44 protein-coding genes and 3 riboswitches are annotated in these 57,671 nt (G+C 68.2%); of the genes, 14 read left to right on the top strand and 30 right to left on the bottom strand.

The window, feature by feature from the left end; genetic code table 11:
* Positions 1 to 236: 236 nt before the first annotated feature.
* Together cbiE (BM150_RS04850) and cobM are read left to right on the top strand one after the other, a co-directional pair.
* Positions 237 to 1,481: a precorrin-6y C5,15-methyltransferase (decarboxylating) subunit CbiE gene (cbiE, locus tag BM150_RS04850; protein WP_175496693.1), complete on the top strand. Its 1,245-nt coding sequence runs from the start codon at positions 237 to 239 to the stop codon at positions 1,479 to 1,481.
* Positions 1,478 to 2,221, top strand: coding sequence for a precorrin-4 C(11)-methyltransferase (gene cobM / locus BM150_RS04845; RefSeq protein WP_092924983.1), 744 nt, complete (start codon positions 1,478 to 1,480; stop codon positions 2,219 to 2,221). The genes cbiE (BM150_RS04850) and cobM overlap by 4 nt, the downstream gene beginning before the upstream one ends.
* 133 nt (positions 2,222 to 2,354) lie before the next feature.
* On the opposite strand, the gene BM150_RS04840 is transcribed toward cobM, so the two are convergent.
* Positions 2,355 to 3,458: a cobalt-precorrin-5B (C(1))-methyltransferase gene (locus tag BM150_RS04840; protein WP_092924536.1), complete on the bottom strand. Its 1,104-nt coding sequence runs from the start codon at positions 3,456 to 3,458 to the stop codon at positions 2,355 to 2,357.
* Positions 3,459 to 3,692: 234 nt separating this feature from the next.
* Here BM150_RS04840 and BM150_RS04835 point away from each other — a divergent pair, with 234 nt between their 5' ends.
* Positions 3,693 to 4,442, top strand: a complete 750-nt coding sequence (locus BM150_RS04835; protein WP_092924534.1) for a cobalt-precorrin-6A reductase — start codon at positions 3,693 to 3,695, stop codon at positions 4,440 to 4,442.
* Here BM150_RS04835 and BM150_RS04830 read toward each other — a convergent pair.
* From BM150_RS04830 to cobG, 3 genes are read right to left on the bottom strand one after another with little or no spacing between them, the layout of a single operon-like run.
* Entirely contained in the window at positions 4,430 to 5,947 is a 1,518-nt protein-coding gene (locus BM150_RS04830) for a precorrin-2 C(20)-methyltransferase (protein WP_092924981.1), read from the bottom strand. The two genes, BM150_RS04835 and BM150_RS04830, sit on opposite strands and share 13 nt — an antisense overlap.
* A gap of 23 nt (positions 5,948 to 5,970) precedes the next feature.
* The gene (locus BM150_RS04825; RefSeq protein ID WP_092924532.1) at positions 5,971 to 6,597 is read right to left on the bottom strand and encodes a precorrin-8X methylmutase; all 627 of its coding nucleotides are present in this window, start codon (positions 6,595 to 6,597) and stop codon (positions 5,971 to 5,973) included.
* Positions 6,594 to 7,985, bottom strand: a complete 1,392-nt coding sequence (gene cobG / locus BM150_RS04820) for a precorrin-3B synthase (protein WP_092924530.1) — start codon at positions 7,983 to 7,985, stop codon at positions 6,594 to 6,596. The genes BM150_RS04825 and cobG overlap by 4 nt, the downstream gene beginning before the upstream one ends.
* A 124-nt stretch (positions 7,986 to 8,109) precedes the next feature.
* Positions 8,110 to 8,234, top strand: a riboswitch (cobalamin riboswitch).
* A 130-nt stretch (positions 8,235 to 8,364) separates the two neighbouring features.
* Here cobG and cobN point away from each other — a divergent pair.
* Positions 8,365 to 11,979 (top strand): cobaltochelatase subunit CobN, encoded by a 3,615-nt coding sequence (gene cobN, locus BM150_RS04815; protein ID WP_092924528.1) that lies wholly within the window; start codon positions 8,365 to 8,367, stop codon positions 11,977 to 11,979.
* Between the two features lie 61 nt (positions 11,980 to 12,040).
* Here the strand turns inward: cobN and cobA are convergent, their stop codons facing one another.
* From cobA to BM150_RS04765, 10 genes are all read right to left on the bottom strand, one after another.
* On the bottom strand, positions 12,041 to 13,276 hold the full coding sequence (gene cobA, locus BM150_RS04810; RefSeq protein WP_092924526.1) for a uroporphyrinogen-III C-methyltransferase: 1,236 nt from the start codon (positions 13,274 to 13,276) through the stop codon (positions 12,041 to 12,043).
* Between the two features lie 81 nt (positions 13,277 to 13,357).
* On the bottom strand, positions 13,358 to 14,425 hold the full coding sequence (locus BM150_RS04805; protein ID WP_217641368.1) for a HoxN/HupN/NixA family nickel/cobalt transporter: 1,068 nt from the start codon (positions 14,423 to 14,425) through the stop codon (positions 13,358 to 13,360).
* 75 nt (positions 14,426 to 14,500) lie between these two features.
* A riboswitch (cobalamin riboswitch) is annotated at positions 14,501 to 14,630 on the bottom strand.
* Positions 14,631 to 14,798: 168 nt separating this feature from the next.
* Entirely contained in the window at positions 14,799 to 15,899 is a 1,101-nt protein-coding gene (locus tag BM150_RS04800; protein WP_092924522.1) for a pyridoxal-phosphate-dependent aminotransferase family protein, read from the bottom strand.
* 494 nt (positions 15,900 to 16,393) lie between these two features.
* Positions 16,394 to 16,879 (bottom strand): cobalamin biosynthesis protein, encoded by a 486-nt coding sequence (locus BM150_RS04795; RefSeq protein ID WP_092924519.1) that lies wholly within the window; start codon positions 16,877 to 16,879, stop codon positions 16,394 to 16,396.
* Entirely contained in the window at positions 16,876 to 18,084 is a 1,209-nt protein-coding gene (gene cbiE / locus BM150_RS04790; RefSeq protein WP_092924979.1) for a precorrin-6y C5,15-methyltransferase (decarboxylating) subunit CbiE, read from the bottom strand. The genes BM150_RS04795 and cbiE (BM150_RS04790) overlap by 4 nt, the downstream gene beginning before the upstream one ends.
* 51 nt (positions 18,085 to 18,135) lie before the next feature.
* Entirely contained in the window at positions 18,136 to 19,776 is a 1,641-nt protein-coding gene (locus BM150_RS04785; RefSeq protein WP_092924517.1) for an SAM-dependent methyltransferase, read from the bottom strand.
* A 493-nt stretch (positions 19,777 to 20,269) separates the two neighbouring features.
* Positions 20,270 to 21,688: a cobyrinic acid a,c-diamide synthase CobB gene (locus BM150_RS04780; RefSeq protein ID WP_092924515.1), complete on the bottom strand. Its 1,419-nt coding sequence runs from the start codon at positions 21,686 to 21,688 to the stop codon at positions 20,270 to 20,272.
* On the bottom strand, positions 21,682 to 22,296 hold the full coding sequence (gene cobO, locus BM150_RS24655) for a cob(I)yrinic acid a,c-diamide adenosyltransferase (protein ID WP_092924513.1): 615 nt from the start codon (positions 22,294 to 22,296) through the stop codon (positions 21,682 to 21,684). The genes BM150_RS04780 and cobO overlap by 7 nt, the downstream gene beginning before the upstream one ends.
* 345 nt (positions 22,297 to 22,641) lie before the next feature.
* The gene (locus tag BM150_RS04770; protein ID WP_092924511.1) at positions 22,642 to 24,846 is read right to left on the bottom strand and encodes a VWA domain-containing protein; all 2,205 of its coding nucleotides are present in this window, start codon (positions 24,844 to 24,846) and stop codon (positions 22,642 to 22,644) included.
* 36 nt (positions 24,847 to 24,882) lie between these two features.
* Positions 24,883 to 25,051, bottom strand: a riboswitch (cobalamin riboswitch).
* A gap of 43 nt (positions 25,052 to 25,094) precedes the next feature.
* Positions 25,095 to 25,571, bottom strand: coding sequence for a GNAT family N-acetyltransferase (locus BM150_RS04765; RefSeq protein ID WP_175496692.1), 477 nt, complete (start codon positions 25,569 to 25,571; stop codon positions 25,095 to 25,097).
* Between the two features lie 152 nt (positions 25,572 to 25,723).
* Between BM150_RS04765 and BM150_RS04760 the strand changes: the two genes are divergently transcribed.
* The gene (locus BM150_RS04760) at positions 25,724 to 26,725 is read left to right on the top strand and encodes an adenosine deaminase (protein WP_175496691.1); all 1,002 of its coding nucleotides are present in this window, start codon (positions 25,724 to 25,726) and stop codon (positions 26,723 to 26,725) included.
* 185 nt (positions 26,726 to 26,910) lie between these two features.
* Here the strand turns inward: BM150_RS04760 and BM150_RS04755 are convergent, their stop codons facing one another.
* Positions 26,911 to 27,765 (bottom strand): serine protease, encoded by an 855-nt coding sequence (locus BM150_RS04755; RefSeq protein ID WP_245755261.1) that lies wholly within the window; start codon positions 27,763 to 27,765, stop codon positions 26,911 to 26,913.
* A 323-nt stretch (positions 27,766 to 28,088) separates the two neighbouring features.
* Between BM150_RS04755 and BM150_RS04750 the strand changes: the two genes are divergently transcribed.
* Positions 28,089 to 28,724: a LysE family translocator gene (locus BM150_RS04750; protein WP_092924509.1), complete on the top strand. Its 636-nt coding sequence runs from the start codon at positions 28,089 to 28,091 to the stop codon at positions 28,722 to 28,724.
* A 94-nt stretch (positions 28,725 to 28,818) separates the two neighbouring features.
* Here BM150_RS04750 and BM150_RS04745 read toward each other — a convergent pair whose 3' ends face one another.
* Positions 28,819 to 29,622, bottom strand: coding sequence for a S1 family peptidase (locus BM150_RS04745; protein WP_092924507.1), 804 nt, complete (start codon positions 29,620 to 29,622; stop codon positions 28,819 to 28,821).
* Between the two features lie 375 nt (positions 29,623 to 29,997).
* Between BM150_RS04745 and BM150_RS04740 the strand changes: the two genes are divergently transcribed.
* On the top strand, positions 29,998 to 30,543 hold the full coding sequence (locus BM150_RS04740) for a YbhB/YbcL family Raf kinase inhibitor-like protein (RefSeq protein ID WP_092924505.1): 546 nt from the start codon (positions 29,998 to 30,000) through the stop codon (positions 30,541 to 30,543).
* An 85-nt stretch (positions 30,544 to 30,628) separates the two neighbouring features.
* Here BM150_RS04740 and BM150_RS04735 read toward each other — a convergent pair whose 3' ends face one another.
* Both BM150_RS04735 and BM150_RS04730 read right to left on the bottom strand, forming a co-directional pair.
* On the bottom strand, positions 30,629 to 31,894 hold the full coding sequence (locus tag BM150_RS04735) for a hypothetical protein (protein WP_175496690.1): 1,266 nt from the start codon (positions 31,892 to 31,894) through the stop codon (positions 30,629 to 30,631).
* Entirely contained in the window at positions 31,891 to 33,429 is a 1,539-nt protein-coding gene (locus tag BM150_RS04730) for a cellulose synthase operon protein YhjQ/BcsQ (RefSeq protein ID WP_092924503.1), read from the bottom strand. Before BM150_RS04730 ends, BM150_RS04735 begins: the two co-directional genes overlap by 4 nt.
* A 466-nt stretch (positions 33,430 to 33,895) precedes the next feature.
* On the opposite strand from BM150_RS04730, the gene BM150_RS04725 reads away from it, so the two are divergent.
* The 3 genes from BM150_RS04725 to BM150_RS04715 all read left to right on the top strand — a co-directional run bounded on the left by BM150_RS04725 (position 33,896) and on the right by BM150_RS04715 (position 36,999).
* Positions 33,896 to 34,687: a CDP-alcohol phosphatidyltransferase family protein gene (locus BM150_RS04725; RefSeq protein WP_245755260.1), complete on the top strand. Its 792-nt coding sequence runs from the start codon at positions 33,896 to 33,898 to the stop codon at positions 34,685 to 34,687.
* 2 nt (positions 34,688 to 34,689) lie between these two features.
* On the top strand, positions 34,690 to 35,118 hold the full coding sequence (locus tag BM150_RS04720) for an FAD synthase family protein (RefSeq protein ID WP_092924501.1): 429 nt from the start codon (positions 34,690 to 34,692) through the stop codon (positions 35,116 to 35,118).
* 66 nt (positions 35,119 to 35,184) lie between these two features.
* Complete coding sequence (locus BM150_RS04715; protein ID WP_092924499.1) at positions 35,185 to 36,999, top strand: right-handed parallel beta-helix repeat-containing protein; 1,815 nt, start codon at positions 35,185 to 35,187, stop codon at positions 36,997 to 36,999.
* A gap of 49 nt (positions 37,000 to 37,048) precedes the next feature.
* Here BM150_RS04715 and BM150_RS04710 read toward each other — a convergent pair whose 3' ends face one another.
* A complete protein-coding gene (locus tag BM150_RS04710; RefSeq protein ID WP_092924497.1) occupies positions 37,049 to 38,710 on the bottom strand; it encodes a hypothetical protein in 1,662 nt (553 codons plus the stop codon).
* Position 38,711: 1 nt separating this feature from the next.
* Positions 38,712 to 39,911 carry a glycosyltransferase gene (locus BM150_RS04705; protein ID WP_092924495.1) on the bottom strand — a complete coding sequence of 400 codons (1,200 nt, stop codon included), beginning with the start codon at positions 39,909 to 39,911 and terminating at the stop codon, positions 38,712 to 38,714.
* A 229-nt stretch (positions 39,912 to 40,140) separates the two neighbouring features.
* Between BM150_RS04705 and BM150_RS04700 the strand changes: the two genes are divergently transcribed.
* On the top strand, positions 40,141 to 41,430 hold the full coding sequence (locus tag BM150_RS04700) for an O-antigen ligase family protein (RefSeq protein ID WP_092924493.1): 1,290 nt from the start codon (positions 40,141 to 40,143) through the stop codon (positions 41,428 to 41,430).
* A 64-nt stretch (positions 41,431 to 41,494) separates the two neighbouring features.
* The gene (locus tag BM150_RS04695) at positions 41,495 to 42,787 is read left to right on the top strand and encodes a glycosyltransferase (protein WP_092924491.1); all 1,293 of its coding nucleotides are present in this window, start codon (positions 41,495 to 41,497) and stop codon (positions 42,785 to 42,787) included.
* Here BM150_RS04695 and BM150_RS04690 read toward each other — a convergent pair.
* The 3 genes from BM150_RS04690 to BM150_RS04680 form a co-directional block, all read right to left on the bottom strand.
* Positions 42,717 to 43,919: a GDSL-type esterase/lipase family protein gene (locus BM150_RS04690; protein WP_092924969.1), complete on the bottom strand. Its 1,203-nt coding sequence runs from the start codon at positions 43,917 to 43,919 to the stop codon at positions 42,717 to 42,719. The two genes, BM150_RS04695 and BM150_RS04690, sit on opposite strands and share 71 nt — an antisense overlap.
* A 71-nt stretch (positions 43,920 to 43,990) precedes the next feature.
* Complete coding sequence (locus BM150_RS04685; protein WP_092924489.1) at positions 43,991 to 44,590, bottom strand: TetR/AcrR family transcriptional regulator; 600 nt, start codon at positions 44,588 to 44,590, stop codon at positions 43,991 to 43,993.
* Positions 44,591 to 44,699: 109 nt separating this feature from the next.
* Entirely contained in the window at positions 44,700 to 46,247 is a 1,548-nt protein-coding gene (locus tag BM150_RS04680) for a sugar transferase (RefSeq protein WP_092924487.1), read from the bottom strand.
* A 388-nt stretch (positions 46,248 to 46,635) separates the two neighbouring features.
* Here BM150_RS04680 and BM150_RS04675 point away from each other — a divergent pair, with 388 nt between their 5' ends.
* Positions 46,636 to 48,033 carry a mycothione reductase gene (locus BM150_RS04675; RefSeq protein ID WP_092924967.1) on the top strand — a complete coding sequence of 466 codons (1,398 nt, stop codon included), beginning with the start codon at positions 46,636 to 46,638 and terminating at the stop codon, positions 48,031 to 48,033.
* Positions 48,034 to 48,186: 153 nt separating this feature from the next.
* Here BM150_RS04675 and BM150_RS04670 read toward each other — a convergent pair whose 3' ends face one another.
* Positions 48,187 to 49,503: a CynX/NimT family MFS transporter gene (locus BM150_RS04670; RefSeq protein WP_092924485.1), complete on the bottom strand. Its 1,317-nt coding sequence runs from the start codon at positions 49,501 to 49,503 to the stop codon at positions 48,187 to 48,189.
* Positions 49,504 to 49,552: 49 nt separating this feature from the next.
* On the opposite strand from BM150_RS04670, the gene BM150_RS04665 reads away from it, so the two are divergent.
* Positions 49,553 to 50,248 (top strand): FadR/GntR family transcriptional regulator, encoded by a 696-nt coding sequence (locus BM150_RS04665; RefSeq protein WP_175496689.1) that lies wholly within the window; start codon positions 49,553 to 49,555, stop codon positions 50,246 to 50,248.
* A 36-nt stretch (positions 50,249 to 50,284) separates the two neighbouring features.
* Here the strand turns inward: BM150_RS04665 and BM150_RS04660 are convergent, their stop codons facing one another.
* From BM150_RS04660 to ispG, 6 genes are all read right to left on the bottom strand, one after another.
* Positions 50,285 to 51,808, bottom strand: coding sequence for a cobyric acid synthase (locus tag BM150_RS04660; RefSeq protein WP_092924965.1), 1,524 nt, complete (start codon positions 51,806 to 51,808; stop codon positions 50,285 to 50,287).
* A gap of 148 nt (positions 51,809 to 51,956) precedes the next feature.
* Complete coding sequence (gene map / locus BM150_RS04655) at positions 51,957 to 52,814, bottom strand: type I methionyl aminopeptidase (protein ID WP_092924481.1); 858 nt, start codon at positions 52,812 to 52,814, stop codon at positions 51,957 to 51,959.
* 110 nt (positions 52,815 to 52,924) lie between these two features.
* Complete coding sequence (locus tag BM150_RS04650) at positions 52,925 to 53,338, bottom strand: type II toxin-antitoxin system VapC family toxin (RefSeq protein ID WP_092924963.1); 414 nt, start codon at positions 53,336 to 53,338, stop codon at positions 52,925 to 52,927.
* A gap of 73 nt (positions 53,339 to 53,411) precedes the next feature.
* Positions 53,412 to 55,220 (bottom strand): penicillin-binding transpeptidase domain-containing protein, encoded by a 1,809-nt coding sequence (locus BM150_RS04645; protein WP_092924479.1) that lies wholly within the window; start codon positions 55,218 to 55,220, stop codon positions 53,412 to 53,414.
* A 245-nt stretch (positions 55,221 to 55,465) separates the two neighbouring features.
* Positions 55,466 to 56,302, bottom strand: a complete 837-nt coding sequence (locus BM150_RS04640) for a GNAT family N-acetyltransferase (protein WP_092924477.1) — start codon at positions 56,300 to 56,302, stop codon at positions 55,466 to 55,468.
* 278 nt (positions 56,303 to 56,580) lie between these two features.
* Positions 56,581 to 57,671 (bottom strand): flavodoxin-dependent (E)-4-hydroxy-3-methylbut-2-enyl-diphosphate synthase (gene ispG / locus BM150_RS04635; RefSeq protein WP_092924475.1); only part of this gene is annotated, 1,091 nt, incomplete at its 5' end.

Raw genomic sequence — 57,671 nt, 5'->3', positions numbered from 1 at the left:
TGCCGGTACGCGCCCGGCCGATCCCGCTGGCACCGGAAACCGTCCGCGCCGGTGAACCGTGTTCCGCGACACAACGAGCCCCGGAGAAGGAGAACCGCGAACGTGTCCTGTTACCTCTTCCGCGGTGAGCGGAGCGCGCTGCCCGGCGCGGTTCTGAATTCCGGGGTCGTCACGGAGGACGTGCCGGCAGGAGCCGTTGTGGGCCGAGTGACGACGTCCGAGGCACCGGGATCGTCATGAGCGAGGTGAGTAAGGAGCTGCCCGAACGCGTGCTGGTGGTGGGCATCGGCGCCGACGGTTGGCCGGGTCTGTCCCCGACCGCCAGGCAAGCGATCACCGAGGCCGACGTGCTGCTGGGCAGCCGCAGACAGCTCGATCTGGTACCGGAGCCGAGTGGCCGCCGGGTCGCCTGGCCCTCACCGCTGCTGCCGGCGTTGCCCGGCTTGTTCGCCGAGTACGCGGACAGCGCGGTCTGCGTGCTGGCGAGCGGGGACCCGATGTTCCACGGGATCGGCGCGACCCTGGCCAGGTTGCTGGGACCGGAACGGCTGGATGTGATACCGCGGCCCTCCTCCGTGTCACTGGCGTGTTCCCGGTTGGGATGGCCGTCGCAGGAGACCGAGGTGGTCAACCTGGTCGGCAGAGCGGTGGAGAACGTCCTGGCCGCACTCGATCCGGGCGGACGCCTCCTGGTGCTGAGCTCCGACGGGACGACTCCGGGCAAGGTCGCCGAGCTGCTCACCGAGCACGGCTTCGGCCCCAGCGAGCTGACGGTGCTGCAGAACCTGGGAAGCGCGCACGAGCGGCACCGGACCACGACCGCGGCCGAACTGCGGCAGAACACCGAACCACTCAACGTGCTCGCGGTGCGCTGCCGCACCGACGAGGAGACGCAGCTCTCCTTCGAGCGCTTCCGAACCGCTGGTGCGCCGGGACTGCCGGACGAGGCGTTCGAGCACGACGGGCAGCTGACCAAGCGGGACGTGCGGGTGACCACGCTGGCTCGGCTGGGTCCCTTCCCCGGTGGGCTGCTGTGGGACGTCGGCGCGGGGGCCGGAAGCGTGGCCGTCGAGTGGATGCGTGCCGCTCCGTCCTGCCGGGCGATCGCGATCGAGCGAGGCTCCGAGCGTGCCGAACGGATCGCGCGCAACGCCGCCCGGCTCGGGGTTCCCGAGCTGAGCGTCGTCGCGGGAACCGCTCCGGAAGCGCTGCGGGGGCTGGAACGACCGGACGCGGTGTTCGTCGGCGGCGGGGTGACCGCGCCCGACGTGTTACGGACCTGCATGGAGGCGTTGGCACCGGGCGGACGCCTGGTGGTCAACGCCGTCACGATGGAATCGGAGTCGATAGTGTCCGACTGGTACAGCAGGTTGGGCGGCGAATTGGTGCGCATCGGCATCGAACAGGCCGCTCCGATCGGTGGATTCACCGCTTGGCGTCCCGCCATGCGGGTGACGCAATGGGCGGTGACGAAGCGATGACGGTTCACTTCATCGGTGCGGGCCCCGGTGCGGCCGACCTGATCACCGTTCGTGGGCGGGACACCCTCGCGAACAGCCCGGTGTGTCTGTACGCGGGCAGTCTGGTCCCCCGGGAACTTCTGGAACAGTGCCCGCCGGAAGCCCGACTCGTCGACACCGCCAGGATGACGCTCGACGGGATAGTCGACGAGATGCTGGCGGCCCACCGTCGGGGACAGGACGTGGCACGGCTGCACTCCGGGGATCCGGCGGTGTTCAGCGCCGTGGCCGAACAGATGCGCAGGCTCGACGCCCACGGTGTCGACTACGAGATCGTTCCGGGGGTACCCGCGTTCAGCGCGGCGGCGGCAGCGCTGAACCGGGAGCTCACCGTTCCCGGTGTCGGTCAGACCGTGTTGCTCACCAGGATCGCCGCCCGAGCTACCCCGATGCCGGAGGGCGAGGACCTGGAAACACTGGGCAGCAGCGGCGCGACGATGGTGTTGCACCTGGCGGTCAACCGCGTCGAGGAGCTCGTGGAGCGATTGGTGCCGAACTACGGCCCCGAGTGCCCCGTCGCCGTGGTCGCCGGTGCGAGCAGGGACGACGAGATCGTGCTGCGCGGCACGCTGTCAGACATATCCGACCAGGTCAGGCAGGCGGGGATCGAGCGTACCGCCGTGATCGTCGTGGGCGAGGTGCTCACGGCGGGTGAGTTCCCGGACAGCCACCTCTACTCGGCGAACCGTTGTCGCGAGTGATCGCCCGCTTCTGACGCCCGGACGGTCCCGCCCTGGGTACCGGGCGTCAATTTCTCGCGAAATCGCCGCGCCGCCACGACGCGGTGCCGAGAACCCCTACCACCCACGCGAGGGATCGGGGCGGCGGAGTCCGTCAGAAGGTCGGAGAAGTACGTCCGACGATCTCCCCACCACGGTCGATCACGACCACCTCGACCTCCACGGCCGAGCCACGCAGCGTTTCCAGGGCCACCTCGCGTGCGTGCCGAGCGACGACATCCCCCAGCCGGAAATCCTCGGCGAGGGCCGCTTGGAGCGCGTCGAGGGCGGTGTTGGCACCGGCCACGCGTTCGGCCAGTTCCGCACTACCGCCCTCCTGCCGCACCAGCCGGGACAGCTGCGCGAAGTTGACCCGGGAACGCTTGGAGTGCAGATCCAGGTGGCCGTCGGCGAGCTTCGCCATCTTGCCGATGCCGCCCGCGATCGTCAGCCGGGCCACCGGGTGTCTGCGCAGGTACTTCAGCACCGCTCCCGCGAAGTCGCCCATGTCGAGCAGCGCCTCGTCGGCGAGTCCGTAGAGCTCGACTACCGTGCGCTCGGACGTGCTGCCGGTGCATCCCGCCACGTGCTCGAGTCCCTCGGCGCGGGCCACGTCCACTCCCCGCCGGATGCTGTCTATCCACGCCGAGCACGAGTACGGGATCACCACTCCCGTAGTGCCCAGGATCGACAGTCCACCCGTGATTCCCAGTCTCGGGTTCCAGGTGTGTCTGGCCAGCTCCTCGCCGTCCTCGACGGAGATCTCGACCACCACGTCACCGGAATCGCCGTGTCTCCCGGCGAGCTCGGTTACCGCTTCGGTGATCAGCCTGCGCGGAACGGGGTTGATCGCGGGCTCACCGACCGCCAGCGGCAGGCCGGGCTTGGTGACGGTGCCGACACCGGCTCCGGCGCGGAAGGTCACCCCGCCGCCCTGCTCACCACGGCTGACACGGGAGCGCACGACGGCACCGTGCGTGACATCCGGATCGTCCCCGGCGTCCTTGACCACTCCGGCGAACGCCCAGCCCGGTCCGGAACGCTCGCGGGTGAGCGCGAAGGACGGGCGGTGTCCCTTGGGCAACCGCACCGGCACGGGGTCCGGGAAGTCACCCGTGAGCAACGCCGTGTAAGCGGCTGTGGTGGCGGCCAGGGCACAGGCTCCGGTGGTCCAGCCGTACCGGAGCCCACCCGACTGCTCGACGCTTTCGTTCGCCACGGCAGAATGCACTCCAACGGGTTCGATTGGTCGTCCTGGCGGAAGAGTTCGCGGTCACCGATCCGGGTTCCGAAGGAGCCCGGGACTCTCAACGGCCCGACCGCACCGGCGAGCTCGACCCTACGACCGGCCCGGCCCACCCGCGGTGGGAACCCGGAAACCGTGATCCCACCGACGTTCCGGGGCCGGGCACGGGCCGTCGCCGGAAGTCCGCATTCGAATTGAGGTGTAACGATGAGTCCGCGTGTCCTCGTTCTGGGCGGTACCGGCGAGGGTAGGCGACTGGCCGAACAACTGGCCCACCTGGGAATTTCGGTGGTGTCCTCGCTCGCCGGTCGGGTTCGCGAGCCGAGACTGCCCGCCGGTGAGGTCCGGATCGGCGGGTTCGGCGGCCGGGAGGGACTGGCCGAATACCTCCGCACGGAACGGATCGGGACCGTGGTGGACGCCACCCATCCGTTCGCCGCGCGGATGACCGAGAACGCGGTCTCGGCCGCGGAAACCACGGGAACCGAGCTGCTGGTGCTCCGGAGAAGGGCGTGGTCGCCGGGACCGGACGACGAGTGGCACCAGGTGGACTCGCTGGCCGAGGCCGCCGAGAGGGTCGGCGAGCTCGGGCGGCGCGTGCTGTTGACCACCGGGCGTCAGGAGCTGGGGTGCTTCGCAGCCGCGCGGGACAACTGGTTCCTGGTACGCACCGTCGACGAGCCCGAACAACCACTGCCTCCGAACATGACCACGCTCTCCGCGAGAGGACCGTTCGACACCGCCTCCGAGCTGGAGCTGCTCCGAGCACACCGGATAGAGGTGATCGTGAGCAAGAACAGCGGAGGTGACATGACCGAGGGGAAGCTGACCGCCGCACGCGCGCTGGGACTGCCGGTGGTGCTGGTGCGACAGCCGGACCTCCCGCCGGCACCCGTGGTACACACCGTGGAGGAGGCGCTCACCTGGTTCCGGGAACGCGGTTCTCATGCCGGGTAACGGCGTGGCGTGAACACGGTCGTACCGTCCGAGCGCTCGACGACCCTGCTGGTGGAGGAGCCGACCAGCAACAGACATCGCATGTCGACCTGTTCCGGATCCAGCTCGTCGAGCCGGACGATCCGAACGTCCTCCTCCGCACCTCCGATGTCCCTGCCGATCACCACCGGTGTGTCGGGAGCACGGTGCCGGAGCAGTGTGTCGCGGGCCGCACCGACCTGCCAACGCCTGCTCGCGGAAGCGGGGTTGTAGACGGCCATCGCGAGATCGGCACTCGCGGCGGCCTCCAGCCGCTGTTCGATGACGCTCCACGGTTTGAGCCGGTCGGACAGCGAGAGCACGCAGTAGTCGTGGCCCAGCGGCGCCCCCGCTCTGCTGGCCACCGCCTGCGCCGCGGTGAGCCCGGGGAGCACGCGGACGTTCACGTGCTCGTAGGCCGGATCGGCGGCCGCCTCCAGCACGGCGCTCGCCATCGCGAAGACCCCCGGGTCGCCGGATGAGACCACGACGACCTCGCGCCCGGTGGCGGCGAGTTCCAGCGCTGCCGCGGCCCGCTCGGCTTCGACCCGGTTGTCCGAGGGGTGCTTGCGTTGGCGCGGATTGGTCGGAATCCGGTCGAGGTAGGGACCGTAGCCGACGAGATCGTCAGCGGCGCCGAGCGCCGCCTGCGCCTCGGGAGTCGTCCACTCCCGACCCGCGGGACCCAATCCGACCACGCTGAGGCCGCCCGAGCTCGAACCGGTTTCGCCGCCGGTGTCCTCGTGGGCCGCGGTGGTGCCGGTGGTGTCACCCACCGGACTGGGCAGCAGCGCCAGTGAGAAGTAGGGCACGCTTTCGGGATCGACGTCGCCGAGCTTCTCGACTCGTTGGCGGCGTGTGCTGGCGCGTTCCACGTAGTAGGCACTGTCGAGACAGCCTGCCTTGTCGAAGGCCTCCCGCACTCCCTCGAAGGTCCGCCCCAGTTTGAGCACGGCGGCGGCGTCGGTGTCCCGCAGCCGCTCGGCCAGGGCGTCCGGCTCCAGAGTGCCGGGCAGTACCGTGAGGACCTCGTCGCGTTCGGCGAGTGGTCGTCCCAGCTCGGCCGAAGCGGCGCTGACCGAATTGACCCCTGGCACGACCTCCGTGTCGAACCGCCCCGAGAGCCGTTTGTGCATGTGCATGTAGGAGCCGTAGAAGAACGGGTCGCCCTCCCCCAGCAGCGCGACGTCGCGCCCCGCGGCGAGGTGAGTGGCCAGCCTGCCCGCGATCTCGGTGTAGAACTCGTCGATCGCGCCCTGGTAACCCCCTGGATGATCGGTGGTCTCGGTGGTGACGGGATACACCAGGGGTTCCTCGATCTGGTCACCGCGCAGATAGGGCTCGGCGACCGAGCGGGCGATGCTGTTGCCGTGCCTGGCGCTGTGATAGGCGACCACGTCGGCCTCACCGATCAGACGTGCCGCCTTGACCGTGACCAGTTCCGGATCACCGGGACCGAGCCCCACTCCGAACAGTCGGCCGGGCAGGGGGGCGTTGCTGTGTTGGCTGCTCACTCTTCCTCGCTCGCGATCGCGTTGATGGCGGCGACCGTCATCGCACTACCGCCGCGCCTGCCGTGCACCACCAGGTACTCGGGGCAGCCGGGGTGCTCCTCCAGCGCCTGTTTGGACTCGACCGCACCGATGAACCCGACCGGAATCCCCAGTACCGCCGCTGGTGTTCCCGCCCCCTCCTCGATCAGCTCCAGCAACCGGAACAAGCAGGTGGGTGCGTTGCCGATCGCGACCACGGCTCCGTCGAGCCTGCCCCGCCACAGTTCCATGGCCGCCGCGCTGCGGGTGGTCTCCAGTTGCCGGGCCAGCTCCGGGACCCGTGGGTCGGACAGGGTGCACAGGATCTCGTTGGCGGCGGGCAGCCTACGGCGCGTCACCCCCGCGGCCACCATTTCCGCGTCGCACAACACCGGAGCACCGGCGGCCAGCGCGTCGCGCGCGACACCTACCACTCCGGAGGAGAAGGCGAGATCGTCGACAAGGTCGACCATGCCGCAGGCGTGGATCATGCGCACGGCCACACCGGCGACGTCCGACGGCAGTTCGTCGAGACCGGCTTCGGCGCGGATCGTCGCGAAGGAGCGCCGGTAGATCTCCTTGCCGTCCCGGATGTATTCGATCACCGGTTGTCCTCGTCACCCGTTTCCTGCTGGTTGTCCTCGTGTCCGTTCCCGGGCTCGACGGTGCTCGCACCGACGTGCCGGGCACGCCGGACGGCCTCGGCCACCTCGTCCGTCCCCGCCTCCGTGGCCCAGGTGTCGGTCCCGGACTCCGTGGTGGAGCTGACCCGGTATCCGGAGGGGCTCGCCAGTACTTCCACCACCGGACCACGCGGCAGCCCGCAGCGGCGCGAGCAACCGGCCCAGTGCACCGGCAGGACACCGCCCTCGGTGTCTCCGGCGTCCGCCGCCTCGACATAGGCCAGACCGCGCGCTGCGTCCCGGTGGACGTCTGCCAGGGACTTGGCACAGCCGGGTTCCCCCGCACAGGCGGTCGCGCCGTTGAACGGCGAGGCTGTTTCGACGATCAGACCGCACGAGTGCAGCGCGGAGAGCCACGTCGAGCACTCGTCTTCGGCGACGCCGGGGACGACCACCGTCCGCCAGGGCGTCAGTCGAACGGTACCCGACGCGGCTTCGGCCGTTCGTATGATGCAACGCAGCTGCGCCGGGGACAAGCGCCCCAGTGGTGCTCCCACACCCAGGGCTACCCGCCCCTCGGAGCGAGCCAGTTCACCGACAGTGGGTCTTTCCTGGGAATTCGCCCGCTCTGTGAACGAGGCAGGGGGCCGCGATGTGACATCGGCAACGGATCCCGACCATCGCTCCACACGAGCACGGAGCGCGTCGGTCAACTCATCCGGTGTGTCCAACTCGGCCACTCGCCACGCGGCGGCACCGTGTCGTTCCCGCACGGCGAGGAACTCGCACGCGGCCGTCACCGCGGCGGCGGGCGCCGAGTCGGGCGGAACCCGCACTCCCGAATCGGTTCCCGCCAGCAGCAGGGCGAGGCTGTCGGAGGACACCGGCAGCAATCCCACGTCGGCACGCAACCGCGCCAGATCACCGCTGCCGTCGTCGACGGTGAACAGGAACCTGCCGGACAGTTCGGCCAACGCGGGCTCGGCGCACAGCAGCGCGTCGAGTTCCGCGGCGAGCCAACGCACCGAGCGCAGTCGGCCACGCCCGCCGAGCCCCGCGTAGGGGGCGGCGATGATGTTGCGCACCCGCTCGTGGGTCAACGAGGGCAGCAGACCGACCTCGGCCAGCAGCCGTCCCAGCTCGTCGGGAGCTTCGACACCGCGCAGCTGCAGGTTCGCACGCGAGGTCAGCTCGACCGTGGAGTTCCCCAGCTCCACGGCGGCCTTCGTCAGGGCGTGCAGCTGGCGGGCCTCCAGCCGCCCCCCGGGAACCCGGATCCGCGCCAGCCCACCGTCCGCGGCCTGATGAACCCGGAGCGCACCGGGGCAGGCATCGGCTCTGTCGCGGTCGACGCTGTAGTTCTCGGACACTCCGGGGATGCTACGGGCCGCACCACTGTGCGCCGCGACACGATGGCGGCTCGGGGTGTGCCCGCGGCTTGACGAGGGATCCGCACGTTACCGAAACTGGAGCGCGTATCTGCGGTGGATCATGGAGGAAGCCGGTGCGAGTCCGGCGCGGTCCCGCCACTGTCACCGAGGAGCGAACTCCGTGGACGGTCACTGTCTCGTGGAGATGGGAAGACCGGAGCGAGCGATGATCCGGGAGCCAGGAGACTCCGACCACCGCCACCACTGAAAAGGGGCGAGGACCCCTGGGAAGGTTACTGATGCGCCGTTCGAACGCGCGTGCATCGCGCGTCCTGTCCTGGTCGGTCCTCCCGGTTCTCGACGCCGAGGAGCCAATCGCATGATCCTGCTGCTGTCAACTTCCGACACCGACCTGCTCAGTGCCCGGGCCAGCGGCGCCGACTACCGGCTCGCCAACCCGGCCCGGGTCGGCGCGGACGATCTCCCCGGGCTGCTCGACGGGGTCGACCTCGTCGTGGTGCGGCTGCTCGGCGGCCGCAGGGCGTGGGAGGAAGGACTCGACGTCCTGCTGAACGGGCCACGCCCGGTGGTCGTGCTCGGCGGGGAACAACAGCCGGACGCAGAGCTCATGGAGTGCTCGACGGTTCCGGGCGGGGTGTGCGCCGAGGCGCACGCCTACCTGGCGCACGGCGGCCCGGAGAACCTGACCCAGCTGTTCCACTTCCTGTCCGACACCGTGCTGTTGACCGGGAACGGCTTCGCTCCGCCCGCGGAAACCCCCACCTGGGGCAGGCTGGAACGCACGCCGGGTCGGCAGGAGGGCCCCACCGTCGCGGTGCTGTACTACCGGGCGCACCACATGGCGGGCAACACCGCGTTCGCCCACACCCTCTGCGACGCGATCGAGAACGCGGGCGGACAGGCCATGCCGCTGTTCTGCGCCTCGCTGCGCACCCCCGACCCGGAACTGCTCGAAACGCTGCGCGGCGCGGACGCCCTGGTGGTCACGGTGCTCGCCGCGGGGGGCAGCAAACCCGCGGTGGCCACCGCCGGTGGTGACGACGAGGCGTGGGACGTCGGCGCACTCGCGCAACTGGACATCCCGATCCTGCAAGGGCTGTGCCTGACCAGCAGCCGCGCCGCTTGGGAGGAGAACGACGAGGGACTGTCCCCGTTGGACATGGCAACCCAGGTCGCGGTTCCGGAGTTCGACGGCAGGCTGATAACGGTACCGTTCTCGTTCAAGGAGAACGACTCGGAAGGGCTGCCGGTCTACGTCGCCGACAGCGAGCGCGCGGCGCGTGTCGCCGGGATCGCGGTTCGGCACGGGAGGCTGGGACACATCCCCGCCGAGCGCAAGCGCCTCGCGTTGATGCTCTCGGCGTACCCCACCAAACACGCCAGGGTCGGTAACGCCGTCGGCCTGGACACCCCGGTTTCCGCGGTGCGGATGCTGCGCTCGCTGCGTGAGCACGGCTACGACATCGGGCCGGCGGAGGGTCCGGACGCCCTGCCCGGTGTCGAGGCGCAGGACGGTGACGCGCTGATCCACGCATTGATCGCGGCCGGCGGACAGGACCGGGACTGGCTGAGCGAGGAACAGCTGGCTGGCAACCCGGTACGTATCCCCGTCGGTCGCTACCGGGAGTGGTTCGACTCGCTTCCCGAACAGTTGCGCGCCGACATCGAACAACACTGGGGACCGCCGCCCGGTGAGCTGTTCGTGGACTACTCGCGGGACCCCGAGGGTGAGATCGTGCTCGCCGCCATCAGGGCGGGCAACGTCGTGCTGATGATCCAGCCGCCGCGTGGCTTCGGGGAGAACCCGATCGCGATCTACCACGACCCGGACCTGCCACCGAGCCACCACTACCTGGCCGCCTACCGCTGGCTGGTCGACGACTTCGACGCGCACGCGATGGTGCACCTGGGCAAACACGGCAATCTGGAGTGGCTCCCGGGCAAGACCGCGGGCATGTCGGCGGCCTGCGCCACGGACGCGGCGATCGCCGATCTGCCGCTGATCTACCCGTTCCTGGTCAACGATCCCGGTGAGGGAACACAGGCCAAGCGGAGGGTGCACGCGACCCTGGTGGACCACCTGGTTCCTCCGATGGCCCGCGCCGAGAGCTACGGCGACATCGCACGACTGGAACAGCTGCTCGACGAGCACGCCAACATCACGGCGATGGACCCGGCCAAGCTGCCCGCCATCCGCAGCCAGATCTGGACGCTGATGCAGGCTGCCAAGCTGGATCACGACCTGGGGTTGGCGGAGCGCCCGCACGACGCCGAGTTCGACGACATGCTGATGCAGGTCGACGGTTGGCTGTGCGAGGTCAAGGACGCCCAGATCCGGGAAGGGCTGCACGTGTTCGGGGACCCTCCCGCCGGGGAGGCCCGGATCGGCCTGGTGCTGGCGATGCTGCGGGCGCGGCAGATGTGGGGTGGCCAGCAGGCAGCGGTTCCGGGGCTGCGAGAGGCGTTGGGACTCGCGGAGGACGGTTCGGAGGCCCGGGAGCGGGTGGACGACGTCGAGGAGCGGGCTCACTCGCTGGTGGCGGCCATGGAGGAACACGGCTGGCAGAGCGAGAGAGTCGAGGAAATCTGCCGTGCGGTGCTGGGCGAGGTGCCGGAACGGGTTCCCGAGGTGCTGCGGTTCGCCGCCGCGGAGATCGTGCCGCGACTCGCGGCCACCACCGACGAGATGGACTCGACGCTGCACGCGCTGAACGGCGGCTACATCCCCTCCGGGCCGAGCGGCTCCCCGCTGCGCGGCCTGGTGAACGTGCTGCCCACCGGCAGGAATTTCTACTCGGTGGATCCGAAGGGCATTCCGAGCAGGCTCGCCTGGGACACCGGCTACGCCATCGCGGAGTCGCTGCTGCAGCGCTACCGCGAGGACAACGGTGAGTGGCCCGACACGGTGGGACTGTCGGTGTGGGGCACCAGCGCGATGCGCACCTCCGGTGACGACATCGCCGAGGTGCTCGCGCTGATCGGTGTCCGCCCCACGTGGGACGACTCCTCGCGGCGGGTCAACGGACTGGAGGCGATCCCGCTCGACGAGCTCGAACGGCCGCGCGTCGACGTCACGGTGCGCATCAGCGGTTTCTTCCGGGACGCCTTCCCGCACGTGGTGAACCTGCTCGACGACGCCTTCCGGATGGTCTCCGAGCTGGACGAGCCCGACGAGTGGAACCACGTGCGGGCGCACACCAGGGCCGACATCGCCGAGCACGGCGACAAGCGCCGCGCGACGATGCGCATCTTCGGTTCCAAGCCGGGCGCCTACGGTGCGGGCATGCTGTCGCTGATCGACAGCCGCAACTGGCGCGACGACTCGGACCTCGCCGAGGTGTACACGGTCTGGGGTGGTTTCGCCTACGGCCGCGAGCTGGACGGTGTCGAGGCGAGGTCGGACATGGAGACCGCCTACCGCAGGATCTCGGTGGCGGCCAAGAACACCGACACCCGGGAACACGACATCGCCGACTCGGACGACTACTTCCAGTACCACGGTGGGATGGTCGCCACGGTCAGAGCGCTGACCGGCGAATCCCCCGCCGCCTACATCGGGGACAGTTCGCGGCCGGACTCGATCCGGACCCGTTCGCTACACGAGGAGACCTCGCGGGTGTTCCGTTCCCGCGTGGTCAATCCCCGCTGGGTCTCGGCGATGCGCCAGCACGGCTACAAGGGGGCCTTCGAGCTCGCGGCCACGGTGGACTACCTGTTCGGCTACGACGCGACCACCGGCGTGGTCGGCGACTGGATGTACGAGAAGCTCGCCGAGACCTACGTCTTCGACGAGCAGAACCAGAAGTTCCTCACCGAGTCGAACCCGTGGGCGCTGCACGGGATCGCCGAGCGACTGCTGGAGGCCGCCGACCGCGAGCTGTGGGCGGAGCCGGACCCCGAAACGCTGCGGGGGCTGCGTGAGGTCTACCTGCAGGTCGAAGGTGACCTGGAGGACGGTCCCGGCGGGAACTGACACCGACGCTCGTCGGCGTCGATTTCTCGCGAAATCGACGCCGACGAGCGGTCGGGCGGAATCACCCGACCGGCAGTGCGCCGCGTTCGGGGGCCAGCCCCGCCACCGGCCCGACGACGATCACGGCGGGCGGCTTGACCTCGGAGTTCTCGACGTCGTCGGCCACCTCGCGCAGGGTGCTCCGCAGCGTCCGCTGCGTGTGCATGGTGCCCTCCTGAACCACCGCGACCGGCGTCTCGGGGCCCCTGCCGTGTTCGAGCAGCACGTCGGCGAACTCGCGGATCCGCTTGACGGCCATCATCAGCACCAGAGTCCCGTTCAACCGGGCCAGGGCGGGCCAGTCCACCAGGGACTGCTCGTCCTTCGGCCCCACGTGCCCGGAGACCACGACCACCTCGTGCGCCACCCCCCGGTGGGTCACCGGCACGTCTCCGATCGCCGGTGCCGCGAACGCACTGGTTATGCCGGGCACCGCGGTCACCGCCACCCCTGCCTCGACGCAGGCCAGCAGTTCCTCGAAACCCCGTCCGTAAACGTAGGGGTCGCCGCCCTTGAGCCGCACCACGAAGTTGCCCGCCGCGGCGCGTTCGATCAGCAGCTTGTTGATGACTTCCTGGTTCGCCGCGCGACCGTAGGGGATCTTGGAGGCGTCTATCACCTCGACGTCGGGGGACAGCTCCTCCAGCAGCTCGCGCGGCGCGAGCCGGTCGGTGATCACCACGTCGGCCCTCCCCAACAGCTGGCGCCCACGAACCGTGATCAGATCGGGATCCCCCGGACCACCGCCGACGAGGGCGACGCCGGGTTCCGGTGGTTCGGCGCGCTCATCGACCTGTCCGGTGCGCAGCGCCTCCAGCAGCGCCTCCTTGACCACGGCCGACCGCCGGTGATCCCCACCGGCCAACACTCCGAACAGCAGTCCGTCGTGTTCCGCGACGGCGGGAGTGACCGCGGTGCCCCCGCTCGCGTCGTCCGCGCGCACGCAGAACACCCGGTCGCGCTCCGCCTCGGCGACGACCCGCTCGTTGACCTCGGCGCTGGAGGTGCAGGCCACCGCGTACCAGGCCCCGTCCAGATCTCCCTCGGCGTACCGCCTGCGGTGCCACACCAGCTCCCCGGCTTCGGCCATGGCGTCAACGGCGGGAGTGGCCTCCGGCGATATCAGCACGACGCTTGCCCCTGCCTTGAGCAGCCTGGGGACGCGGCGCTGTGCCACGGTTCCTGCTCCGACGACCACCACCCGCCTGCCCTGCAGATCGAGTCCGGCGAAGTAGTGGTGCTGGCTGTGCGAGGTCATCTGGATAGTCGTTCCTGTCGGGTCACACCCCCGGCGACATCGGCGGGGTCGGTTCGAGACTGTCGCTGCCGCTGGTATCCGTCACTGGTGAGCACGCACGACTTCGTGCGGCTTGGGAGCGGACAGCTTCCACCAGAGCGCGGCGCCTCCCCATACTGCCATGAAGGCCCCGAGCGTCAGATACCCGAGAAGCTCGAAGTGATCCCCGATACCCGCGACGATCCCAGCCATCGGGACACCGAGCTCCGAGAACACTCCCGCGAGCACCACCACGCCGATCACCAGCGCCAGCACCACGGTCAGCGCCGTGGTGGTGACGTTCACCCAGAGCCTGCGGACCGGCTGTGCGAGCGACCACGTGTAGGCACGTGACATCAGCATCCCGTCCACACTGTCCACGGTGCACATCCCCGCCGCGAACAGCAGCGGAAGGGTGAGCACGGCCATGGTCGACACCTCGGTGGGGGCGACGAGCGCGAGCACGGTGATCTCTGTCGCGGTCTGCATTCCGAGCCCGAAGAGCAGGCCGATCACGAAGAGATGCCAGGACTTGCCGATCAACCTGCGCATCCGGCCACGCAGCACCCGGGCCAGCAATCCTCGCCGACCGAGGACTTCCTCCACCTCGGCGTCGTCGACGCCCGTGGTGCGGGCGCGGCGCAACAGTCGGAAGGCGTCGCGCAGGACCAGGGCGTTGAGGACCGCCAACACCCCCACGACCATCACCACGAAAACGTCCACGAACAGCGCCGTTCGCGCGCCGAGCTGCTCGGCCCAGCCATTCGCGGCCACGCCCGCGACGAACGCGACCAGTGACGCCAGAATCAGCACCACGCTGGAGTGACCCAGCGCGAACCACATGCCGGTGGAGACCGGCTTTCTGCCACGCTGCATCAACAGTCGGGTGGCGTCGTCGATCACCGCGACGTGGTCGGCGTCGAAGCCGTGTCGTACGCCGAGCACGTAGGCGGCGGTTCCCGCGGCGGCCAGTCCTCCCGCGGCACCGAGGGAGTTCTGGTAGAGCAGATACCCGCCCCAGCCGAGCAGGTGCAGCACGGCCAGCACGATGAACACGAGGGTGACTTTCCGGCGCTCCGTGGCGGACCAGCCACCGCCGGACCCACCCGGTAACGGGTCGGAAGACATCATTTCGAGGGACCTCCCGGGAATTCCCGCCCTGGGGATCTGGTTCCGCGCGTCACGGCGCGACGCGGGGCCGCAGGCAGTTTCCTGGCTCCCGGATCATGGCCTGTCGTTCCCCGCCTTCCAGCCCGTGGCACGAGCCGTGGCATCGCTTGGGGAACCGCTCCCCGGTCACAGTGGCGGGACCACCTCGGATTCGCACCGAGTTCCTCGCCGTGCGGCGCGAGCATCCTCACCCGGAAGAAGGCACAAAGTCAATCATGGTGAGGTTGTTCACCGTGGAGATCCCACGACCGGGAACGTTCCGGACGTGCTCGTGCCCGGCCCCGCCGTTGTGACGGGGTCGGGCACGAGCACGTGGACAGGTAGCCCGGATCGGTCACCGACCGAGGACGGTGCGCAACGCACCGAGCAGCGTCTCCACCCGGTCCAGCCGCGCGTTGTTGCCCATCAGACCGATACGCCAGACGCTGTTGGCGAACGGTCCGGCACCGGCACCGATCTCGATGCCGTAGTCGGTCAGCAGTTGCTTGCGCACGTCCGCCGAGTCCACACCTTCGGGAACCCACACGCTCGTCAACTGGTGCAGCCTGTTGCCCTCCGGAGCGAACAGCTCGAGCCCCATCCGCCGCAGGCCCTGCTGCAGCGCCTCGCCCGCCGCACGGTGGCGCTCGGCGACCGCGGGCATCCCCTCGTCGAGCACGCGGCCGAGCGCGGCGTGCAACGAGGCGACCATCGCGGTGGGCGCGGTGTGGTGGTAGGCGCGTCCGCCGGAGGCGCCTCCGGTGACGTAGTTCCCGATGAGCCCGAGGTCCAGATACCAGGTGGTGGGGTTCTCGACCCTGCGCTGCCAGGCGCGTTCGGAAACCGTGAACGGCGCGAGTCCCGGGGGGACCCCGAGGCATTTCTGCGTACCGGCGTAGGCGATGTCGACGTTCCAGGCGTCGAGGTCGATCCGTTCACCGGCGATCGAGGTCACACAGTCCGCCAACAGCAGGGTGTTGTCGCCGCGGGAACGCAACGCCTCGCCCAGGCGACCGATATCGCTGCGCACACCGGTGGAGGTCTCGGCGTGCACGGCTGCCACCAGCGCCGGGGCGGGATGGGCGTCCAGCACGCGCTGGACGTCCACCGGCTCTCCCCATTCGTGGTCGACACGCACGACCTCTGCTCCGTAACGGCTCGCGACATCGCACATGCGTTCGCCGAACAGACCGTTGACGGCCACGACGACCACGTCACCGGGACGCACGAAGTTGACGAAGGCGGCCTCCATCCCGATGGAGCCGGTACCGGAAAGCGGAAGCGTCCGAAGGTTTCGGGTCCCCCAGACCGACCGCAGCCGTTCCCCGGTGTCGTCGAGCAGCTTCAGGAACTCCGGGTCCAGGTGGCCGAGCAGCGGAGCCGCCAGGGCCGCGGTGGCCTCCGGATAGGTGTTCGACGGCCCGGGGCCGAGTAGAGAGCGTTCAACCAGTGCCATGATGCCCAGCCTAGGCATACCGTCCCAGCGCAGCGGGCCGTACCCACTTGACGCGGATCTGACCTGGGCACGCCGGATTCCATGCAACGGAAACAAGATTCCACGAGCGTACTCACACGAACTGTTGACAATGTCACATCCTCGAGAAATCCACGGAAGCCGCCGCACGACACTCCGGAGAAGCCGGAAGCGCGGCGCTGAACGGCGAAAACACGCCCGGGAAAAGAAAACACCACCGCACACCCCCAGTCAGTGCGGTGGTGGGCGTGGTCGGTTCACCCGTAAGGCTGTTGGCAACCACGCAAGCCGAAGTTTTCTCACATATAGCTTGCAGTACTGTAATGTAGCTTCACTCGATACAGTCAAGATCTATCGATAAATCGGCCTAATAGTCGGCAAATTACTCACTTTGCGTAGCCGATTTGGCGCGGCTGTAACACTCGGTGCGTCGAGCGGGAGCACGGTGACCCCCCAGGGGCCCGCGCACGCGCGGATCAACGCAACCAGCGGAGCGCCCTTCCGGGAACGACCGGTCGCAGCGCCGTCGGAGATCCCGTGGGGTTGGCCGCCGCGAGCGTGACACCGGCGGTGACGAACTTGGGCAGCACCATCCGAGCCGTGCCGTCCCCGATCTCGGCGGCGGCACGCAGAGATGCCGCTTCCGCGACGCTGGGGGTGCCGACCCGTTCCCCGACGGAATCGCTCGGGTTGAGGACGATCGTCCCGGCGAGCGCTTCGGCCGAGTAGCACAGCAGCGGCAGCTCCCCCTCGGCCGCGAACGACCAGCGCCGCGAGTGTCGCCGCAACCCGGCACGCAACTGTCCCGACTCCGCCGCACGATCGATCGTGGCCACCGCCCGCACGACGACGGGGCCACCGGGAAAGCACCCGTCCAGTCCGGACAGTGCTTCCGTCACGGCGGCAGCGGTCACACCGCTGGAAGCACCGATACCGATCACCAGAGCTCCGGTGACACTCACACGGCATCCCCGTTGGGAAGCTCGGCGGACAGCAGTACCACCGGCTCACCCGCCGCCAGTCCCGAAACGTCCTCGTCCGAAGTGACCATCCGGTTGGCGAAGAGCTGTACTCCCTCGACGTGGTAACCGGCGTTGCGCAGCACATCCCTGTTCGCCGCTATGCGGTCCAACGTGTGCGAGGCGAGTACGACCCGACGCGCCCCCACATGAGCGCAGGCGGTGAGCACTTCCGCGTCGTCGATCCCGACGAAAACCGAATCCGGCTTGGCGAGCCCACGCAACACCGCCGGCGCGGCACCCTCCTCGACGCGGACGTCCACCCCGTGAGCGGCAGCGTTGGAAACCAGCCTCACGACCTGGGCCTCATCGGACTCCACCGCGACGCAGGCGGCACCCATCCTGGCGCACTCCACCGCCACCGAACCCGAGCCTGCCCCCACGTCCCACACCAGGCTGCCGGGTCGGGGAGCCAGTCGCGCCAGCGCGAGCGCACGAACCTCGCTGGTGGTGACCGTCCCCTCCCGATGGGAGAACTCGCCCTCCGGAAGGGCCCACCGCTCCGGAGGCGTGGGCTCACCCCCGCTGTGCCAGCTACGTCCGGGAACGGCGTCCGGATCGTCCACGCAGCAGACGATGTTGGGTTCGAACCAGTTGCGCTCCACTGCCTCGTCCGGATCGATCGTGGTTACACGCTCGTGCTCGCCCCCGAGGTCCTCACCGACGATCATCGTGCGACGCCAACCACGCAGCCCGGAGGCCAGTTGTGCCGGTCCGGTGTCACCACCGGTCAGCACCACCACGGTCGAACGCGCGCGGCAGATGTTGAGCGCACGGTGCAGTCCCCCGATGCGCGCGCTGACCACGCTGGCGTCCTCCCAAGAACGTCCCATGCCCGCGAGCAGTCGTTGCACGCTGGACAACGCGGGCAACACCGTGCACCGCACTCCCTTGTCGCGCAGTGCGCGAACGGCGCCGAAGAAACCGGGGTCACCCGAGGCGAGCACCACACCGGTTTCCTCGGCGGTCAACGCGGAAAGCGCGCTCAACGCGGGTCCGAACGAACCGAGCTCGACCGTTCGCACCCCCTCCGGTGCGTGCGCCCGCAAGTGCGGGGGAGCTCCCACGATCAGTTCCGCTGAGTTCAGCACCTCGGCCGCCCCCTCGGGCAACGGTCCACCGTCGATTCCGATAACCGTGACCGCCACGTCGCGCACTCCGTCCGACTAGAGGTTGAGTTGGTTTCTCGCTGTGACTTCCTACTCGGCGGCGCGCCGCTTCCCGGAACCGGTACTCGACGAACCGCCCCTGTTTCCGTTCGTCGTGCTCTTCTGCTGCGACCTGGTTCTGGTGCCGCTCTTCGCCGTGTTCGACCTGCCACCGCCGGACTTGGTCGCCGAACTCCTGGAACCGGACTTCGCCGAGGTACCGGACCGTGCGTCGTTCTTGGCGGTTTTCGGGTTCGAGACGTCGACGGCCTCCGCCGCGCTCGACTCCTCGGCCTGTTCGCCCTTTTCGGCACTGGGCCGCTCTCGCGGACCCTCCTCGGACGCGACCGGTTCCTCGACCGTTTCCGGCTCGGTACCGCCGGCGGAGTCGTCCGGTGCGGACTCCGCGTCGTCGCGCCCGCTCCCCTCGGAACCGGTCGCTCCGCGCTCCGCCGCCACGGAGGCCGCGTCGTCAACGGTGCGCGCCGGTTCGAGGCCCTCCACCGGGGCGGGGTCGACGGAGCCATCCGTCGCCGCCACGGCGTCCTCCCCCGTTCCGGAGCCGACGGCACCCTGTTCGGTGGCCACCTCCTCCTCGGGGGCCGTGAAACCCTCGGTGGACTGCTGCTCGGTCACGACCGAGTGCCGAACTCCACCGCGACCACCGGTCCGAACGGCGTCCCTGGTGTTCTGCTGCCAATCACGCACCGCCCACCAGGCGACATCGGCGTCGGCACGCGCACCATCGCGTTGTTCGTCCGAACGGGGCTGCGGAAGCGGTCCGTCCGCACTGCCCGCGGCGTCACCCGAAGCACCGCGAGTTCCCGAACTCCACTCCGTGCCCCGCCGCCCGACGGAGTACCGAGCGCCGGAACCACCGCGCCGTCCCGAAGTCGACTCCCCGTAACGACCGCCCCGCACCGCCTGCTCCCGCGTCCGCGCGGCGGAGTAGGACCGCGAACGGGTGGCCTGCGGCCGCAGCGCCTCGCCGACCAGGAAGAGCGTGTTCCGCCAGAGCCTGTGCTTCTTGACGATTCCCTCGAGCTCACCGACGCTGCCGCGCAGCACCAACTCGTCGGAGCACGTGACCTTGTAGGCGACCACGACCGGAACGTCGTCGTCGTAGCCCGCCGCGCGCAACCGCTCCACGAGTTGACCGGTGCGTGACGCGGAGACCGACAGCGCCATGGTCACGCCGTTCTCGGCGAACTCCCGCGCTTTCGCCGCATCGGGAAGCGTATTGGATCGACCGTCCGGCCTGGCCACCATGACGGGATATTCGTGGTCCGCACCGGTGAGTTCCCTGCCGACCGCGGCGGCCGCGGCGGTGTGGCCGGCCACTCCCGGAACCATCTCCACTTCCAGTTCCATGCGCGCGCAGGTGTCGTACTGCTGCTGCAGCGAACTCCAGACCGCGGAATCGCCGGAGTGCAGTCGCACCACCCGCAGGCGCTCCCGCTCCGCCCTGCGGTAGATCTCCTGAACCTCGCGCTGGTCGACCGCGGTGGTGTCGAGCAGCTCCACGTCGGCACGTGCGTGTTCCCGCACACCCTCGGGAGAGATCGTACTCGGGCTGCAGAGAACGATGTCCGCCTCGGAGATCCGACGCGCGGCGCGCAGTGTCATCAGATCGGCCGCACCGGGGCCCGCCCCCACAAAAGAGACCAGCCCGGTACGAGTTCCCGAAGTCATGCGATCGTTCTCCTCTCCCGCCTCACGCGGTGCAAGTAATACCACTGCGGACAATCGATACGCGCCGCACCCGGTACGGCCGTTCTCCCGCGTCGAGGCGGTCGAATCACCGGTGAACCGACGGAGGTCTCCGACTCGTCCCGCTGTCGCACGTGGCGCAGGCGAGCGGCACTCGGTCTGTCGAAAGCACCGCGCATCGCTCGTCGACGCGACAGTGAAAAGCCACGACGCGTACTGATCGACCGTATCGCGACACCGCCGACGACACCGAGTGCACCGTTCCGGCCGCACACGGCACACGAACGGGAACAATCGTTCCAGAGTGGATCAAGCACGTCGGCCTGCCCGGCCGACCCGAGCGGGCAGGGGGAGGAATTCGAAGTCGAGCCGCCGGGGCCAACAGGGTCTCCCCGCCACGTACTCACTCGAACGACAACCGCGGAACGCGAGAACCACGCCCGATCGGCGACCGTGGTGCCGTTCGGGACCGGGTTCACCGGGCGTGCCGCCAGCGGGAGCACTCCCGCACGAACCGCGCGATCGCCCCGGGTATCGCGACCGGGTGGGTGTGGAGGTAGGAAGCGTGCAGCCTGTCGCGCACGAACCCCTCGGTCACCACACCGTCGTCGCGCCAGAACCAGGCCGGATCTTCCCCGGCTGTCCGGGTGAGCACGGTGCGGTGGAACTCGTGCCCGGAAACCCGACTGCCCTCGTGGAACAGCACCGAGTCACTCGCCGCCACCGCCTCCCGGTAGCCGAGCGTGAGCCGAGGGGACATCCGCGCGTCGACGTCCAACACGCCGCACAACGGATATCCGTCCAGACTCCGCGCCAGATACAGCAGGCCCGCGCATTCGGCGTGCACCGGCAGGCCGTCGGCGACACGGCTCGCGATGTCGTGACGCAGCCCCTCGTTCGCGGACAGATCCGCGACGTACTGCTCCGGGAACCCACCGGGCAGAATCAATCCGCTGGTGCCCGCGGGGAGCCGCTCGTCCCGCAGCGGATCGACCACGGTGACCTCCGCACCCGCGGCTCGCAGCAGTTCGACGTGTTCGGTGTAACCGAAGGTGAACGCCGATCCACCCGCCACCGCCACCCGAGGCGAACCCGCCGTCAGCTCGCTGTCGCCGATCGCGGTTTCGGGGCGCCACGGCTCGACGGACATTCCGGAAGCCGAAGCGGCGAGTGCGGCCACCGCGTCGAGATCGACCCCCGAGGCGACGATCCGCGCCATGCCGGCGACGGCGTCATCGGCCCGTTCACCGTGCTCCGCGGCGGTGACGAGGCCGAGATGGCGCGAGGGCACGTGCAGCTCGTCGGCACGGGCGAGGACACCGAGCACGTTGATTCCCACGGAGCGCGCGGCCTCGCGCAGAATCCCCTCGTGCCGAGCCGAACCGACCCTGTTGAAGATCACACCTCCCAGCCGCAGTCCCGGTTGGAAAGCACGGAAACCGTGCAACAACGCGGCTACGCTCTGACTCTGCCCCTTGGCGTCCACCACGAGCACAACCGGAGCGTCCAGCAAGGAGGCGACGTGAGCCGTCGAACCGTAGGACGGCACTTCGTCCACGGAACCGAGCCTGCCGTCGAACAGCCCCATGACACCTTCGACGACGGAGAGGTCCGCCCCCTCGGCGCCGTGGGCGAACAACGGGGCGACACGGCTCTCCCCGACCAGGACGGGGTCGAGATTACGACCCGGTGCACCGGTGGCCACGGCGTGATACCCGGGATCGATGTAGTCGGGCCCCACCTTGAAACCCGCCACCTTTCCGAGCCGTTCCCGCAGCGCCGCGAGCAGTCCGGTCGCGACGGTGGTCTTGCCGTGCCCGGAGCCCGGAGCCGCGATCACGACGCGCGGACGGGCGGCACCGGTCACCGTGGCCGAAACCGACCGGGTCACCACTCGATCCCCTTCTGTCCCTTCTGACCGGCATCCATCGGGTGTTTGAGCTTGCCGGTCTCCAGTGCCAGATCGGCGGCGTCGAGCAACTGCTGCGGAGCACGCCTGCCGGTGATCACCACGTGCTGGAATCCCGGGCGCTGCCGCAGGGTTTCCACCACTTCCGCCACGTCGACCCATCCCCAGTGCAACGGGTAGGTGAACTCGTCGAGCACGTAGAGGTCGTGCCTGCTCTGCTCGATCCGGCGGGCGATCTCGTGCCACCCCTCCAGCGCGGCCTCGGCGTGGTCCTGCTCCGTGGAGCGTTTGCGGGTCCAGGACCACCCCTCACCCATCTTGTGCCACTCGACCGGACCACCCTCGCCGGTCTCCTCGTGCAACCTGCCGAGTGCCCGGAAGGCCGACTCCTCGCCCACCCGCCACTTGGCCGACTTGACGAACTGGAAAACCCCGATGGACCAGCCCTGGTTCCAGCCGCGCAACGCCATTCCGAACGCGGAGGTGGACTTGCCCTTCATGTCACCGGTGTGCACCGCGAGCAGCGGACGGTTGCGACGCTGCCTGGTGGTCAACCCGTCGTTCGGTACGGAGTTCGGTTGTCCCTGTGGCATAGCAGGATCTCCAAGCGAGTACGGTCGTTCGCTCCCACGGTCCCGATCGAGGGGCGTGGACAGCGGTAGGGTGTGAAGTGGGTACCACGGTCGCGTGCGGAGGGTTCGGGACGGCCGAACCGCGAGCGGACACCGGTCTCGTCATCGGATCGCGGGAAACACGCCTCGTCCACGGACCACGCCTCGTCCAGGACGCCAAGAGAACGCCCTCGCACTCAACCGGCCTGGGGGTGCCGGGAGCGCGAGGGCGCTTTGGTCCACCCCTGGGGGTCAGGTGGACACCACGCATTGTATCAGCAATCGCCTCCACACCGTGCACGACGGTGCGCTCCCGACGGAACGGAGTCACGCGAGCACCGCACCGGCTTCCCGCGCGGCGCGCACGACTCCGGCGACGTTGTCCGCGGAGAGTTCTTCCAACCGCAGGTTGGGCGCTCCGAGCACGTGCGCCAGCCGGTCGGCCATGCCGAGACGCACCGGCCCGTTCTCGCAGTCCACCACCACGGAGGCCACGCCCATTTCGTTGAGCAACGCGGCCGAACGCATCGCGTCGTCCACGGCGCGACGGCTACGCGTGGCGGCGTCGCCCGCGGCGTCGACGCCCACAGTGGCCTTACCGTCGGTGAGCACGACCAGCAGGGGGCGGCGCCGCGGATCACGCATCCGCTCGGTACGGATCACCTTGCGAGCCGTGAGCAGCCCGCCCGCCAACGGCGTCTTGCCGCCCGTCGGCAGCCTGCGCATTCGAGTGGCAGCGGTGTCCACCGACGAGGTCGGTGGCAGAGCGATCTCGCCGTCCGTCCCCCGGAAGGTCACCACTCCCACCTTGTCCCTGCGTTGGTAGGCGTCGCGAAGCAGTGCGATGACCGCACCGCTGACGGCGGACATCCGCTCCCTGGCAGCCATCGACCCTGAGGCGTCCACGGCGAAGAGCACCAGATTGCCCTCGCGCCCTTCGCGCACGGAGTGGCGCAGATCGGTGGCGTGCAGCCGCAGGCCGGGGCCGGAACGTCCCCGGGAACGCTGGTGCGGCGCCGCGGCGGCCAACGTGGCGGGCAGGTGAACACCGTGACCGTCCACCGCGGACGAGCGCACGACCTGACCGGTACGGGAACGCGACCGCGAACGCCGTCCCGGCGCGCCTTCGCCGAGCCCGGGAATCTCTAGCAACCGAGCCCGGAACGTGGTGTCCGAAGCCTCGGAAGTCCGCTCTCGTGGGGCTTCACCGGAGCCGTCTGAACTGTTCCCGTCCGAATCGTTGGCAGTGTTACCGGCGGCATCCTCGTCGGAGGGCGGTCTCCCCTCGGCGCCTCCCGAGGGGGCGTTGTCGGGCCCCTCGGGGCCGTCCGGAGCGCCGGTGCCACCACCCCCGGAACCGTCCTCGTCGTCGGGGCCGTCATCAGGGCCGTCGTCAGGGCCGGCATCGGGGCCTTGCTCGGAGTCGTTCGGCTCGGAACCACCGTCCGAATCGGACGTGACCGAGTCCGCCGAGGCCTCCTGCCGCTCGGCGTCCTGTTCGGCATCGGCCAGGGCCTGCCGCAACTGCTGCTCGTCCATGCCCGGCTCGTCGAACGGATCGCGCCGTCGGCGGTGCGGCAGCGCCAGCCTCGCCGCGGCTTCCACATCCGCCGCGGCGACGGCGTTCACTCCCCGCCAGGCCGCGTGCGCGACCGCGGCACGCGCCAGCACCAGATCGGCGCGCATACCGTCCACCTCGAACGAGGCACACACCGACGCGATCCGGCGAACCTCGGAGTCCGGCAGCTGGACGGAGTCGACCCGGGAGCGGGCATCGGCGATGCGTCGCGCGAGCTCGGCGTCCTCCTCCGCCCATTCCTTCGCGAACCCGACGGGATCGGCCTCGAAGTGCAGTCGACGACGTACCACCTCGGTACGTGTGTCGACCTCGCGCGAAGCGGCCACCTGCACGGTCAGCCCGAAGCGGTCCAACAGCTGGGGACGCAGCTCACCCTCTTCCGGGTTCATGGTGCCGACCAGCAGGAACGACGCCGCGTGCGACAGCGAGACCCCCTCACGCTCGACGTGGGAGCGGCCCATGGCGGCGGCATCGAGCAACAGGTCGACGAGATGATCGTGCAGCAGGTTGACCTCGTCGACGTAGAGCACCCCGCGGTTGGCCGCGGCGAGCAACCCGGGCTGGTAGGCGCGGACTCCCTCGGTCAACGCGCGTTCGACGTCCAGCGATCCGACCAGGCGGTCCTCGGAAGCCCCCACCGGGAGTTCCACGAGGCGCGCGGGACGACGAGCACCGGCCGTCGCCTCGTCGTGCGGCCCGTCGGGGCAGTCCGTGTCCGGCTCGGCGGGATCACAACCGAAGCGGCAGTTCTCGACGACGTCGAGAGCGGGCAACAGGGCAGCGAGCGCACGCACGATGGTCGACTTCGCGGTGCCCTTCTCGCCCCGCACCAGCACCCCGCCGATACGCGGGTACACCGCGTTGAGCAGCAACCCCAGTCGCAGATCGTCGTGCCCGACAACCGCGGAGAACGGGTAGCGCACGGTGGACGGTGCCGATGTGGCAGCGGTCATCGCTGGTATTCCTTCCTAGGGTCTCGGACGCCCCTGGTTGCGGAACGCAGCAACGGCAGTGTCCTGACTCCCGGATCGACGCGCTTCTCCGGCCTTCCCGGGTGACTCCCGGTGACCATTCGTGGGAAAACCGCTCCCCGGTCACAGTGGCGCCGGCCGTGCCGGATTCACACCGGCTTCCTGACCGTTGCTTGCTTGGACCACGTCGCATCCTCGCAGAAGCCCGTTCGGGCACCAAACGTCGTGCCCTATCGCGTTACTCCCGTCACTGTCGGGTCCCGATGCATGTCGATGTGCGGTATCCCGTCCTCCTCGTAGGGCTCGCCGTACTCGACGAACCCGAACGACCGGTAGAACCCCGCCGCGTAGGTCTGGGAGGAAAGTACCGCATACGACTTGCGGACCTCGGCGACAGCGGCACGCATCAGTTTCTTGCCGAGCCCCATTCCCCGACCGGAGGGGGCGGTGCACACCCGTCCGATCCGGAAGGAGCCGTCGGGTTCCTCGAGCAGTCGCAGGTATCCGAGCACGCCGGAATCGGCGGAGTCGATCCAGAAGTGGCGGGTTGCCCCTTCGAGGTCACGACCGTCGAGTTCCGGATAGGGGCAGTGCTGCTCGACGACGAAGACGTCCACGCGCAGCCGCAGCATACGGTAGAAATCCTCCGGGGCGAGATCGGCCGTGTAGGCGCGCTGCACCGCGGTGGCGAGGGGATGCGGGTTCACCCTCCAGTACCTATCACACCGTCGCGCGATTCCGAGCGGTCGTGGCGTGCGGAGTCGGCCACGCCACGTCTCGACGGAGGGCTCCACGTGGAACGGGGCGGAACAGTTACGTTTACTTGCTTCGGTTCGCGGCCACAGGAAGGGACGAAACGTTGAGCACGGAAACCTCGACGGCACTGCGAGTGCCCAAGACCGAGCTGCACATCCACATCGAGGGTGCGCTGGAGCCGGAACTGACGTTCGCCCTCGCCGAGCGCAACGGCATCACGCTGCCGTACGCGGGAGTCGAGGAGCTGCGCGGGAAGTACGAGTTCGGTGACCTGCGGTCGTTTCTGGATCTGTACTACACCGGGATGAACGTGCTGCGCAGCGCGGCGGACTTCACCGAGCTGGCCGATGGCTATCTCGCCAGGGCGGCGGCGCAGGGGGTGCGCCACGCCGAGATCTTCTTCGACCCACAGGCACACACCACCCGAGGGGTGGCGCTGGAGACGGTGCTCGATGGCCTGGAGGCATCGTTGTCGAGCAGCGAGCGCCGCTTCGGTATCAGCACCGAGCTGATCGCGTGCTTCCTGCGCGACCGGGGCAGTGAGGAAGCGGCTCGGATGCTGGACGAGCTGTTGGAGCACCGGCAGCGCATAATCGGCATCGGCCTCGACTCCGCGGAGCTGGGGCATCCGCCGGGAGACTTCGCGACAGTGTTCTCCCGGGCCCGGCAGGCGGGACTCCGGCTGGTGGCCCACGCGGGCGAGGAGGGGCCCGCGGACTACGTGTGGCAGGCGCTGGACGTGTTGGGGGTCGAGCGGGTCGACCACGGCGTTCGGGCTCTCGATGATCCCGAGCTGGTCAGCAGGCTGGCGCGTGACCGTGTTCCGTTGACGGTGTGCCCGCTCTCGAACGTAAGGCTGCGCGGCGTGGAGAACCTGCGGGAGCACCCCTTGCCCCGGCTGGTCGACGCCGGTGTGCTCACCACGATCAACTCGGACGACCCGAGTTACTTCGGTGGTTACGTGGGTGACAACTTCCGGGCGATCGAGCGGGAGCTCGGGTTCGGTGAGGCCGCGCTGCGCGAGTTCGCGCGCAACTCCGTCGAGGCGTCGTTCCTCCGGGACGGCCGACGCGAACAACTGCTGGCCGAGATCGAATCGACGTGAATCCAGCGGGAGCGTGACCTCGGTATCCGCGTGGCCGGACGTGGGGCCGCGCTCCGCGGACGGTCACGATAATGGCAGGCACCTCTCCGATGGGGCGCGTGCCCGCGTTCACCGCGGCGGAGTGGCCGTGACGGGTTCCCCGGAGCGGGCCGCTCCGCGTCAGCGGGCGAATTCACCGGACGGGGTCACCGGGCGAGGTCGCGGATCCTCGCCGCGTAGGAGGAGAGTCGCGTGTAGACGCCCGGAAAGTCGGGGCGGGCACAGCCGCTTCCGTAGGAGACCAGGCCGACGAGTCTGCCGTCGACCACGAACGGTCCTCCGGAGTCGCCGCCGCACGCGTCCTTGCCTCCCTCGGGATACCCCGCGCAGAACATCGACTCGCGGTCGAACCCCGGGTAAGCCCGGGAACACCGGAAGTTGGACATCACAGGGACCCGCACCGAACGCAGCACCTGGGACGTCGGTTCCGATTCGGCGGTGCGTCCCCAGCCGTAAACGGTGCCGGTGGTCCCCGGCCGGTACCGCTTACGCTCTCCGGCGTCCACCAGTTTCAACGGCGGCGCGGACGCCCCGCTCCGGAGGGTCAGCACGGCGACGTCGTCACCACGGGTGAAGTGCTCGTACCGCGAGTGCCGCCAGACACGTTCGACCGCGATCACCTCACCCTTCCGGGTTCGGAGATCACGACGGTCGAGCACGACCCGGATGTCGGTGGCGCTCCTGGCCGCACCGGTCGTCGGATCGAGTGTGCAGTGCGCCGCGGTAACGACCTCGCGAGCGGAAACCAGCGCACCCCCGCAGAAGTGAGCCCCCGAGGAGTCGGTGAGCGCGACGGCCCAGGGCGCGGCTTCCGGGGCGGTCACGGTACCGCCGACGATTCTGGCCCGCGCGTCACCGCGACCGGTCATCGACTCCGCCTGAACCACGGCGGTCGTTTGCACGGCCCACAGCAACGGAACCAGGCAGCACACGAGCACTCGAAGTCGACGTCGCAGCGGTCGGTTGACTCCCCCGCGGGAAGGGCCGCCGTGAGCACGCAACAGTGGTCTCCAGTTCTGCCCGAGTGTGTCGACTCCACGACGGAACGTATCCGCTGGTGTTGCACCGAACACAGGAGGGACAACTCACAGCTGTGTCGTAATTTTTTTCGTTATACTCGGCTTCAGTCGAAAAAGTTGCTCCACGATCGGACTTTGCGCGGCATTAATCCTGAAATGCCAACTGGGTGGTCCGACAAGCAACGAGACGGGCTCCACGATCTACCCCCGAACGTGTGAAGCCTGTCGCCCACAAGTGACCTCTTGTCGGTGAAACGTGTGTCGACGACCCGAATCGGCCACGGTCGCGTACGGAAAGGAACGGCATGCTGCTGGATCCGGGAACCCTGCCGGGCTTCGTACTCATCAGCACGGCGGTGATACTCACACCCGGCGTGGACACGTTCCTGTTGCTTCGCACATCGATGAGGTTCGGGACACGCCCGGGGCTGTACACCCTGGCGGGCATACACACCGCGAGCCTGGTTCAGGTGGCCCTGGTGATCTCGGGCCTGGGAGCACTCGTCACCAGCAGGCCGGAAGTGCTCTCGGTGCTGAAGTGGGTGGGAGCGGCTTATCTGATCTATCTGGCGGTGACCATCCTGCGCGGACTCTGGCGCTCCCGGCACGGCGACAGCGCCGACGTGCTCGGTGACGCCCCGGCGACGCCGGATGCCAATCCGTACCTGCGTGGCCTACTCAGCAACATCACCAATCCCAAGATGCTGCTGTTCAGCCTGGCCTTTCTGCCGCAGTTCGTGGGATCCGCGAGCAGTCCGGCCCTGCAGCTGACGATGCTCGGGCTCGTTTTCCTGGCGCTGGCCGCCGTTTGGGAGCTGGCGATCGTGCTCGGTGCCTCCCGGGTGGCGGGCCGACTGCGGAAGCCGAGCATCCGCAACTCGCTCGACGTGGTCAGCGCGGCAGCGTTCCTCGGACTCTCCGTGGGACTGGTCGCCGGTTGACCGCTCCGGCACGAGTACCCCAAGCGGGAAACAACCGCTGCCGGAGACCCCCGGGGCACCGTGACCATCGGTCCGCTACCGGGCCCGGTTCGACTCAGAACCGGGCCCGTATCCGGTCGGCATAGGCCGCCACCTCGGTGTAGACCCCCGGCTTTCCCGGACGTGCGCATCCCACGCCCCACGAAACGATGCCGATGATCCTGTTCCCCACGACCAGCGGACCTCCGGAATCACCCTGGCAGGCGTCCACTCCCCCATCCGGATATCCCGCGCACACCATCGCGTTCGGGACGAACTGCCGGTCGTAGATCTCGGCACACTCGGCATCGCCGACCACCGGAACCGTCGCCCGGCGCAGGACCTCCGATTTCTGGCCTCCTTCGGAGCGGGCTCCCCAGCCCAGCACGATCGCCTCGGTGTTGTCGCCGTAGAGTTCGTCGCTCGGGGTGGCCAGTTTCACGACCGAACGTGATGTGGATTCACGAAGTGTCAGCACTGCCACGTCGGCCCCTCGGTAGGGAGCGCTGTACTCGGGATGAACCCAGAAGTCGGTCACCCCCACGACCCGGCCCCGCTGACTGTTCTTGTCGGCACGCCCGGCCACCACGCGGACGCCGGGGGATCGACGATCGATCACACAGTGTGCCGCGGTCACCACCTTGTTCGAGGCGACCAGCGCACCGCCGCAGAACTGCTCTCCCCGGGAATCGATCAGATAAACCACCCAGGGGTACTGGTCGATGTCGGCGGGTTTCCCTCCGACGATCGGTGTGGCCGATGCCGTGTTCAGCTCGGGAGGTGGCTGCTCGGTGGCAACCGTGGTCGTGGGAAGCACAGCCCAGAACACGAGAGCCACGAACAGTACCGCCGGAAGGTTGGGCCACGAGCGTCGTCGCATTCAAAGCTCCCTGTAGCGGTCACCGCCCTCCGGAGCGGTACTCCGGGGAAACGGAAAACGATTACCGGGTTTCGCGCATTGGTGGTCGTTCGTAACCGAGCCGTCGCGGCCAGTGTCCACGACCTCGCCGCTGACGGCTCACAAGCAAGCCGAAACTGGACAGTGACTCACCTGATCGAGCGACAAAATGGCGTTTCCGGCGCAACTACCGGAGAACGGCGCAGCGCTGGAGAACGACTCGCCCCGGTTGGAGCTCGCCGGGAGTGGCCACGACCGACGCCGGAGCGGTGATTACGGTGGAAGCAGCCGATCACCGAAGGACGGCGATTCCGGCCGAGGTGTACCGAAATCCGATCGACGAGAAGGGTAGACGCAATGAGCCTGGAGCGTCCCATCGATCCCGATCCCTACAGTCTGCTGCCCGAAGTGCCGTCGTTCACGGTCACCTCGAAGGACGTAACCGATGGCCAAGCCATGTCCGAGGCCCACGCCTACGACGGCATGGGGGCCGGCGGCGACAACGTCTCGCCGCAGCTTTCCTGGCACGGCTTCCCCGAGGGCACGAAGAGCTTCGTGATCACCTGCTTCGATCCGGACGCCCCCATCCCCGGTGGGTTCTGGCACTGGGTACTCGTCGACGTCCCGGCCTCGGTCACCGAGCTGGCGACAGGTGCGGGTGACCGAAGCGGTACCGGCGTACCCGAGGGCGCCTTCCACGTGCGCAACGACGTGGGAGAGCATGCGTTCGGTGGAGCGGCTCCCCCGCAAGGTGACCGTCCGCACCGCTACTACTTCGCGGTGAACGCGGTCGACAGTGCGAAGCTCGGCGTCGACAGCACCGCCACTCCGGCCGTGGTCAACTTCATGCTCGCCTTCCACACCCTGGGGCGTGCCGTGATCGCGCCGACCTACGCGCACTGAACGGCCTTTCGGCCCGGTTGTCACGGATCACCCGTCGTGCGGCCCCGGCTGAGGAGCGAGGCCGCACGACGACGGTGGCGACACTTCACCGCGCGCGGGAGATCCCCGGTTCCGCCGCCAGGGGACTCGGTTCGGAACGGACCAACGTACGCAGCCGGTACGCGGCGTACCCCCCGCCCAGTGCCAGCGCCCAGGGCAACGCGGCGACCGGGGCACCGAGCGACAGCGCCGTGGTGGCCACGGCCAGTCCCATTACGGAGTCAAGCAACCGCGGCAGGAACACCGCACGGGACATGCGTCGGGTTACGAGCTCGGTGGCATAGGGCAGTCCCGCCGCCCACAGGGCGAGATAGCCGACCCAACCGAACACGGCCCCGGCATCGACGCTCCTGCCGAACAGCGGAGGAGCGAGCAGCAGGGCCAGCACCGCGGACAGCAGTCCCGCCGCGACCGTTCCGCCGCACAGCGAACCGGCGGCCCTTCCGATCAGGCGCGGGTCACGTGGGTCACCACCCCGCTCGCGCGCCGCCAATTTGCCCAGCAGCAGGCTTCCCGAACCGTTGATCACGACCTGCACCGGAGCGACCACCAACCGGGCGAGTTCGAGCACACCGACGGCCGCCGTGGAGATCAGCCCGGCCACCGACAGCCGGGCGGCCAACAACGTCAGCGGACGCAGCCCGGACTGCAAGGCGCGCCACACCGCGAACCGGGCCAGTCCCGGCAGTTCGGTGACCCCCGGCCGCAACCCGCGCCACTCGGAACCGGGCAACTGCCACAGCCCGAGCGATACCGCGGCGAACGCACCGCAGCACATCGATCCGAGCAGCACCTCCGGAGTGGGTTCCCCACTCACCCCCAGCAACACCGGCAACGCCAACGCGGTGACGACAAGCGAACACGCGTCGTTGAGCAGCAGGGCGCGGAAGGACACCCGGACCACGAACAGTCTGCGCACGGTTTCGGCGGCCAGCTTGCTGCCCACCAGCAGCGCGTACGGGACGGCCAGGCGGATCCCGCCACCGGAGAACGTCAGTGCCAGTACCAGCGCCCCCGACACGCACAGCGCGGCCACCAGCAACGCCGCACTGACCAGTGCCGCGCGGTATCGGGGTTCGTGCCGGTCGAAAACGGTGAAGCTGTCGCAGACGAAGCCGATGTAGAGCGCGTTGGCCCCGACGAGCATGGCGAGCAACACCGCGAACACACCGTACTGGGACAGTCCCAGCGAAACGGCCGCGACCAGCTGGACCAGCAGGCTGGTGGCGGCGGTGATCCCCTGCGCCGCCACGCCGGCCACCCCGTCCCGCACCTGACCACGAAGCCATCCGGGAATTCGGTGCGAGGTCACTGTCCACCTCGGTGAACGGTTGTCGCGGAAACTCGACCCTGTGTCTCGCCCTGCTGCTCGTTGTGCTGCGCCCCAGTCGGGGAGCTCTGCGAGGCGAAGGTGAAAACGTAACCGGCGATCTTGCCCCCCAGCAGTTCGATCCGTTCCCGCGCCCTGCGCAGCGCGGCCACGGAACGCTCCTTGCGGACGGTGAGCACGACTCCGTCCGCGGCGGGGACCAGCGCGCTGACCTCGGGGGCGGACTCCAACGGCGGCAGATCGACCAGCACGAGATCGTAACCACCCCGGGCTTCCACCATCGCTCTGCGCAACAGCGAGGAACGGAAGTAGTCGGGAGCTCCCTCGCTGGCACGCCCGGCGGGAATGACGCGGAACTCGATACCGGGCCCCACCTCGATGACCCTGGTGGAAGCGTGCACGGTCGCCGCGCCGGTGGCGATGGGGGCCATGCCGTACCAGTCGTTCTGCAACGCGACGTTGTGCGAGAGCTCCCTGGTCCGCACGGCCGCGTCCACCACCAGCACCCGCAGCCCGTCCCGGGCGGCGGCTCCCGCCACCTGCAGCACCGTGGTGGTGGCACCGTCCCCGGCGGAGACTCCCGTCACAGCCACCAGCCCGCCTCGGACGGTGTTGCGCAGCACCGAGGAAACGAGTCGGTAGGAGCCCAGCGGCGGCACCACCAGGTTGTGCAACCGAGCGGTCTCTCCCTCACCGAGCGCTTCCACCTCGCCCAGCAGTGGCTCGTCGGACAACCGCGCGAGGTCCGCGGCATCACGCACCCTGCGGTTGCGATCGGCACGCGCCCAGGCGACCGTCGCGGCCAACAGCACTCCCACCGCGAATCCGACGACCGCGTCACGCAGCAGGGCGGTGATGACACCCGAGGAATCGGTAACAGCTTTGTCTACGAAGGACACACCATCGCCGAACTGGCCGGAGGCGATTCTGATCTCGGTTATGCGCTGGTCCAGCTCGCTGATGGTGCGGCTGGAGGCCGAATCCACGCCGGAACCGGATTCGGCGATGTCGGCGACCAACTGTTCACGTCGGTTGCGCAGCGCCTTCAACGCCTTGTCCGCCGCCGCGGATACCTCGGCCCTGGACTCTCGTTGGTAGGCGGCCACGACGGCGTTGGCGATCTCGGTGGACCGTTCGGCATCGCCTATGTCGACCCGCACGAGAATCGAGTCACCGTTGTCGGAGGCCCTGGCGGTGACCGCCTCACGCAGTTCCTTGATCGTCTCCTGCCCGCCGAGCCGTTCACGGGCGGTCCCCAGTGTGCGATCGGAGGTCACGAACAGCGCACGCTGGTTGACATAGCGCACGAACCCCGATTCACTCGTGATCTCGAAACCCAGCGCCTGTGCCGAGTCGGGGGCCTTGAGCACGATGCGGGCCTCGGCGACCCCGGCACTTCCCACGGTGAGCGCGACGACGACGCTGACCAGGACGGTGCCGACGACGATCCCGAGCGAACTCAATCGATAGCGCCATAACGCGCCGAGAATGTTCGGGGCGGGCAGGGGTTCATTCATGCGAGCTCCATTCGACGCGTGAGCGGTCGCCGGGGAGGGGCACGATCGAGCTGCTCACCGCGACGACAGGCTCGCGGTACGGTGCCACCGAGCACGATGGCCTCCTGTCCGTCCCTGACCGGTGAGCGGACGATCCCCCGGTCCGACCGGTCCGAAGTGTCCGAACGACGTCCCGGTCGGCGCGCTCCGACGGGGAGCTTACGCCGGTCGCGGGGTCACGGTGACACTCCCCGATGCGAACACCATGATTACGATAACGGTGTAACGAACGGCGTCCACTTGACGAGTATCCGGACACGTCCGAGAGTCTGACGAATCGCGAAGTTTCCGCTCGCTCGGAGCTCACGGCGTTTTCTCCGGCTCCTCGAGTGAACACTCATCGGAAACATCGATTCGATAACGCCCGCCCCGGATCCGGGTGATGCATTCGGACAGAACTACGAGCACCTTCGACGAAGGAGAACCTGTGCGCGGACCTGTCTTACGGAGCGGCTCCCAGCCCGGGAACGATCGGGCCGGCTCGGTGTTCCGGGAAGCGTTACGCCGCCTCCCCGGAGCGCAGAAGTCGGCCAGCGGAGCGCCCGCGTACTCCAGGTTCATCAACCGCAAGGCGGGCGGTTACCTCGCCGCGGCGGCCTATCCGGCCGGGTTCACCCCCAACCAGGTGACCATCATAAGCGCGGCGTTCACGTTCGGTGGGATCCTCGCGTTGGCCGCCGTTCCCCCTTCCCGCACACTGGGTGTGATCGTCGCGCTGGCCCTCCTGCTCGGTTACGCCCTCGACTCCGCGGACGGGCAGCTTGCCAGGCTGCGGGGTGGTGGAAACCCGGCCGGGGAATGGTTGGACCACATCGTCGACAGCGCGAAGATCCCCACGTTGCACCTCGCCGTGCTGCTTTCGACGTTTCGGTTCGGGGACACGGCGAGCGCGTGGTTGTTGGTTCCGCTCGGTTTCGCGGTGACCGAAAGCGTGTTGTTCTTCGCGATGATTCTCAACGACCAGTTGCGACGCGCGCGCTCGAACCCTGCCGCCGCGATGTCGACGAATTCCACGACACCGGGAATCACCAAGTCATTACTGGTCGCGCCGACCGACTACGGAGTGCTGTGCTTATGTTTCATTCTTTTGGGTGACAGGATTCCTTTCATCGCGGTGTACACGGTGTTGTTCGCGGCACATTTCTGTTTCGCCTGCCTGGCGCTGCCGAAATGGTTCCGTGAGATGCGAACGCTGTGCCCACCGGAAACGGGACGGTGAGCATGCCGGTGATCGGATACGCGCCCGGTGCCTACGACATGTTCCACATCGGCCATCTCCGGATTCTGCAGCGAGCGCGTTCGATCTGCGACCGGCTCGTCGCCGGTGTCGCCACCGACGAGATGATCCTGCGTGCCAAGGCCAGACACCCCGTCGTCCCGTTCGAGGAACGACTTGAGATCGTCGCGAGCATCCGGCACGTGGACAAGGCGGTGGCCGATCCCTATCTGGACAAGTTCCTGGCATGGCGAAGGGTCGGTTTCCACGTACTGGTCAAGGGCGACGACTGGAAGGACACCGAACGGGGCGAGGCGTTGGAGAGCAGACTGGCTTCCGTGGGAGTCAGAATCGTGTACTTCCCGTACACCGCACACGTGTCCAGCACCTCGCTCCGTGACCGGATCTCGGTGCCCGACCGTCCCGGCGGTTGACTGACAGTCCGGTCCCAACGACGGCCAACGCGAGCAGACCCGACGACCAGATGAGGCCAACCCGACATGTTTCCGCTGGTTCCGCGTACGGAAAAGCACCGAAACCGACTCGTCGTCGCGGCGGGAGCGGTCCTGCTGTGTGCCGCGGCCGTGCTCGCGATAGTCCTGGTGCGGATCAATTCCGGTACAGCGGAAACGGTGGACAGGCATCCGCTACCCGAAGCCTCCCCGCTCCCCGCGGTTCCCGGCACGAACACGCCGGTTTCCCCGGAAGCGCTGTTCGTGGCCACCGACGGCTCCGACGATGCCGCGGGCACCAGGAAAGCACCGTTGCGCACTCTCGGGGCGGCCGTGGACAGGGCCGACTCCCCCACGACGATCGTGCTCCGGGAGGGAACGTACCGGGAGAGCGTGGGAATCGTGCGCAAACGGTTGCGGATCAGGTCCTTCCCCGGTGAACGGGTGTGGTTGAAAGGCAGTGAGATCGTGGCGGACTGGACCCGTGCCGACGAGGGGTGGCTGCACCGGGACTGGTCACCGGGTTACTGCCGGGACTGCTACCTGCCGGAGATAATCGACTCACGGCATCCGAACGCCGGCCTGCCGGACATGGTCTTCCTGGACGGAAAACCGTTGCGGCAGGTGGCGGAGCGCGGCGAGGTCACTCCGGGGACCTTCTACGTCGACACCGTCGAGGACACCCTGTTGTTGGGATCCGATCCCACGGGCAAAACCGTCGAGGCGAGCGCGCATCCGTGGCTGCTGCAGTTCGACGGACCCCGGGCGGCGGGCAGCAGCCTGCACGGTGTCGGGATCGCGCATTACGCCTCCCGCCAGGAATACGGCAGGAGAGGGGCGATGGTGGTGGTCAACGCCGCCGATGTCGTGCTGCGCGACAACGCGTTCGCGTGGTCTGCCTCCAGCGGGGTGGCCGTGTTCGCCCCGAACGCCGAAGTGGACGGCAACATCATCGTCGACAACGGCCTCGTGGGCCTGATGTCGAACAAGGCGCACGGCGTACGACTGGTGGACAACCGGGTGTCGCGGAACAACAGGGAGCGGTTCGCCCTGTCCGGCCCCGCCATCGGGGCCGGTGGCGTGAAGATGACACGCACCCGGAAAGCGCTGATCGAGCACAACTCGTTCGTGAACAACATCGGCACCGGCTGGTGGTGCGATCTGGGCTGCACCGACGCGACGGTCGTGCACAACACCGCACGCGACAACGCCAAGCACGGCTTGTACTACGAGGTCTCCTCCCGCGCGCTGTTCGCCTCGAACCTGGTCTCGCACAACGACCGGTTCGGCATGAAGATCTCCAGTGCCGACCGCATCGGCTTCTTCAACAACACCTTCTGGCGAAATCACGGCTCCCTGGGAATATACAACGATCCACGCTCCCCGTCCTTCGATCCTTACAGTCAGGAGCTCGGCCTGAGCTGGATCACTGCGGAAACCGAAATCGTGAACAACCTCTTCGCGGGAACCGCTGGCGACGAACCGTTCATCAGGACGGGAGACAACAAAGCAGCGGACGTGAGCACTCCGGCTTTCGTGTCACGCAGCGACGGCAACGTCTACCTGCGGAGTGACGAGCCCTACCTCGCGGAGTGGTACCACGGTGACGAGCGGAAAAGCCGTTTCGAGTCGCTGGCCGAACTGACCGAGGCAACCGGACAGGGCGAACACAGCATCTCGAAGCGCACCGAACGTCATCCGTTCCGCGCACCGGCCAGCGGTGACTTCCGGTTGCGTGACGGCGCGGTGGGGAGCAAGGCAGGACGCCCGCTACCGCGGGATGTCGCCGAGGAACTCGGCGTGCGAGCGTACCGCCGTCCGGATGTGGGCCTGTTGACCGTCCCGGGAGCTCGCGGGACTTGAGCGGACCGGCCCGGCCCGCCCGGAGGCGGACCGGGCCGGTGACAGTCGCTCACCAATCAGTGCTGCCCCGTGGCGAACCGATGGCCGCCCCGTCGGCGTCGACGGCTCTGATCCAGTACTCCGTACTCCCGTCGGGAGCCTGGGTATCGGTGAACCGCATGGTGGGCCGCGACCACGGCCAGGACTCCTTCGTCACCGTGTGGATCGGCTCGGACGCACCGACCCGCACCACTTCGTAACGAATGGCACGGTTCTGGGCGTCCCAGGTTCCGGTCCACTCGATCGTGACGTCCCCGCTGGGCCACTGGCGCCGCACATCCGGAGCTCGGAACGGCACCTGTGGACCGTTGTTGACCGCTTCCGGCACCGAACGCGCCGCGAACCGGGTCAACGACTGCTGTGGCGTGCCGTTTACAGTGGTGAACTCACCACCGACGACGACGTAGTCCGAACCGGCTTCGATCGCCCACGTCCCGTTCTGCCAGGGGCTGTCCGCCGGGCCACCGTTGGTGTTGGGCAACCAGGGCAGCAAGGCGGGAACCGGATCTCCCTCGGTCACGTGGTTCGGGTTGGCAGCGGCCGTACCGGCCACGGCCGTGCTCTCCGCACTCAACCGCTGGTAATCGATCGATCCGTCCTCGGGAAAAGCCCCGAGTGCGGCACAGGAGTGCGTGTGGGATGCCGCGTAGACCACACCCTCGGACACGGCGACCGACTGGGTGTCGCCGTAGCACCCGTCCATCCAGACAGTGGCACCGCTGTCGATGCGCACGGCACCACGGCCCTCGAAACGAACGGCGCCGTCGGCGTCCCAGTTGTACGCGCCGAAATAGGCACGGCCGTTCCCGTCGGTGTCGATGTCGGTGACCACGTCCTCCGGAGTGGGAGCCTGCCACTGCCAGGAGACGTTCGCACCGGTGGTGTCGTCAACGGCCATCAGTGCGGAGTGGGACTGCCCGTTGACATTGTCGAAGGCACCGCCGATGAGTGTGCGCCGCTGTTCCGGCACTGCCGATATGCTGTGGACAGTCGCGTCGACGGTGGGGTTCCACGGCAGCAGTTCCCCCGTGGTGGACACCGCGCCCAGCCTGGTGCGATCGGTGCCGTCGACGCTGTCGAAAGCACCCCCCATGTAGACGGTGTCCTCGGTGACCGAGAGAGCCCGTACGCGACCGGCCACCGTCGGGTCGAACCCGTCCACCAGCGTACGGTCGGCCGCGTCGAAGGACGCCACCCTGGAACGCCACCGATCGTTGATCCGATCGAAGTCACCCCCGACGTAAACCCTGCTCTCGTCAGGGGAGGCGGTGACGTTGAAAACCGTGTCGCATCGCCAACGATTCTCGCCGAGCGAGTCGCACAGCGGACCGGGATCCGCGCTGGATTCGAACGCCGTGGAGGTCACGGAGGGGGACCAGTCGAGCAGCTGCCCGGTCCGGATGTCGAAGGCCAGCAGGTTGTCCCTGTTGACCTCGCCGGCACCTCCCGGAGAGACCCCGGCGGGGCGGGCCTTGCTGAAGTGGCCACCCGCGTAGACGGTATCGCCCACGATCGCCATGGACAGCACGATCCCGTTAGTCTGCGGTGTGGGCAACGCACCGGCCGTAACCGGCTGCGGTTGTTGCTCGGCCGCCCCCGCCGGAGCGGTCAACAGCCCCAGCCCGAGGATCCCGACAAAAGCCGCGCCAACTCTTCGGCTACGACGTAACATCTCACTCCTTTCTGTCCGGTTGACTCCGCCGCGGCTCGGTACGGCCGGTCACGGCGCGACCGAACAACCGCGACACCTTCCCCGTTACCGGGAAGACCCGACGGGCACACAACCGCTCCGCCAGTTCCGCGTAACCGCGGGCCACGACATCCCAGTCGTAGTTGCCCCGCAGCGCGGAGAGCTGTGCACGCCCACGATCCATCGTGTCCTGTGGAAACTCCTCGGCACGGTCGAAGCATTCGGCCAACGAAGCCGGATCGGTGAAGTAGACACCGTGCTCCCCCAGCACTTCCCGGTTGAACGGCACGTCGTAGGCCGATGTCGCGGTCGCGGCCCCCATCGCGCGCAGCAACGACGGGTTGGTGCCACCGACCGAATGCCCGTGAACATACGTGAGCGCGTTCGCGTAGAGCTGGTCGAGGCCCCGCTGATCCCAGACCGACCCCAGCAGCCTCACCCCGGAACCGCGCGCCGCGAGCCTGCGGACGTGCGCGGTGTAGGAATCCGCGTAAGGAGCCGCCCCCACTATCACCAGCGGGTGCACCGCACCACTCCGGAGATAACCGGCCACCGCGACGTCGACGTGGTTCTCCGGTTCGAAACGCGCCACCACGAGGTGGTACTCCCCGGCCCGCAGCCCGTGTTCGGACAGCGTGTCGGCACCGACAGCGTCCAGCACGGGAGCACCGTAGGGAATGTATTCCGTGCCGACGTCGAACCGCTGCGCGTAGTAGTCCTGGATCCCCCGGGAGTCGGCGATGAGCGCGTCGGAACAGCGAACCGCCGCGGCTTCGGCCGCCCGGTAGTAACGGGACCCGAGCCTCCCCCATTTGGCACGTTTCCACTCCAAGCCGTCGACATGGGTGACAACCGGCACCCCACGAGCTCGCAGCAAGGGCAGGAACGGCGCGTTCGCGGCGTTGAAAACCACGGCCACATCCGGTGGATCCCGCAACAGGTGTCCCACCGAGACGCCGGTGTGACTCAGCGTCTCCAGGGTTTTCCTGCGGAGGGCGGGCAACCGTACCAACCGCATTCCCCGGTACTCGGGACTTCGTTCGGCCTCGTCATTGCCGTTGCGGCAGTACACGGTGACTTCGTGGCCCAGCCGAACCAACCGGGCCCCGACCTCCTCCACGCAGGTCTCGAATCCACCGTATCGCGCGGGAACACCCCGCGTACCCAACATCGCTATGCGCATCGCCGTCCAATCGAATCGGCCTGTCCGCCGTAGTTCGGCAATCAATGGTGCGGGCACTGTGACCGCTGTATAAGCTCGCGGTATCAGTTCGTTACCAGATCTCCTCCGAGACGCGCTCCTCGACTCGTCCTCGCTCTCGCGAGCCCGCGCTGTCCGAGCGACCGGCTCCCGGCACCTCGGGCAGGACTGGTAGAACCCGTTCCGCAAGACACCCAAGCCGAGGATTTCCGTGCTCGACTATCGCCGCTTCCTTGCCGACGCATCCGGTTTCCGCTCCGATCGGGACACGATACGACTGACCGTGTGCGCACTGGCGTTCATCATAGCCAGCGAGTACGAATTCCGACTCCGCGATCAGGACCAATCCATCGCGGGGAATCCTGACCTTTTCGTACTGCTCGAGATCGCCACCTACGGAGTGATCGCCTGCTGGTTGTTTCTGCGGTTCCGTCCCACGCCGAGACTCGCGACGGCCCACTGGACGACCCTGGCGGCTTACGCCTACGTCGCGGTGCTCTTCTTGTCCACAGTGTACTCTCCGTACTTCGAGATGGCGCTGGTGCGATCCTGTCAGATGGCGATCATCCTGGCACTGACGCGCACGACGGCGCGGCACTCGGACCGCGCGAGCATGCACTTCTTCGCGCACGCCTACAGTGCGCTTATCACGGTATCGGTGATCTTCGGAGTGCTGGTCCCCTTCCCGCGCAGGGAAAGCCAGCCGGATCGGTTCACCTGGCTGTACCTGCACCCCGTCGCCGCGGGGCAACTACTGGCGATCGCCGTGATCGTGCTCGCGAGCTACGTCATCGGCAGACGCAACACCAGAACCGGTCCGCGCTGGCCGCTGGGGATCTACCTCGGCATGCTGGCCGTCTGCGTCGGCGGGCTGATCGCGACGAACACCCGGAGCGCGGCACTGGCCGCAGCCGTCGGTTCGGTCGTGGCGCTGTGGATCAGGTGGCGGGGAACCCGCAGGCTGGAGATCACGGCCTTCCTGTCGGTAGGCGTGTTGACCGTGGTACTGGCCGCCGCCCCGGCCATAGCCGGGTTCTTCACTCGTGGGCACTCGATGTCGCGGCTGCTGACCCTCAACGCCCGTACCGAACTGTGGGGGTACGCCCTCGAAGCCTTCGGTCAACGGCCGTTGTACGGCCACGGCCTGAGTGCCACTCGCGGGCTCTTCCTCGACGAGATAGGACTCGGCGGCGGTCACAACGCCGTGATCAACCTGCTCGTGAACACCGGTCTGCTCGGCCTGATCGTCTGGTCGGCGTTGGTGATCGGTATATTCGTCAACACCACGCGCGCCAAGCGGCTACGACCGGAACCGCGGGCGGACCGCACCGTCATCATCTCGGTCACCTTGGGAATGCTGGCCAACTCGGTGTTCGCCGAATCCCTCGGAGCGCCCGCCAACGCGTCGGCCGTGTGGCTGCTGATGCTCGCGGCCTGGGCCGGGATGCTCCGGGCGGAAACGGAACTCGCGGGCGACGGGAACTCCGCGACCACCCGCTGACAGCGTCGAGCCCCTCTACCTCCGCACTTCCCGCGCTGCCGGGACAGCCACGATGGGAGCAGCGATGACCCGTTCGCCGTTCGAAAGCCCAGTTACGGCCCGGAAGGCAGCGGCGGTGTTTCGGAAGGCCGTCCGCGACCGCTTTCGGCCCCGCGACAGCCGGAACCACTCGCCGAGCGAGCTGCTGCTGGTGCACCCGTCCGCCGAGTTGTACGGTTCCGACCGCGTGTTCCTCGAATCGGTGCGAGCACTGACCGGGGCGGGACACCGTGTGCTGGTGGTACTGCCCCAGCAGGGTCCACTCGTACCGTATCTGCGACGCACCGGAGCACGGGTGCACCACTGCCCCACGGCGGTGCTGCGCAAAAGCGTGCTGCACCCCACCGGTCTGCTCGGTTTCCTGCGGGACGGTCTTGTCGCGCTACCCGCCATGCTTCGAGTGCTGTCACGCCGTTACGCGGCCGTCTACATCAGCACGATCACCGTTCCCACCTGGACGTTGCTGGCCGCCGCGCTCGGACACCGCGTGGTGACGCACGTGCACGAGGCCGAGGACGCCCAACCGTTACCGGTACGTGTCGGGCTGGCGCTTCCACTGCTGGCGTGCCGCGGTGTCGTGGTCAACAGTCGCGCCGCCGCCGGTGTGCTGCACCGAGCGATCCCTCGGCTGCGGGACCGGACCAGCGTGGTCTACAACGGGGTCGCCGGGCCCGAACACCCCCGCGTGGACACTCGGAGCACCCGGCCGCGACGGCTCGTCCTGGTGGGCAGGCTCTCGCCGCGCAAGGGCACGGACACGGCGGTGCGGGCACTCGCGCTGCTGCGGGAACGGGGACATCCGGTCACGCTGGATCTGATCGGATCCGTCTTCGACGGCTACGAATGGTTCGAACGCGAGATCGAGCGACTGGTGCGCGCGCACGGACTGTCGGACTCGGTCCGGCTGCACGGCTTCGACTCCGCTGTCTGGCACCACTACGCCGAAGCGGACATCGCCCTGGTGCCCTCCCGGTTCGAGCCGTTCGGCAATACCGCTGTCGAGGCACAGCTCGCCGGGTTGCCGGTGGTGGTCACCGACGTCCAGGGACTTCCCGAAACCGTCGGCGACGGCAGCCGCGGCCACATCGTCGAAGCCGACGACCCCGAGGCCCTCGCGGACGGTGTGGAACGGCTGCTGCTCGACTGGTCGGGTGCGTTGGAGCTCGCGGAGCACGCCCGTCACGAGGCAGCCGCGCTGTTCGCCCCGGACCGCTACCACGACTCGCTGCGGCAAACGATCAACGAGCTCACCGTGCCAGGGACCGACGGTCGTCGTGTCCCGCGAAGGGGCCTTCGGGCGCGAAGGCGAACCCGGTGAAACGGTCACCCATACGGCGGTGGGCGGCGGAATCCGGGTGGAGCTCGTCGGGTAGTGGTAGTTCGGCGTAATCGGTCGGACCGTAGAGTTCGCGTCCGTCCAGGTAGTGCAACCTCGGATCCTCCGCCGCCCGCTGCGCCACGATCCTGGCCAGTTCCGCTCGAATCGTTTCCAGCGTGAGCTTCCCGTTCGCCCGTTCCGCCGGATCCCCGGTGGCGAGGAAGCGCAACCGCCCGAGTTCGGACTCGGTGAGGTCGGGGGCGCTGGGGCCCGGGGTGGATTCGTGGATCGGGCAGTGGATGGGTGAGACGACCAGCAGCGGAGCGTCGGGATGCCCTTCCCGGATGGTGTCGAGGAAACCGTGCACCGCGGGTGTGAGGGCACGCAGCCGCATCAGATCGGCGTTGACCAGGTTGATGCCGAGCTTGAGGCTGATCAGGTCGGCGGGGGTGTCGCGCATCGTTCGCGCGGTGAACGGGTCGAGCAGCGCGCTGCCGCCCAACCCCAGGTTGACCAGGTCCACCCCGGCGGTGTTCGCGGCGAGCGCGGGCCAGGTCGCGGTGGGGCTCGCGGCGTTGGAACCGTGGCTGATCGAGCTGCCGTGGTGCAACCAGACGGCACGGTCCGGTTTCGGGGACGGCTCGACAGGGGCGTCGGTGCGCAGGGCCACGAGTTCGGTGGTCTCGTCGTGCGGTAACCAGATCTCGAGATCCTTCACGCGTTCGGGCAGATCGGTGAAGCGAAGAGTTCCGACCGGTCCGGTATGCCGCTGGACGTCACCTGTCGTCATGTCGATTTCGAGGGTGTCGCCCCCGCTGACGTGGGACTGCTCCACCAGCGAGCCGTCGACGAGCAGGTCGTAGATTCCGTCCGGTCGAGGCGGCGCCCCACGGTAGATCCGCTTGGTCGGCACGGTGTCCAGCTCGACAGTGGTGGCTCGGGTGCGCAGGGCGAGCCGGACGCCGGAGGGCTGGCTCTCGGCCATGGCGAGTTGTCCGTCACCGCACTGGGCGAGTGCCCTGGCGGGCAGCCGATGCGGTAGCAATCCGCGTTCGGTGTGCTCCGTCTCGACCGCGCCGCGCAGCAGATTCGCGGTGAGAGGTGTGTCGATCGGGGTCGGCTCGTTGTGCATGGTCTCTTCCTGTCGCGTGTTGGTGGCCGGGAGCCGTCGGTACGCCTCGGGGGCGCGAACGCGGACGGGGTTCAACTCCCCTGCTGTGAGGCGTCGGGCTGTGCGGCATCGGGCCAGTTCCGCAGCAGGGCATCGAGAACTTCCACGATTCGTGCCCAGGATCGCCCGCTGTCGGGAGCGCTGTGGCTGAATCCGCCCTCCAGCTCCAGGCTGACGTAGCCGTGGAAAACACTGCCCAGCAGCCGAACCGCGTGTGTCTGCTCATCGCCGGTGATGTCGTAGCCCCGCAGGACGGAGCGCAGGAGTCGCGCGTGCCTGACTCCGGCACTAGCTGCCGCCGTCTCCGGATCGAGTCGGTAACGACTCGCGGCGTAGCGGCCGGGATGCTGCCGAGCGTAGTCACGGTAGACGTCGGCGAAGGCGACCAGGGCATCCCTGCCCGCCCGTCCGGCCAGTTCGGCAGCGGCACGATCGGTGAGTTCCTCCAGGGCGAGCAGCGCGATCCTGGTCCTGAGGTCGTGCGAGCCGTCCAGGTGTGAGTACAGGCTCGCGACCCTGACACCGAATCGCCTGGCCAGCGCGGAGACCGTCACCTGCTCGAAGCCGACCTCGTCGGCCAGCTCCGCCGCTTCACCGATGAGACGTTCCGCGCTCAGCCCCGCTCTCGGCACAACATCCCCCGTCCGCAGCTTACCTAAAAGGTACTATACAAAACCTAAACCATTTAGGCAATTTGCGTATGCCCTCCCGGCGAGGCGGGAGCGGCCCGGCCACTCACCGTCAGTAGGCTCCCTCCCTGGACATCACCGCACGCACCGTCTTCCAGAGGATCATCCCGTCCAACGTCAGTGACCAGTTCTCCACGTAACGCAGATCCAGCCGCACGCTCTCCGCCCACGAGAGGTCACTCCTGCCGCTGACCTGCCACAGTCCGGTCATCCCGGGACGCACCAGGAAGCGACGGTGCATCTCCGGCTCGTAGGACTCGGTCTCGTTCGGCAGTGGCGGCCGCGGCCCCACCAGTGACATGTCACCGACGAGAACGTTGACCAGCTGCGGCAACTCGTCCAGGGAGTAGCTCCGCAGCACGGAACCGAGACCGGTCACCCTGGGATCGCACCTCGACTTGAACAGCGGCCCGGCTCCCTCGTCGATGAGCTCACCGTCGGAGGATGAGGCATCCGCGCCGGTGACCATCGTCCGGAACTTCAACATGGTGAACACGTGGCCGTTGTGACCGACACGTCGTTGCCGGTAGAACACCGGCCCCGCGCTGTCCAGTTTGATCCCCGCGGCGATCACGAGCAGCAGGGGAGACAACGCCAACAGCAAAAACAGTGCCCCTGTTCTGTCCATAACGGACTTGACGAACAGCCGCGGCCCGGTCAGCACCGGCTCGCTCAGCCGCAACAGCGGCATGCCGAGCACCTCGGACACGTGCACCCTGGGACCGGCGATGTCCATCAGCACCGGAGCCACCACCATCTCGGTGGCGGTACCCTCCAGTTCCCAGGACAGCCACTGCAGCCGTTGACGTGTCCAGTAGCCGTCGGCACTGATCATCACCGCCCGGTAGGCATCCAACCGCGCCTGCCGAGCGACGTCGCCGAGGCTTCCCACCACCGGAACGGAGTCGATCTGATCGACGTCCGCACCGCTTCCCGAGCGTCCCGCGGTGCACACCGCGCGGATCTGCCAACCGAGATGGGACTCCCTCCGGGTACGCGCGATCAGATCGCGCAGCGCTTCGGGGTCCCCCGCCGCGATGACCGGAAGCATGCAGCGCCCCGCGGCCCGCTTCCGATGCAGCAGTTTGCGCAGCACGTAACGCTGCAACAAGCACAGCACGGCGGCCGAGGGCAACACGGCGAAGATCCAGCCCCGCAACTGACCGACACCGGCGGCGACCGCCCCGAACGCCAACAACACGGCAGCGGTCAGCAGTGCCCTGCCCAACCGGTGGAACTCCTCGGCTCCCTGCCCGAGAATTCTGTGGTCCCAGGCCGGAACCAGGCCGACGAGCAGCGCGGCGGCGGTGACGGCCGCGAACAGCACCGTCCGCCACGGCTCGGAAGGGGCCGAGATCACCGTGCCACCCGCCACGGCCAGCCCCGTGGCGGTCACATCGCCGAGAGCCACCAACGAACGGTAACGACGCTCCCACGGCAACGCCCGAGCACTGTGCGACCGTGGCGCGCCATCGCGGCGCGCGTCGCGCCTCACTTCGGTGGCCCCGGCGCCGGAAACCTCCTGGCCCGAACCGCCCGCGGCGGGAATCTTCTGTCGTAGCTCGACGGGGTGTTCCCGCTGCCGCGAGGATAACCGCATTCGTACTCCAACTCACCGCGAACGCACGGGCCCATCGGCCCGCGGAACCTCGCGGATTCCTTCCTCACGGGAATGTTCGACTTGCTGTTCCCCCAGTTTTTCGAGCATCTTTCATATCACGTTACATCCAGCACACCCGCGCGATTGCGGAATATTCCCTGCGCACGACGCGATCGATGCGAACACGACGAACGTTCCGGATGGAGAACAACCTCGTAACAATTGGCTATTTTCCGTTCAAGGAAACAGAACTCGTTGCCGAACGGGGCTCAGTCGGCCCTTCCGCACCACGGGACGTGTGGTCGCGCGGCCACCGAACGCGTAGGAATTTCCGGAACGAACCCCGGGTTGTACGCGGCGGCAAGGAAGCAGAGACGGGATGGGGCACGTGCGACACTTCGATCTGATCATCATCGGCACCGGTTCGGGTAACGCGATCCTCGACGAACGATTCGCCGACTGGGATGTCGCGGTCGTGGAGAAGGGTGTCGGAAGCCACTCGTCCTACGGCGGCACCTGCCTGAACGTGGGGTGCATACCGACGAAGATGTTCGTGCACACCGCCGATGTCGCCAACTCCCCGGCCGCCGGGGAACGGCTGGGAGTCGGAGTACGGCTCGACGAGGTGCGGTGGCGCGAGATCAGGGACCGCGTGTTCGGCAGGATCGACACGATCGCCGAAAGCGGAAAGCGGTTCCGCAGGGACGAGAACCCCAACGTGACGCTTTACGAGGGCACCGCACGGTTCACCGCGGCACGGGAGCTCCGGGTGGAGACGGCCGAAGGGCCGACCACGATCAGTGCCGACCGGGTGGTGATCGCCGCGGGAGGCCGCCCGGTGATTCCGGAGGTCCCGGGCATCGAGGACGTCGAGTACCACACCAGTGACAGTGTGATGCGTCTGGAAAGCCTTCCGGAAAGCATGATCATCATGGGCACGGGTTTCATCGGGGCGGAGTTCGCGCACATCTTCGCCGCGCTGGGCGTACGCGTGACCATGGTCGGCCGTTCCGGACGGGTGCTGCGTGGCGAGGACGACGACATCTCGGCACGGTTCACCGAGCTGGCCGCACGGCAGTGGGACCTGCGGTTGAACCGGCGCGAGATCGAGGTGAGCGGTTCCGGGGAGGGCGTGCGGCTCCGGCTGGACGGCCCGGAAGGGGCCGAGACCCTCGAAGCACGGACGCTGCTGGTGGCCACGGGGCGTCGCCCCAACTCGGACCTGCTCGACACCGCCGCGGCGGGAATCGAGACCGCCGAGGACGGAAAAGTCAAAGTGGACAGCACGCAGCGCACCACCGTCGAGGGAGTGTGGGCGCTGGGCGACGTCAGCAGCGAGTACGAGCTCAAGCACGTCGCCAACCACGAGGAGCGGGTGGTGCAGCACAATCTGCTGCACCCGGACACACCGATCGAGTCGGATCACCGCTTCGTGCCGCACGCGGTGTTCTCCGAACCACAGATCGCCTCGGTGGGACTCACCGAGCAGCGGGCCGCCGAGCACGGCATCGGTTACGTCACCGCCACACAGGACTACGGCGGCATCGCCTACGGATGGGCGATGGAGGACACCACCGGCTTCGCCAAGCTGCTCGCCGACCCCGCGACCGGGAAGCTGCTCGGGGCACACATCATCGGGCCGCAGGCACCCACCGTGATCCAACCGCTCGTTCAGGCCATGGAGTTCGGCATCGACGCGCGTTCCATGGCTCGCGGCCAGTACTGGATCCACCCCGCGATGCCCGAGCTGGTGGAGAACGCGCTGCTCGGCCTGCCCTTGGACTGATCGGGCGGGTACGAGAGCGGGCGCGGATCGGCCAGGTGGGCACCGCGGTGCTCACCTGGCCGATCCGCGCCCACCACTCGCACGGTTCCCGCACCCGTTCCCGCCGGAGCTCCCGGCCCCCTGCCGACGGAAATCCCGGAGGGGAACCCCGGATCAGAGGGTGCGGGGGCGCCCGGCGAACGCACCGAGGACTGCCTGCGCCGTGAGCACTCCTATCAACACCACCAGCGACGCCGACCAGCTCGCGGTGACGTCGTGCAGCATTCCGAACAGGAAGGGGCCGGTGGAGGCGATCAGGTAACCGATGCTCTGGGCCATTCCGGACAGCCTGCCCGTGTCGGCCGCGCTGCTGGTGCGCAGCGATATCAGCACCAGCGCCAGCGGGAACGCGCTCATCCCCACGCCGATCAGCAGCGCCCAGAGCAGCGGCGCGCTCATCGGCGCGAACAGCACCCCCAGGAAGCCGCTGATGGCCGTGGCCGCCAGGCAGACCGTCCAGACCGACTGACCGTTCGTCCTCGTGACCAGGGGTGGCAGCACCATGCTGATCGGTACGCCGATCAGCAGCACCAGGCCCAGCAGCCCTCCGGCGGCACCGGCACCGGCACCGGCCGATTTGAACACCTCGGGAAGCCAGCCCATGACCACGTAGGCCACCAGCGACTGCATCGCGAAATAACCGGTAACCGCCCAGGCCAGCGGGCTGCGCAGCAACGAGGAACCTTCCGCCGTCGACTCCGCTCGCTGCCGGGCCGCGGCTCCGGAGTCGGGACCGCGACCACTGCCCGCCGAGTTCCAGACGACGAATGCCGCCAGGGCCAGCACCGCCCAAGTGGCCAGTGCCAGGCGCCATCCACCCAGCTCGGCACGTAACCAGGGAGTGAAGGCGGACCCCACGGAGCCGCCCGCGGCCATCGCCGTGGTGTAGAGGCCGGTGGCCATACCCACCCGCGTGGGGAACGACTCCTTGACCACCACCGGGATGAGGACGTTGCACATCGCGATAGCGGCGCAGGCGACCACGGTGCCTGCGAGGACGGTGATCGTGCCGCCCACGACTCGCAGCAGCATCGCCGCGGTCAGCACGCCCAGCGCGACACCGACGACGCTCCGCCTCCCCCAGCGACGCGCCAACAGCGGTGCGGCTATGCCCGCCACCCCGAAGCACAGCGTCGGCACCGAGGTGAGCGCGCTGGCCCAGACGGTACTGGCACCGAGCGCGTCACGTACCCCGCCGAGTATCGAGGAGAGGCTGGTCACCGCGGGGCGCATGTTCGCCGCGGCGAGCGCGACCCCGAGCAGCAGCAGCCCACCGCCCGCGGCCGCGTTCCGGTCTGGGAGGCCGTTGATCTCGGGGGTACTTTCGTTGGCTTGCGAACTCGTATCATTCCGGGCCTCGCCCGCCCCGGAACTGGCATCCTGGACGATCAACCGATCGGGAACGGTTTCGGTACGCGACTCGGAAGACATCGCGTACTAGTATCGCAAACGTAGGATGTTTGGATGAAAGGACCTCGCTGTGCCCTTGGTCACGACAACGAGGACCGGTTTGGTGGACCAGGTCATCGCCCAGATGCGTGAGTTAGTCGCATCAGGCGAGTGGCCTCTCGGGCAACGGATCCCACCGGAGGCGGAACTCGTCAACGCGCTCGGCGTCGGGCGCAACACGGTCCGCGAAGCGGTGCGGGCCCTGGCTCACGCGGGACTGCTGGAGGTCCGGCAAGGAGACGGCACGTTCGTACGCGCCACGAGCGAGCTGTCGGGAGCCGTCAGCAGGTTGTGCGACACCGAACTCCGGCAGGTTCTGGAGGTACGGCGCGCCCTGGAAGTGGAAAGTGCCCGGTTGGCGGCTAACGCCCGGACCGAAGCCGACGTCGCGGACCTGGAGATCGCGCTGCGGGAACGGGACACCGCCCTCGCCGAACGCGACTCGGAGCGGGTCGTGCACACCGACAGCCGATTCCACCTGCGGCTGGTGGAAGCCTCGCACAACCCGGTGCTGATCCAGCTCTACCAGGGCATCAGCGAAGCGGTGCTCTCCAGCGTGGCCACCACCTTCGACCCCGAGGTCCCCCCGGAACGCGACGTCTCCCACACCGAACTGCTGGAAGCCGTACGCGACGGTCATCCCGAACGGGCCGCGGTCGAGGCGGGCGGTTTCCTCGACGAACTACTCTCCGAGTTCACCTCGGAGGAGGAGCACAACACCGCCTGAAAACGATCAGGAGGTCATCACCGGGAACACACCCGGTCAGGGCGAGACCAGACCGCTGGAGACGCGCGGCAGACCGGCGGGGGCACCCCGGTCGAGCAACCGAAGCAACGCGTCGGTGTCCAGGTGGTGTTCCACCATGTCCCCGAGCAGGTCCAGCTGACCACGGCGCAGCTCGGCGAACGAGGTGTCCGCGGCGACGCGGAAACCCGTCCTCCCGGCGATCCGGGCGGCGCGTTCCAGGAAGTCGCGACGGAACGCGTCGTTCTCGAACAGGCCGTGCCAGTGCGTCCCCGCGACGGAACCGTGCAGCGCTCCCTCCCCGTTACCGTCGGGGAGCAGAACCAGCGGCTCGGTCTCGGGAGGGCGCCGCACCCTGCCGTGGTGAATCTCGTAACCGGAAACCGGCTGCCCCAAAGCGGTGCCCACGGGATTGCCCAGCGTCTTGGCCGTCTCGAACTCTATCTCCATGTCCAGCAGCCCGAGAGCGTCGATCTCCGCACCTGACTCGACGTGATCGACGATCCGCTCCCCCAGCATCTGGAACCCACCGCAGATTCCCAGCACCGGCAGGCCCGCGGCGGCGTGTTCGAGAACCGCCTCGGCCAGTCCGGTTCGTCGGAGCCAGTCGAGATCGGCGACCGTGGACTTGGAGCCGGGAAGCACCACAAGATCGGCGTCCGCGATCCGGGAAGGCTCCGTCACGAACCGCACCGAGACACCGGGCTCGGCCGCCAGCGCCTCGACGTCGGTGGCATTGGACACGCGCGGCAGTCGCGGCACGGCCACGCGCAACCACTGCTCGCCCACCGGTGGGGCGGGGCGACCGACCACACCGTCGGCCACGTACGACAGCGAGTCCTCCGCGTCCAGCCAGAGCTCCTCCGACCACGGCAGCACACCGTGCACGGTTCGACCGGTGAGTTCGGCGAGCTCCCGCAACCCCGGGGTGAGCAGGTCGGGTTCACCGCGGAACTTGTTGACCACGAACCCGGAAACGAGCGCCTGGTCGGCCGGATCCAGCAGCGCGAGCGTGCCGAACAGCTGGGCGAACACCCCACCCCGGTCGATGTCGCCGACCACCAGCACGGGCAGCTCGGCGGCACGAGCGAGTCCCATGTTGGCGATGTCCTGGGCACGCAGGTTGATCTCGGCCGGTGACCCGGCCCCCTCACAGATCACGTAGTCGTACTCGGAGCGCAGCTCGGAAAGCGTAGCGGTAACCGTGTGCAGCAGCTCGGCCTTGCGCTCGCGATAAGACAGCGCGGTGGCCTGCCCAGCCACCCGTCCCAGCACCACGACCTGGGAAGTGCGATCACTGCCCGGCTTCAGCAGCACCGGATTGAACCGGACGTCGGATTCGACACCGGCGGCCATGGCCTGTACTGCCTGCGCACGTCCGATCTCACCGCCCGAGGTGGTGACGACGGAGTTGTTGGACATGTTCTGCGCCTTGAACGGCGCCACCCGGGCACCGCGACGCGCCAACCAACGGCAGAGCGCGGCCACGAGTACGCTCTTGCCCGCGTCGGAGGTCGTCCCGGCAACCAGCAGTGAATTCACGTCGGATTTCATACACCACGGCCACGTCCCCGCGTGCTTACCCACCACGCGGAAGTGCCCTCGCTCACAACCCGTGCCATCGAGCGGAACGGGGGCGTGCCCAACGTGAGCGCGCCCCGGCCGGGCATCCGCGTTCCTCCCGGAGCGTTCAGGGACGCGTGAGGATCTCGTTGCCGTCCTCGGTGATCAGAATGGTGTGCTCGAACTGCGCGGTCCAACTCTTGTCACTGGTCGTAACCGTCCAGCCGTCGTCCCAGACGTCGTACTCGTGAGTCCCGAGCGTGATCATCGGTTCGATGGTGAACGTCATGCCGGGTTCGATCACCGTCTGCACCGACGGCTCGTCGTAGTGCAGCACCACGAGGCCGCTGTGGAACGAGCGACCGATGCCGTGTCCGGTGAAGTCCCGTACGACGCCGTAGCCGAACCGCTTGGCGTAGGACTCGATGACTCGTCCGATCACGTTCAGCTGCCGCCCCGGCTGCGCCGCACGGATCGCGCGCATCGTGGCCTCGTGGGTGCGTTCCACGAGCAACCGGGCCTGTTCGGAGACCTCTCCCGCGAGGAACGTCGCGTTGTTGTCACCGTGCACACCGCCGATGTATCCGGTCACGTCGACGTTGACGATGTCCCCGTCCTCGATCACCGTGGAATCGGGTATCCCGTGGCAGATGACCTCGTTCAACGAGGTGCAGCACGACTTCGGAAACCCGCGGTAACCGAGGGTGGACGGGTAGACCCCGTTGTCGACGAAGAACTCGTGCACCACGGCGTCGACGTGGTCGGTGGTCACACCGGGACGGATCGCCTTGCCCGCCTCCTCCAGCGCCTGGGCCGCGAGCTTGCCCGCGACACGCATGGCATCGATCACTTCGGGAGGCTGCACGTCGGGATCGGTATTGCGCCGCGGTGCCGGTTTGTCGACGTACTCGGGACGCTCGATACCGGACGGCACCGGACGGCGGGGGGTTTGCTGTCCTGGTTGCAGCGGGCTTCGTACGGGCATGTCCTCACTCTAGAACGTCGGCACCACGCGAAACCGCCCGCAGTCGAGCACGTGGCCCCGAAATGACCAACCACACAGCGCCGCGCCGAAAGCGGGGAGGACGACTCCGCTCAACCAGTCACGCCGGGTGCGTCGTTGCCCGGCGAGACGGTCACCAGACCGACGCGTTCGGCGGCACGCAGCATCACCGGGTCGTAGGAGACGAACGCGTGCAGTCCGTCCCGCGCCTGGCAGGCGGAGGCCAGTTGGATGGCCTCCGTGGAACTCAGCGGCGAGTCGAATCCGCTCGCGGTGTCGAGCACGTCCTGCCCGACGGGTAGTTGTTCGATCTTCGACACCACGATCGAGGCAAGATCCTCGGCCGCGGGACCCGCCGTACGAAAACTACGGAGTATGTCGACCCTGGAGACCGCGCTGGTGGCACGTGGCTGTTCCCAGTTGCTCCGGATCCACACGCTGAGCGCGTTGCTCTCCGGCTCCGCGGCGATCAGCTTCTGCAGGGCCGAAGAATCGAAGTAGATCACATCCACTCCCGTCCACGGTGATCTCGCACCGCGCCCGGAACGGCACGGTGCGCGACAACCTAACACACCGGAATCAGCCGACCCCGTCGAGAAACTTCTTCGAGACCCGAACCGCCCGCTCCGAAGTCCCGGCGTCGGTCACCAGCACCGCGAACGACAGGTCCCCCCGGTACCCGGTGAACCAACCGTGCGCCCGACTGCCGTCGCCGAACTGTGCGGTCCCCGTCTTACCCGCCACTTCGCCGAGGCCGGACAGCTCGGTGGCGGTCCCGGAACGCACGACCTCCCGCATCATCTCGCGGAGTTTCCGCAACGCCTGTTCGGAGGGGGCGCGTTTCGCCTGCTCGTTCACTCGCGTTTCGGCTGATTCGAGCAGTTTGGGCGTGGGCATGGAGCCGTGGGCCACCGAGGCGCTGGCCAGCGCCATCCCGAACGGACTGGCGAGCACCTTGCCCTGGCCGATGCCGTTGACCGCACGCGTCACCTCATCCTCGGAGGAGGGCACTTCTCCCGTCAGGGTGGTTATGCCGGGGATCGCGAAGTCGGCGCCGATTCCCAGTTTCTCGGCGGCCGTCGGCAACGCCGAGGCCGGCAGCCGGGAGGCCAGTCCGGCGAAGGTGGTGTTGCAGGACTCGGCGAAGGCCTTCTTCATGGTCACGCGGCCGAGGTCGAAATGATGCGCGTTGGGCAGTGTCTTGCCGTTGAAGGTCCGCTCCGCGGGACAACCGAGTTTCGTACCGATGTCGGCCTCGCCGGCTTCGAGAGTCGCGAGAGCGGTCGCCATCTTGAAGGTGGACCCCGGCGGGTACTGCCCCGTCAGCGCCAGTGCGCCCTTGTCGTCGGCGGCCTTGTTCTGCGCGACGGCCAGCACCCCGCCGCTGGAGGGGCGCATCGCCACGATCATGGCGGGCTTGTCGATCGGGTCGACCGCGTTCTCGGCGGCACGCTGCACCTTGTCGCTGAGTGTGGTCCGGAGTGCCTCGGTAGGCTGGGGTTCGGCCCGGTGCAGCGTCTTCAGCTCCGCGCCGGAGGAGTTGGCCGTGAAGACGCGCCAGCCGTCGCTGCCGTTCAACCGGTCCTTCCGGTTCTCGGAGATGGCGGGAAGCACCTGGGAGGCGTAGTCCTGTTCCGAGGCCACCAGGGCGGTCCTGTCCGGGAACCGGACCCCCGGTAATTCGTATATCGCGGACTTAACCCGCCGGTAGTCGGACAGGCGCAGTGTGACCACGGTGTAGGCCTGGTTCTCGGGCGTGTCCTTGGCGCCCTCGACTATCCCCCGCTTGGTGACGCTGGGGGCCACCGGTTCCAGGCCCCGTGCCAGTGACCCGGCGACCTCGGAGAGGTTGTCCACCTCCTTGCGCACCACGGTGACGCGAATCAGTCGTTGGGGCCCCATCAGACGGGTACCGTCCCGCCCCAGGACCGGCGCGGGAGTGGCGGGATCCAGCTGGTAGTGCAGGCTCTGCCCCGAACCGAGCTCGGGATGCACCACGGAGGGCTGCCAGTGGACCTTCCAGGAGTCCTCGTTCTCGCGCAGCTCGAGTTCACCGTCGTAGTTCCAGACCCGATCGGAGCCGAACTTCCACGAAGCGCGGAACTTCGCGGTGGTGGGACTGCCACCGTCACCGGAGTCGACCCCGGTGACGGAGGCCTCGACCTTCTCCGGCGAGAGATTCCGCCTGGTCTCGCCCAGGAACTTTCGAGCGGTTTCCGGTGCGTCGGTGCGGCGAGCGGCCGCCGCGTTGTCGCCTGCGGCGAAGTCACGCAGATAGGCGGCCGCCGCGTCCTCGGCCGAGGGGCCGGAGTCGAACACGCCGCAGGAAGCCAGCGGCAGGGTAACGAGCAGTCCCGTCAGAGCACTGAGAGCACGAGCTGTACGCACAGATCGCAGTATGCCGAAGAACCGTCCAGGTGTCGTGCGTGCTGTGTTGCGCAGAACGCACCATGACACGACCGAGGTCGCTGAACAGGAGGAAAGTATCCATCGAACGCATTACGGCGAGTAAGAAGTGTTTCGATTCACAATCACCCCGCCGTCATGCCCGGGCTCGGGCCTCGTCACGGCGAGAGCCGGGCGGGATGTTCCGCCGAGCGAACGCGGGAAAGAGCCGGGGCAGCAGAGTTCGACTAGAGCAGTACGGTGCTGAACGTTCCGGCCCGCCGGAATCCGATCTTTCGGTAGGCCGCTCTGGCGGCGATGTTGAAATCGTTGACGTAAAGGCTCGCCCTGCGCCCCATACCGCGCACCAGATGGTCGGCGACGGCCGCGGTACCGGCTGCCCCCAGTCCACTGCCACGCCGATCGGGGCGTACCCAGACCCCCTGGATCTGACCGACGGTACCGGAGATCGCACCGATCTCGGCCTTGAAGACCACCTGGCCGTCCTCGAACCGGGCGAACGCGCGTCCACTGGCTATCAGATCGGCCATTCGCGCGCGATAACCCACGGCACCACCGTTGCTGCGGGGATCCACGCCGACCTCCTCGACGAACATGGACACCGCCGCGGGCAGGTAGCTGTCGAGTTCCTCGGAACGGACCTGGCGCACCGCGGGGTCCACCCACCCCGCGGGAGGTTCGGACATCGCCAACAACGGCTGCTCGGGACGCACCTCCCTGGCGGGGCCCCAGTTGGCGGACAACTCGGACCACAGTGACATGACCTGTCTGGCGGGGCCGACGAGCGAGGAACACACCCGCCTGCGGCGAGCCGCGCGGTCGGCGAAAGCGCGCATCGCGTCCCTGCCCCCGCGCAGCGGTATGAGATTGGCACCGGAGTAGCAGAGCCCCTCGAAGCCGCTGCCGAATCCCCACAGCTCGCCACTCAGATAGACCGGATCGATCTCGGCGGCCTCGATTCGGGAAAGCACCATGCAAGCGGCCACGGGATCCGATTCCAGCAGGGAACGAACGCTTGCCAAGTCCCTTCCCTGTAACAACCGCGCACCCGCGAGCTTGAGCACTGCTCAAGCGTGCCAGAAACCCGTAGGACAACGCCGCACGAGACATCCCGGAAGTGAGGTATTCCGCACCGAGATCACCCGATCGAAGGAACTTTTCGAGCAGGATCGCCAGCCTGACCAGGGAATCCCGCCGGACAGGACTCCCCGCTGGAACAGGTCGGAACGGCCCGCCGACGACGGGCCGCCCCGAAACCACCGGCCTGTCCGCGGTCACCGAACCGTCGCGAACAACCGGGCCGTCCGCTGCAGCGACAGCCGGACAGCGGATACCGCACCGGTCAGCCGACGGTGACGGTCGGCGACTCGTCGGAGCTCTGCTCCATCCCCTCCGCCAGGCGTCCGGCCTCCTCGATGAGGGTTTCCACGATCTGGTTCTCCGGCACGGTCTTGATGACCTCGCCCTTGACGAAGATCTGTCCCTTGCCGTTGCCCGAGGCCACCCCGAGGTCGGCCTCGCGGGCCTCGCCGGGGCCGTTGACCACGCAGCCCATCACCGCCACCCGCAGCGGAACCTCCATGCCCTCCAGACCGGCGGTGACCTCGTCGGCGAGCTTGTAGACGTCGACCTGCGCCCGCCCGCAGGACGGGCAGGACACGATCTCCAACTTGCGCGGCCGCAGATTCAACGACTGCAGGATCTGGGTGCCGACCTTGATCTCCTCCACCGGCGGGGCGGACAACGACACACGGATCGTGTCCCCGATCCCCTGCCGCAGCAGCGATCCGAAGGCCACGGCCGACTTGATCGTGCCCTGAAAAGCCGGACCCGCCTCGGTCACCCCCAGATGCAACGGGTAGTCACACCGCTCGGCGAGGATCTCATAAGCCCGCACCATCACCACGGGATCGTTGTGCTTGACCGAGATCTTGACGTCGTGGAAGTCGTGCTCGGCGAACAGGCCGGCTTCCCACAACGCCGACTCGGCGAGCGCCTCGGGCACGGCCTTGCCGTACTTCTCCATCATGCGCGGGTCGAGCGAGCCCGCGTTGACGCCGATGCGGATCGGGGTGCCGGTGTCCTTGGCCGCCCGGGAGATCTCCTTGACCTGATCGTCGAACTTGCGGATGTTGCCCGGATTGACCCGGACCCCCGCGCAGCCCGCCTCGATCGCCGCGAAGACGTACTTCGGCTGGAAGTGGATGTCGGCGATCACCGGTATCTGGGACTTCCGCGCGATGATCGGCAACGCCTCGGCGTCGTCGGAGGTCGGGCACGCCACGCGCACGATGTCACAGCCCGACGCGGTGAGCTCGGCGATCTGCTGCAGCGTTCCGTTGATGTCGGTGGTGTTCGTCGTCGTCATCGTCTGCACCGAAACCGGGTGATCACTGCCGACACCGACCGGCCCGACCTGTAACTGGCGGGTTT

This window comes from Actinopolyspora alba (assembly GCF_900112765.1).
In the GTDB taxonomy this organism is placed as follows: domain Bacteria; phylum Actinomycetota; class Actinomycetes; order Mycobacteriales; family Pseudonocardiaceae; genus Actinopolyspora; species Actinopolyspora alba.
Note: the sequence above shows the minus strand (reverse complement) of the source record. Positions and strands in the feature narration are given on the sequence as shown.

Bases quoted from the DNA above. Each gene is read 5' to 3' on its own strand.
- BM150_RS04715 (WP_092924499.1), top strand. From the start codon at position 35,185: ATGTTTCCGCTGGTTCCGCGTACGGAAAAGCACCGAAACCGACTCGTC.
- BM150_RS04695 (WP_092924491.1), top strand. From the start codon at position 41,495: ATGACCCGTTCGCCGTTCGAAAGCCCAGTTACGGCCCGGAAGGCAGCG.
- BM150_RS04770 (WP_092924511.1), bottom strand. From the start codon at position 24,846: ATGACCGCTGCCACATCGGCACCGTCCACCGTGCGCTACCCGTTCTCC.
- cobA (WP_092924526.1), bottom strand. From the start codon at position 13,276: ATGACCTCGCACAGCCAGCACCACTACTTCGCCGGACTCGATCTGCAG.
- BM150_RS04710 (WP_092924497.1), bottom strand. From the start codon at position 38,710: ATGTTACGTCGTAGCCGAAGAGTTGGCGCGGCTTTTGTCGGGATCCTC.
- BM150_RS04745 (WP_092924507.1), bottom strand. From the start codon at position 29,622: ATGCGACGACGCTCGTGGCCCAACCTTCCGGCGGTACTGTTCGTGGCT.
- BM150_RS04740 (WP_092924505.1), top strand. From the start codon at position 29,998: ATGAGCCTGGAGCGTCCCATCGATCCCGATCCCTACAGTCTGCTGCCC.
- map (WP_092924481.1), bottom strand. From the start codon at position 52,814: ATGCCCGTACGAAGCCCGCTGCAACCAGGACAGCAAACCCCCCGCCGT.
- BM150_RS04705 (WP_092924495.1), bottom strand. From the start codon at position 39,911: ATGCGCATAGCGATGTTGGGTACGCGGGGTGTTCCCGCGCGATACGGT.
- BM150_RS04730 (WP_092924503.1), bottom strand. From the start codon at position 33,429: ATGAATGAACCCCTGCCCGCCCCGAACATTCTCGGCGCGTTATGGCGC.
- BM150_RS04750 (WP_092924509.1), top strand. From the start codon at position 28,089: ATGCTGCTGGATCCGGGAACCCTGCCGGGCTTCGTACTCATCAGCACG.
- BM150_RS04800 (WP_092924522.1), bottom strand. From the start codon at position 15,899: ATGGCACTGGTTGAACGCTCTCTACTCGGCCCCGGGCCGTCGAACACC.
- BM150_RS04690 (WP_092924969.1), bottom strand. From the start codon at position 43,919: ATGCACAACGAGCCGACCCCGATCGACACACCTCTCACCGCGAATCTG.
- BM150_RS04720 (WP_092924501.1), top strand. From the start codon at position 34,690: ATGCCGGTGATCGGATACGCGCCCGGTGCCTACGACATGTTCCACATC.
- BM150_RS04680 (WP_092924487.1), bottom strand. From the start codon at position 46,247: ATGCGGTTATCCTCGCGGCAGCGGGAACACCCCGTCGAGCTACGACAG.
- BM150_RS04785 (WP_092924517.1), bottom strand. From the start codon at position 19,776: ATGACTTCGGGAACTCGTACCGGGCTGGTCTCTTTTGTGGGGGCGGGC.
- BM150_RS04670 (WP_092924485.1), bottom strand. From the start codon at position 49,503: ATGTCTTCCGAGTCGCGTACCGAAACCGTTCCCGATCGGTTGATCGTC.
- cbiE (WP_175496693.1), top strand. From the start codon at position 237: ATGAGCGAGGTGAGTAAGGAGCTGCCCGAACGCGTGCTGGTGGTGGGC.
- cobO (WP_092924513.1), bottom strand. From the start codon at position 22,296: ATGCCACAGGGACAACCGAACTCCGTACCGAACGACGGGTTGACCACC.
- BM150_RS04835 (WP_092924534.1), top strand. From the start codon at position 3,693: ATGAGTCCGCGTGTCCTCGTTCTGGGCGGTACCGGCGAGGGTAGGCGA.
- BM150_RS04805 (WP_217641368.1), bottom strand. From the start codon at position 14,425: ATGATGTCTTCCGACCCGTTACCGGGTGGGTCCGGCGGTGGCTGGTCC.
- cobN (WP_092924528.1), top strand. From the start codon at position 8,365: ATGATCCTGCTGCTGTCAACTTCCGACACCGACCTGCTCAGTGCCCGG.
- cobM (WP_092924983.1), top strand. From the start codon at position 1,478: ATGACGGTTCACTTCATCGGTGCGGGCCCCGGTGCGGCCGACCTGATC.